General features: G+C 70.3%; 51 protein-coding genes, 1 tRNA gene and 1 pseudogene (1 of these 53 running past the window's edge). 25 read left to right on the top strand and 28 right to left on the bottom strand.

Translation table 11 applies throughout. From position 1 onward, the window contains the following. Positions 1-88: 88 nt before the first annotated feature. Together AB0H53_RS13560 and fabG are read right to left on the bottom strand one after the other, a co-directional pair. Positions 89-799, bottom strand: a complete 711-nt coding sequence (locus AB0H53_RS13560; RefSeq protein WP_362111142.1) for a DsbA family protein — start codon at positions 797-799, stop codon at positions 89-91. Between the two features lie 174 nt (positions 800-973). Then, positions 974-1717 (bottom strand): 3-oxoacyl-ACP reductase FabG, encoded by a 744-nt coding sequence (fabG, locus tag AB0H53_RS13565; RefSeq protein WP_362111145.1) that lies wholly within the window; start codon positions 1715-1717, stop codon positions 974-976. Positions 1718-2053: 336 nt separating this feature from the next. Between fabG and AB0H53_RS13570 the strand changes: the two genes are divergently transcribed. The 6 genes from AB0H53_RS13570 (at position 2054) to AB0H53_RS13595 (ending at position 6552) form a co-directional block, all read left to right on the top strand. Continuing rightward, the gene (locus AB0H53_RS13570; protein WP_362111148.1) at positions 2054-2674 is read left to right on the top strand and encodes a helix-turn-helix domain-containing protein; all 621 of its coding nucleotides are present in this window, start codon (positions 2054-2056) and stop codon (positions 2672-2674) included. Positions 2675-2958: 284 nt separating this feature from the next. Beyond that, positions 2959-3432 carry an ImmA/IrrE family metallo-endopeptidase gene (locus AB0H53_RS13575; RefSeq protein WP_362111151.1) on the top strand — a complete coding sequence of 158 codons (474 nt, stop codon included), beginning with the start codon at positions 2959-2961 and terminating at the stop codon, positions 3430-3432. After that, on the top strand, positions 3429-4622 hold the full coding sequence (locus AB0H53_RS13580; RefSeq protein ID WP_362111154.1) for an MAB_1171c family putative transporter: 1194 nt from the start codon (positions 3429-3431) through the stop codon (positions 4620-4622). Before AB0H53_RS13575 ends, AB0H53_RS13580 begins: the two co-directional genes overlap by 4 nt. Positions 4623-4640: 18 nt before the next feature. Further along, positions 4641-5576 (top strand): DNA-binding protein, encoded by a 936-nt coding sequence (locus AB0H53_RS13585; protein WP_362111157.1) that lies wholly within the window; start codon positions 4641-4643, stop codon positions 5574-5576. Positions 5577-5639: 63 nt separating this feature from the next. Continuing rightward, on the top strand, positions 5640-6098 hold the full coding sequence (locus tag AB0H53_RS13590; RefSeq protein ID WP_362111160.1) for a DUF3574 domain-containing protein: 459 nt from the start codon (positions 5640-5642) through the stop codon (positions 6096-6098). 378 nt (positions 6099-6476) lie between these two features. Beyond that, positions 6477-6552: transfer RNA gene (locus tag AB0H53_RS13595), tRNA-Arg, on the top strand. A 68-nt stretch (positions 6553-6620) separates the two neighbouring features. Here the strand turns inward: AB0H53_RS13595 and AB0H53_RS13600 are convergent. From AB0H53_RS13600 to AB0H53_RS13645, 10 genes and pseudogenes are all read right to left on the bottom strand, one after another. Then, complete coding sequence (locus AB0H53_RS13600) at positions 6621-7775, bottom strand: site-specific integrase (protein WP_362111163.1); 1155 nt, start codon at positions 7773-7775, stop codon at positions 6621-6623. Continuing rightward, on the bottom strand, positions 7775-7957 hold the full coding sequence (locus tag AB0H53_RS13605; RefSeq protein WP_205077045.1) for a helix-turn-helix domain-containing protein: 183 nt from the start codon (positions 7955-7957) through the stop codon (positions 7775-7777). The genes AB0H53_RS13600 and AB0H53_RS13605 overlap by 1 nt, the downstream gene beginning before the upstream one ends. Beyond that, positions 7947-9245 (bottom strand): annotated as a pseudogene (locus AB0H53_RS13610) (replication initiator). The gene AB0H53_RS13605 and the pseudogene AB0H53_RS13610 overlap by 11 nt, the downstream one beginning before the upstream one ends. 153 nt (positions 9246-9398) lie before the next feature. After that, positions 9399-9674: a SpdD protein gene (locus tag AB0H53_RS13615; protein WP_362111567.1), complete on the bottom strand. Its 276-nt coding sequence runs from the start codon at positions 9672-9674 to the stop codon at positions 9399-9401. A 25-nt stretch (positions 9675-9699) separates the two neighbouring features. Then, the gene (locus AB0H53_RS13620; protein WP_362111167.1) at positions 9700-9894 is read right to left on the bottom strand and encodes a hypothetical protein; all 195 of its coding nucleotides are present in this window, start codon (positions 9892-9894) and stop codon (positions 9700-9702) included. A 15-nt stretch (positions 9895-9909) separates the two neighbouring features. Continuing rightward, positions 9910-10101 carry a mobile element transfer protein gene (locus AB0H53_RS13625; RefSeq protein WP_004986816.1) on the bottom strand — a complete coding sequence of 64 codons (192 nt, stop codon included), beginning with the start codon at positions 10099-10101 and terminating at the stop codon, positions 9910-9912. Continuing rightward, complete coding sequence (locus tag AB0H53_RS13630; RefSeq protein WP_362111170.1) at positions 10098-10766, bottom strand: DUF2637 domain-containing protein; 669 nt, start codon at positions 10764-10766, stop codon at positions 10098-10100. Before AB0H53_RS13630 ends, AB0H53_RS13625 begins: the two co-directional genes overlap by 4 nt. Before the next feature lie 88 nt (positions 10767-10854). Next, a complete protein-coding gene (locus AB0H53_RS13635) occupies positions 10855-12234 on the bottom strand; it encodes an FtsK/SpoIIIE domain-containing protein (protein WP_362111173.1) in 1380 nt (459 codons plus the stop codon). Then, on the bottom strand, positions 12234-12590 hold the full coding sequence (locus tag AB0H53_RS13640; RefSeq protein ID WP_004986804.1) for a hypothetical protein: 357 nt from the start codon (positions 12588-12590) through the stop codon (positions 12234-12236). Before AB0H53_RS13640 ends, AB0H53_RS13635 begins: the two co-directional genes overlap by 1 nt. A gap of 155 nt (positions 12591-12745) precedes the next feature. Continuing rightward, a complete protein-coding gene (locus AB0H53_RS13645) occupies positions 12746-13531 on the bottom strand; it encodes a GntR family transcriptional regulator (protein ID WP_362111176.1) in 786 nt (261 codons plus the stop codon). A 107-nt stretch (positions 13532-13638) separates the two neighbouring features. Here AB0H53_RS13645 and AB0H53_RS13650 point away from each other — a divergent pair, with 107 nt between their 5' ends. The 6 genes from AB0H53_RS13650 (at position 13639) to AB0H53_RS13675 (ending at position 18535) form a co-directional block, all read left to right on the top strand. Next, on the top strand, positions 13639-14046 hold the full coding sequence (locus tag AB0H53_RS13650; protein WP_086739627.1) for an NUDIX hydrolase: 408 nt from the start codon (positions 13639-13641) through the stop codon (positions 14044-14046). A gap of 46 nt (positions 14047-14092) precedes the next feature. Continuing rightward, complete coding sequence (locus tag AB0H53_RS13655; protein WP_362111179.1) at positions 14093-14524, top strand: ATP-binding protein; 432 nt, start codon at positions 14093-14095, stop codon at positions 14522-14524. Next, a complete protein-coding gene (locus tag AB0H53_RS13660) occupies positions 14524-14865 on the top strand; it encodes a hypothetical protein (protein WP_362111181.1) in 342 nt (113 codons plus the stop codon). Before AB0H53_RS13655 ends, AB0H53_RS13660 begins: the two co-directional genes overlap by 1 nt. After that, positions 14862-15239, top strand: a complete 378-nt coding sequence (locus tag AB0H53_RS13665; RefSeq protein ID WP_362111184.1) for a hypothetical protein — start codon at positions 14862-14864, stop codon at positions 15237-15239. Before AB0H53_RS13660 ends, AB0H53_RS13665 begins: the two co-directional genes overlap by 4 nt. 414 nt (positions 15240-15653) lie before the next feature. After that, a complete protein-coding gene (locus tag AB0H53_RS13670; RefSeq protein WP_362111187.1) occupies positions 15654-16097 on the top strand; it encodes a hypothetical protein in 444 nt (147 codons plus the stop codon). 2 nt (positions 16098-16099) lie between these two features. Continuing rightward, positions 16100-18535, top strand: a complete 2436-nt coding sequence (locus AB0H53_RS13675) for a hypothetical protein (protein ID WP_362111190.1) — start codon at positions 16100-16102, stop codon at positions 18533-18535. 948 nt (positions 18536-19483) lie between these two features. On the opposite strand, the gene AB0H53_RS13680 is transcribed toward AB0H53_RS13675, so the two are convergent. Next, entirely contained in the window at positions 19484-19951 is a 468-nt protein-coding gene (locus tag AB0H53_RS13680; protein WP_362111193.1) for a type II toxin-antitoxin system VapC family toxin, read from the bottom strand. Beyond that, complete coding sequence (locus AB0H53_RS13685; RefSeq protein WP_362111196.1) at positions 19941-20210, bottom strand: prevent-host-death protein; 270 nt, start codon at positions 20208-20210, stop codon at positions 19941-19943. The genes AB0H53_RS13680 and AB0H53_RS13685 overlap by 11 nt, the downstream gene beginning before the upstream one ends. A 604-nt stretch (positions 20211-20814) precedes the next feature. Here AB0H53_RS13685 and AB0H53_RS13690 point away from each other — a divergent pair. Continuing rightward, a complete protein-coding gene (locus AB0H53_RS13690) occupies positions 20815-22032 on the top strand; it encodes a lipase family protein (protein ID WP_362111199.1) in 1218 nt (405 codons plus the stop codon). 451 nt (positions 22033-22483) lie between these two features. On the opposite strand, the gene AB0H53_RS13695 is transcribed toward AB0H53_RS13690, so the two are convergent. The 3 genes from AB0H53_RS13695 to AB0H53_RS13705 form a co-directional block, all read right to left on the bottom strand. After that, the gene (locus AB0H53_RS13695) at positions 22484-24844 is read right to left on the bottom strand and encodes a non-reducing end alpha-L-arabinofuranosidase family hydrolase (protein ID WP_362111202.1); all 2361 of its coding nucleotides are present in this window, start codon (positions 24842-24844) and stop codon (positions 22484-22486) included. Further along, on the bottom strand, positions 24841-24996 hold the full coding sequence (locus AB0H53_RS13700; RefSeq protein WP_362111205.1) for a hypothetical protein: 156 nt from the start codon (positions 24994-24996) through the stop codon (positions 24841-24843). Before AB0H53_RS13700 ends, AB0H53_RS13695 begins: the two co-directional genes overlap by 4 nt. A gap of 429 nt (positions 24997-25425) precedes the next feature. After that, the gene (locus AB0H53_RS13705; RefSeq protein ID WP_362111208.1) at positions 25426-27024 is read right to left on the bottom strand and encodes a sigma-70 family RNA polymerase sigma factor; all 1599 of its coding nucleotides are present in this window, start codon (positions 27022-27024) and stop codon (positions 25426-25428) included. 708 nt (positions 27025-27732) lie between these two features. Between AB0H53_RS13705 and AB0H53_RS13710 the strand changes: the two genes are divergently transcribed. The 3 genes from AB0H53_RS13710 (at position 27733) to AB0H53_RS13720 (ending at position 33282) form a co-directional block, all read left to right on the top strand. Then, on the top strand, positions 27733-30360 hold the full coding sequence (locus AB0H53_RS13710) for an RICIN domain-containing protein (RefSeq protein WP_362111211.1): 2628 nt from the start codon (positions 27733-27735) through the stop codon (positions 30358-30360). 463 nt (positions 30361-30823) lie between these two features. Further along, entirely contained in the window at positions 30824-32902 is a 2079-nt protein-coding gene (locus tag AB0H53_RS13715) for a restriction endonuclease (RefSeq protein ID WP_362111214.1), read from the top strand. 200 nt (positions 32903-33102) lie between these two features. Continuing rightward, positions 33103-33282, top strand: coding sequence for a hypothetical protein (locus AB0H53_RS13720; protein ID WP_362111217.1), 180 nt, complete (start codon positions 33103-33105; stop codon positions 33280-33282). A 65-nt stretch (positions 33283-33347) separates the two neighbouring features. Here the strand turns inward: AB0H53_RS13720 and nshR are convergent, their stop codons facing one another. Together nshR and AB0H53_RS13730 are read right to left on the bottom strand one after the other, a co-directional pair. Then, entirely contained in the window at positions 33348-34151 is an 804-nt protein-coding gene (nshR, locus tag AB0H53_RS13725) for an NshR/TsnR family 23S rRNA methyltransferase (RefSeq protein WP_362111220.1), read from the bottom strand. Between the two features lie 313 nt (positions 34152-34464). Then, entirely contained in the window at positions 34465-34698 is a 234-nt protein-coding gene (locus tag AB0H53_RS13730; RefSeq protein ID WP_362111223.1) for a hypothetical protein, read from the bottom strand. Positions 34699-35140: 442 nt separating this feature from the next. On the opposite strand from AB0H53_RS13730, the gene AB0H53_RS13735 reads away from it, so the two are divergent. Then, entirely contained in the window at positions 35141-36343 is a 1203-nt protein-coding gene (locus AB0H53_RS13735) for a cytochrome P450 (RefSeq protein WP_362111226.1), read from the top strand. Between the two features lie 194 nt (positions 36344-36537). Here the strand turns inward: AB0H53_RS13735 and AB0H53_RS13740 are convergent, their stop codons facing one another. From AB0H53_RS13740 to AB0H53_RS13750, 3 genes are all read right to left on the bottom strand, one after another. Then, positions 36538-37515 carry a thiopeptide-type bacteriocin biosynthesis protein gene (locus tag AB0H53_RS13740; protein ID WP_362111229.1) on the bottom strand — a complete coding sequence of 326 codons (978 nt, stop codon included), beginning with the start codon at positions 37513-37515 and terminating at the stop codon, positions 36538-36540. Beyond that, positions 37490-40075, bottom strand: a complete 2586-nt coding sequence (locus AB0H53_RS13745) for a lantibiotic dehydratase (protein WP_362111231.1) — start codon at positions 40073-40075, stop codon at positions 37490-37492. The genes AB0H53_RS13740 and AB0H53_RS13745 overlap by 26 nt, the downstream gene beginning before the upstream one ends. Before the next feature lie 371 nt (positions 40076-40446). Next, entirely contained in the window at positions 40447-40590 is a 144-nt protein-coding gene (locus AB0H53_RS13750) for a thiocillin/thiostrepton family thiazolyl peptide (protein WP_362111234.1), read from the bottom strand. A gap of 307 nt (positions 40591-40897) precedes the next feature. Here AB0H53_RS13750 and AB0H53_RS13755 point away from each other — a divergent pair, with 307 nt between their 5' ends. Genes AB0H53_RS13755 through AB0H53_RS13775 form a run of 5 tightly spaced genes read left to right on the top strand, consistent with a single transcriptional unit; the run spans position 40898 to position 46218 of the window. Then, positions 40898-41857, top strand: coding sequence for a hypothetical protein (locus tag AB0H53_RS13755; RefSeq protein WP_362111237.1), 960 nt, complete (start codon positions 40898-40900; stop codon positions 41855-41857). Positions 41858-41901: 44 nt separating this feature from the next. Further along, on the top strand, positions 41902-43248 hold the full coding sequence (locus tag AB0H53_RS13760; RefSeq protein WP_362111240.1) for a YcaO-like family protein: 1347 nt from the start codon (positions 41902-41904) through the stop codon (positions 43246-43248). Between the two features lie 23 nt (positions 43249-43271). Beyond that, complete coding sequence (locus tag AB0H53_RS13765) at positions 43272-43883, top strand: cyclodehydratase (protein WP_362111243.1); 612 nt, start codon at positions 43272-43274, stop codon at positions 43881-43883. Between the two features lie 14 nt (positions 43884-43897). Further along, positions 43898-45526, top strand: a complete 1629-nt coding sequence (locus tag AB0H53_RS13770; RefSeq protein WP_362111246.1) for a tpaE — start codon at positions 43898-43900, stop codon at positions 45524-45526. Then, positions 45523-46218: a tpaF gene (locus AB0H53_RS13775; protein ID WP_362111248.1), complete on the top strand. Its 696-nt coding sequence runs from the start codon at positions 45523-45525 to the stop codon at positions 46216-46218. Before AB0H53_RS13770 ends, AB0H53_RS13775 begins: the two co-directional genes overlap by 4 nt. 143 nt (positions 46219-46361) lie before the next feature. On the opposite strand, the gene AB0H53_RS13780 is transcribed toward AB0H53_RS13775, so the two are convergent. The 4 genes from AB0H53_RS13780 to AB0H53_RS13795 form a co-directional block, all read right to left on the bottom strand. After that, complete coding sequence (locus AB0H53_RS13780; RefSeq protein WP_362111251.1) at positions 46362-46748, bottom strand: hypothetical protein; 387 nt, start codon at positions 46746-46748, stop codon at positions 46362-46364. Positions 46749-46762: 14 nt separating this feature from the next. Beyond that, positions 46763-47680 carry an AAA family ATPase gene (locus AB0H53_RS13785; protein ID WP_362111254.1) on the bottom strand — a complete coding sequence of 306 codons (918 nt, stop codon included), beginning with the start codon at positions 47678-47680 and terminating at the stop codon, positions 46763-46765. 99 nt (positions 47681-47779) lie between these two features. Beyond that, the gene (locus AB0H53_RS13790; protein WP_362111257.1) at positions 47780-49450 is read right to left on the bottom strand and encodes an MFS transporter; all 1671 of its coding nucleotides are present in this window, start codon (positions 49448-49450) and stop codon (positions 47780-47782) included. A gap of 570 nt (positions 49451-50020) precedes the next feature. Then, the gene (locus AB0H53_RS13795; protein ID WP_362111260.1) at positions 50021-52501 is read right to left on the bottom strand and encodes a serine hydrolase; all 2481 of its coding nucleotides are present in this window, start codon (positions 52499-52501) and stop codon (positions 50021-50023) included. A 186-nt stretch (positions 52502-52687) separates the two neighbouring features. Between AB0H53_RS13795 and AB0H53_RS13800 the strand changes: the two genes are divergently transcribed. The 3 genes from AB0H53_RS13800 (at position 52688) to AB0H53_RS13810 (ending at position 55030) form a co-directional block, all read left to right on the top strand. Beyond that, positions 52688-53422 (top strand): GPP34 family phosphoprotein, encoded by a 735-nt coding sequence (locus tag AB0H53_RS13800; RefSeq protein WP_362111263.1) that lies wholly within the window; start codon positions 52688-52690, stop codon positions 53420-53422. A gap of 321 nt (positions 53423-53743) precedes the next feature. Then, complete coding sequence (locus AB0H53_RS13805; protein ID WP_362111266.1) at positions 53744-54604, top strand: helix-turn-helix transcriptional regulator; 861 nt, start codon at positions 53744-53746, stop codon at positions 54602-54604. A gap of 225 nt (positions 54605-54829) precedes the next feature. Further along, positions 54830-55030 (top strand): DUF397 domain-containing protein, encoded by a 201-nt coding sequence (locus tag AB0H53_RS13810; RefSeq protein WP_362111269.1) that lies wholly within the window; start codon positions 54830-54832, stop codon positions 55028-55030. A 211-nt stretch (positions 55031-55241) separates the two neighbouring features. Here AB0H53_RS13810 and AB0H53_RS13815 read toward each other — a convergent pair whose 3' ends face one another. Both AB0H53_RS13815 and AB0H53_RS13820 read right to left on the bottom strand, forming a co-directional pair. Beyond that, on the bottom strand, positions 55242-56363 hold the full coding sequence (locus tag AB0H53_RS13815) for an ADP-ribosylglycohydrolase family protein (RefSeq protein ID WP_362111272.1): 1122 nt from the start codon (positions 56361-56363) through the stop codon (positions 55242-55244). A 173-nt stretch (positions 56364-56536) separates the two neighbouring features. Further along, positions 56537-57212 carry the end of a bifunctional FO biosynthesis protein CofGH gene (locus AB0H53_RS13820; protein ID WP_362111275.1) on the bottom strand. It continues 1904 nt past the right edge of the window, so the window shows 676 of its 2580 coding nt (coding positions 1905-2580); its start codon lies beyond the right edge, outside the window; it ends in the stop codon at positions 56537-56539.

Genomic DNA, 57212 nt, shown 5'->3' on the forward strand with positions numbered 1-57212 from the left:
CTATGAGAAGACCGCCACCGTCTACCTGGCCGGACTCCACATCGCGGGCATCTTCCTCTGGTCCGCCCGCTGATCCAAACGAAACTGCCTAGCCGCAGCCGCCCCCGTGGCCCTGGTCCCCGACGGCGCCCAGCGCGAGCGCGGGCAGCCGCCCCCGGGAGGGCGTACGGGCGCCGACCACCGACCGCACGAAGGCGGACAGCCGGTCCAGGCCCCAGAACGTGTCGAAACCGTGGACGAAGAAGGGCACCCCGAACACACCGTCCCGGTCCCCGGCGAGCAGGGCCTCGACACCCCGCTCCCGCAGCGCGTCGTCGTCCGCCGCCCCGGCCAGCCGGCCGGCGGGCAGGCCGAGCCCGGCGGCGGCGTCGGCGACGACGGCGGGGTCGCAGATGTCCCTGCCCTCCTCCCAGCGCAACTGGTACATCCGGCGGATGAACGCCGCCCCCCGCCCCTCGTCCTGCGCGACGAGGCAGGCGAGGTGGGGCACCTCCCACACCGGGTCCCGGTCGACCGGCCAGACCGGCTGGAGCCCGGCCTCCTGGGCGCATCTGCGCACGTCCCGCAGGATGTACAGGTACTTGTCGCGGGAGAGCGCCATGGACGGGAAGTTGCCGCCGGCCCGCTTCAGCATCGCGGCACTGCGCGCGTCGGGCTCCCAGAACGGACACCACTCCACGGCCTCGGCCACCTGCGGGTGACGGTCAGTCAGTCGGCGATGGGCGAGCCAGGAGTACGGGCTGCTCAGGGAGAAGTAGAAACGCGGGACGGCTCGCTTCGGGAGAACCAAGGGGATCACCCTTCCTCGGAGTCTGGAGTCCCGGGGGCTCGCGGTCCGGAGTCTCGGGTCTCGGGGTCTCGAATCTCGGCCCGCGGCCGGCCGTCCGGCCCGGGGCGCGTCGCCCCAGGTCTTCGGCGCCCGGCCGGGGGCTGCGGCGCCCGGCGGCTCGGCGCCCGGCCCGGGGCCTCGTGGTCAGAGGACGATTCCGCCGTCGATGTGCAGCACGCTTCCGGTCACGTACTCCGCGGAGACCACGTAACTGACCATGTCGGCCACCTCCTCCGGCCGGCCGAACCGGCGCAGCGGGATGCTGCGCATCGCCTCGGCCCGCGCGCCGTCCACCAGCGTCGCGGCCATGTCGGTCTCGATGAACCCGGCCGCTATGACATTGGCGCGAATCCCGTACGCGGCGGCCTCCTGGGCCAGCGCCTTGGTGAAGCCGATGATCCCGGCCTTGGACGCCGAGTAGTTGGCCTGGGCGGCGTACCCATGGACACCGGCGGCGGAGGAGATGTTCACGATGCACCCGCGCCCGCGCTTCATCATCTCGGAGACGGTGGCCCGGCAGGCGTGGTACGCGCCGTCGAGGTGGGTGGCCAGGACCTGGTGCCACTCGTCGTCGCGCATCAGCAGCGCCGGGTTGTCCCGTACGACACCGGCCGAGGTCACCACCACGTCGACCGGGCCGAGTTCCTCCTGGGCACCCCGGACGAAGGCCTGCACCTCGTCGCCCTGTGCCACGTCGGCGCGGCAGGCGAAGGCGCGCCGGCCCAGCTCGGCGAGTTCCTTCTCCAGCAGTGCGGCGTCGTCGTCATCGGTGGCGTGGCAGAACGCCACGTCGTGCCCGTCGACCGCCAGCCGGCGGACGACCGCCCGGCCGATGCCCCGCGTACCGCCGGTCACCAGGGCGACCGGCCGTGTGTCCGTTACCGACATGCTCAACCCTTCCTTCGCCCCGGTCGCGGCACGATCACCGCCGTACCCCGTCCTCGTCACCGACTGTTTCCGGACGGACCGCGCGGGCGGGCCCTCCGGCGGTACCGACATCCGTCGTGCGCGTCAGCAGAATGGGATGAGCCGGTCGGTCGGCGTGCGTCGGGTGGTGCCATTCTTAACTCCTGTGCAACCCTGCTGCACTTACATCCAACATCAGTCGAGGTGCTGCGCGATGCTAGTCCCGCACTCGTGGGCCGTCAACTGACGTACTACTCGGGATACATGGACGTCGCACACGAGTGGGGATAGGTTGCTGACCGGGAGGGAGGTGCAGCCTTGACCAGTTCGTCGGACGCACCGGGAAAGAGTCTGGCCGACAAGATCAATCACCTGTTCGACACAGTGGTGCCCGCCGGCCGCGGCCCCTACAGCACCGAGGAAGTCGCGCGCGCCATCAGCGAGGACAGCACGCCGATCTCCGGCAGTTACATCTGGCTGCTCCGCAGGGGCCAGCGCGACAACCCCACCATCCGCCACCTGGAGGGGCTGGCGCGGTTCTTCGGGGTGCCGCCGGCCTACTTCTTCGACGACGAGGTGACCGCGGCGGTGGAGACCCAGCTCGGTATGCTCACCGCGCTCCGCGACGCCCAGGTGCAGCACGTCGCGCTGCGGGCCGCGGGGCTGTCCTCGAAGAGCCTGCGCTCGATCGCCGAAGTGATCGACCGCGTCAGGGAACTGGAGGGGCTGCCGCCGCAGGAGAACGCCGGGGCGGACGGCCCCCGGACGGCGGGCGCGGCGGCGGACACGCGGGCCGAGGACCCGGCCTGGACGGGCACGGAGGCCGCGGGCACGGCGGGGACGGGCACGGAGGCCGCGGGCACTGGCACTGCGGGCACTGCGGGCACCGGCACCGGCACCGGCACCGGCACTGTGACGGAAGCCGGTCCGGTCCGGTGAGGGGGGTCCGCCGCAGGCGTCTTTGAGCCAACATCGCCGGCCGCGCCCGGGAAACTCCCGGGGGGCACTTGCACGTAGCGCGACTGTTGGTGACGATCGGTAGAGGTGGGGACGCAGCCACAAGCTGAACTGCACCACGATCCCAGCCCTTCCAGGACGCCAACGGCACTGCCGGCGTGAAGGCCGGAAAGGACACCTCGGTGGCAGCACTTCCTTTACGACGACCGGGTCACCGCGCCCAGTTCCGACAGATGCGGCGCAAGTGCGAAAAAGTCATCGCGGAAGTGGGCATCACCTCCGGGTCCGACATCACGGCCATTTGTGAGCAGGTGTCCCGCCGGCGCGACCGCGACATCCGGCTCACCTCCATGGAGCTGGAGGACCCTTCCCTCCACGGGTTGTGGATCGCCGTACCCACCATGGACATCATCGTCTACCAGGCGGACACCAGCAGATCCCACCAGGAACACATCATCGCGCACGAGATCGCCCACATCCTGTGCGGCCACGACTTCGACGGGGCCCCCAAGCGGTCGGTCCCCACGGACCTCTTCCCGGACCTCGATCCCGAGTTGGTCCGCCGATCGCTGCAACGCTCCCTCTACTCGGACCGGGACGAGCAGGAGGCCGAGATGATGGCGTCGCTCATCCTGGCGCGCGCCCGCCGGGACGCCGACACCAGCCTGGACCTGCCCGCCCTCGCGCCCGACCTCGCCACCGTGATGGCCCGGGTGGAAAGCGTCATCGGCCGCGGATGAACCTCTACGACGTACTGGCACACATCTGCACCCTGGCCGGGCTCGCCGCGTTCTGCTACCGGCTTCCCGAGCTGACGCAGCGCAGGACCGACCCGGCCCTGTGGGCGCTCGCCGTCTACTTCCTGGGCTCGGGCTTCAGCTTCCTCATCGACCTGAACTGGCTGCGCGACCACATCTCCGGGTTCTTCTCGTACCCGAACCTCACCACGATCATGGCGCAGTCCGCGGTGGTGATCCTCACGGCGGCCCAGCAGGTGGTGCTGGTCCACTGGTCCCACCCGCCGGAGCAGGCCGCGATCCAGGCCAGGCGACGGGTCGTGGCCTTCTCGGTCACGCTGGTCGCGCTGATCGCCTTCTTCTTCCTGGTCGAGCCCTACCGGACGCCGCCGTCCGCCGAGGGCACGCTGCTGAGCAACATGCGCGACGCCGACTACGCGTCCTACCTGCTCTTCTACATCACCATCTGCGCGGTGGGGCAGGTCGGAACGGTGCGCTTGTCGTTCCGCTACGCCCGGATGGCCCGGCGCACCTGGCTCCGGGTGGGCATGTGGGCGGTCACCGTGGGCGCCTCGCTCATCCTGGTGTACTGCGCCATCCGCTACACCCAGACGATCGGCACCCAGCTCGGTCACGACATGAGCGCCTGGGAGCCCGCGTACTGGCTGGCCGGCGATCTGGGGTCGCTGTCCCAGCTCTTCGGCTGGACCGTCCCCTCCTGGGGCCCGGCGGTCGCCCTGTGGGTGGGCAACTACCGCTCCTACCTGCGGCTGCGGCCACTGTGGTGGGCCCTGTACGAGGCGGTGCCGACGATCGCCCTGGAGCCGCCGCGCGGAAAGTGGCTGGACCGGCTTCCGCCGTACAACCTGGAATACCGCCTCTACCGGCGCGTGATCGAGATCTTCGACGGGTACCTCGCCCTGCGGCCGCATCTGTCCCACGCCGCCGCGCGACAGGGCGGCCCGCCGGACCGGGTCCGCCGCTCCCCCGACGACGAGGCCCGCTTCCTGCGCGCCGCGCTGGAGGCGCGCGCCGAGGAGACGGCGGCGACGCCCCCGGCCTTCGAGCCGACCCCCGCGTCGCCGCTCGCCGAGCGCCGGGACGACTTCGCGAAAGAAGTGGAGTGGCTGACCGAGGTGGCGACGTCCTTCGCCAGGATCTCGGCCCCGGACCGCTCCGCGGCACGGAAATGAACAGGTGGCCCGCACAGCATGGAACAGGCCGGGGAGTCGTCCTCACCCGACATAGCCGCCCTGACGGCCGAACTGCTGGCCCTCGACCGGGCGTCCGGAGCCCGCGCGGCGGCCCCGGCGGCGGTACGGGCGGTACGGGCGCTGCGCGCGGCACCGCCGGCCCCGGCCGGTCCGTGGCGTGGCCGGCCGCCGGGCGGCCGGGAACGGGCTGAGCTCGCCGAGCTCTTCGAGGTGGCGGCCTGGATCCTGTTCGACGCCGAGCACCACGCGGCGTCGTACCGCCTCAACCGCCGGGCCCTCGCGCTGGCCAGGGGGCTGCGGGAGGACGGCCGTTCCATCGAGCTGCTCACGCTCTCGGTGCTGAGCATGCAGGAGGCGCATCTCGGCCGCCCCGGCGACTCCCTGCGCATCTCGTCGTCCGTGCTGGCCGGTGCGGACCTGCCGCCACGGGTGGCCGCCCTCTTCCACCTGCGCGAGGCCCGCGCGCACGCCCAGCTGAAGCGCCGGTCCGAGGCGCTGCGGTCGCTGCGCACCGGCCGGGAACTCCTCTCGGACCGGCCCTCCGCCCAGGACCCCTCCTGGGCCTGGTGGCTCGACCGGGCCGAGTTCGACGGCCACCACGGCCTCGCCCTCGCCGACCTGGGCGACCTGGACGGGGCCGCCGCGCTGCTGCACGGCGCCACGGAGGCGGGCGACGGTCCCGCCTACCGCTCGCTCTTCGCCACCGAGCTGGCCCGCGTCCTCGCCACGGCCGGCGCCTGGCGCGAGGCGGACGCCTGGCTGTCCTCCCTGGTCGAGTCGGTCCCGGGCATCGGCTCGGTACGGGCCTTGAACTCCCTGGGACACGCGGCCCACCTCATCGAACACGGCCGGGGCGTCCCGCGCGGCCTGCGGGACACCACCCGACACCTCAGGATGCTGCTGGACCGGGAAACCCCGCACCGCCCCAGGTGACCCGGCGCCCGCGCTCCCCCACTCCGCCTTCACGCCATTCCGCTCACGATCCGGGAGACCCCCATGACGTCGGCAACGTCCTACCGCCTCCACCTGGCCACCGCGGTGGCCGTCCTCCTCGTCACCGCCGGCGCCTCCGCCGCCCACACCCCCGCCGAGAAACACCCGGCCCCCGCCTCGTCCCCCCGTACCGAGCCATACCTGAAGACCCACCTCTTCTTCGGCACCGGCCGCCACAACGGCGCCCCGCCGATCACCGAGCGACAGTTCATGCAGTTCCTCGCCGAGCACATCACCCCCCGCTTCCCCTCCGGCCTCACCATTCAGGAGGGCCACGGGCAGTGGCGCGACCGCACCGGCGCGATCAACAGCGAGCGCTCGTACGAGCTGATCGTCCTCTACCCGCAGACGGAGGCGAAGGCCCGGGACTCCGACATCGAGTACATCCGGGAGAGATACAAGAGGATGTTCGGCCTGGAGTCGGTGGGCCGGGCGGACGTGAAGGCCCAAGCCGACTTCTGACCCGCCTCCGGCGGCACGGGCCGGCCGGACGGGCGGTGGGCCGCCTCCGGCGGCACCCGTCCGAGCGGGTCGGGCCGCGGGGCGGAGGACGGGGCGAGGCGCGGGTCCCGGCCGGGGGGGCTGGGGCCGCGACCGGCAGCACCCGGCCCCGCCCTGGCCGGCCCCGGTGGGCCACCCGCCCGCCACCCACGCGGCCGGTTGCTGGCTCCGAGGAGCGGGCACCCGCTCGCCGACCCCGTATGGCCACCCGCCCGTCGACCCCAGGTGGGCGCCCGGTCGCGGTCCCGGGTGCCCGCAACTCGCTCACCCCCTGGATCACCACCCGCTACACTGTCCGCGGCGGCGCAGCTCTCCGGAGCAGCACCACCACATCGCCCCGCCTCCGTAGCTCAGGGGATAGAGCACCGCTCTCCTAAAGCGGGTGTCGCAGGTTCGAATCCTGCCGGGGGCACCAGCGCAAAGGCCCCGGACCGATCATGGTCCGGGGCCTTTGACATCCACTTCTGACATCAACGGCGTCGGTCACTGACGACCGGGACGCCGCTTCCTGAGCAGCCGGTCCATGTGGCTCATGGCCTCCCGCTGCGTGTCTTGCACGACGTGCGTGTAGACATCCATGGTGATGCTGATCTGGGAGTGGCCCAGGATCTCCATCACCACGCGGGGCGCGACCCCGGCCGCCGTGAGAAGCGTGGCCGTGCCGTGGCGAGCGTCGTGCAGCCGGATCACGCGAAGGCCGGCGGACTCGGCGACGCGGGTGAAGGACCGGTAGACGTTCCGCGGCTCGACCGGGCGGCCGGTCCGAGTGGTGAAGACGTGCCCCGACTCCTGCCAGGACTCCCCCGCCTTCGCCCGAGCCGCCGCCTGCCTCATCCGGTGCCAGCGCAACGGCGCGATGCAGAGAGCGGGCAGCGGGACGGCACGGCGACGACGGCTCTTGGGGTCGTCGTCGTACAGCACGCCCCGGCGCCGCTGCGTCTGCTGCCGGACGTAGAGGACACGCCCGTCGAGGTCGAGGTCCGACCAACGAAGGCCGACGATCTCGCCCCGGCGCAGGCCCATGGTGATGGCGAGCACGAAGGCCGCGTACAGCGGGTCCTTGCGCGAGGCGGCCAGGAAGTCGAGCGTCTCGTCCAGGCTCCAGGGCCTCAGCTCCCGGTTGTCGGTGCGCGGAGGCTCCACGAGCTTGGCGACGTTCCGCGTGATCAACTCCTCGCGGCACGCGGACGACAGCGCCGACCTCAGCACGCGGTGTGACTCCTTGGCCGTCGCCGCGGTCGTCTTCTCCTCCAGGCGGACGAGAAAGCGGCGCACGTCGGCGACGCCGAGGGATTCGAGCCGCTTGGCGCCGAGGAGCGGCACCAGGTAGAGCCGGACGTGCGCTTCGTACTTGTCGTACGTGCTGAGCTTGCGCCGGGGCTTGATGACGTTGTCCAGCCAGTACGGCAGCCACTCGGCGAGCCTGGCTGACCGGGTCGGCACGGGCACGCCCTGGTCGACCTTGGCGAGCAGTTCACGGCGCTTGGCGTCGCACTCGGCCCACGTCTTGCCGTACGCGAACTTGCGGGCGCGGGTGCCGTCAGGCTGGAGGACGTACACCGCACACTGGAAGCGGCCGTCCTTGCGCTTGGTGATGGTGCCGGCGCCGTTGGGGTTCCGCTTGCGTTGCTGGGCCATCAGGCCGCCGCCTCCAGTTCATTGGTGATGTACTCGCGGACGGCCCGCGCCGGGATGCGGCGGCACCGGCCGATGGTGATCGAGGGCAGACGACGGGACCGGATCAGGTCGTAGACCGTGGAGCGACCGACCTTCAGCCGCGCCATCACCTCGGGCACCGTCAGCAGCTCGTCATCGCGCATGGGTCGGTTCTCCTTCCGTTCCGGGAGCGGGTTCGAGGGTTTCGGCGAGCCAGGCTTTGGCGTCGGTGAGGCCGGTTCCGGCGTAGATCCAGTGCGCGAGGACGAGGGTCGTGTCCTAGTCGGTCCCGTCCGCTGCCAGGGCTTGTGCGCGGCGCCATTCGGCGCGGGCGTCGCGGAGGGCACCGAGGGTGGTGGAGTAGCGGCGGGACTTGGTGGAGAAGTGGCCGCGGAAGCCGAGCATGTGGGCCCAGGCCCGCAGGCGAAGGCGTTCGAGGTCCTTGCGGGCGCCGAGGGTCCAGGCGGTGCGGATCAGCCGGCGGGCGTGGTCACTGATGTCGAGCTGGGCGAGTTCTGCGAGGAACCTCAGCGGCCGGTCCAGAGCTCCCGTCGCCGTCTCGGCGCCCTTGGTGGCGTACTTGGCGATGTACGCGGCGACGGCCCGCTCGGTCAGCTCCTGGCCGCCGTCGAAGTCGGCCGAGCGGATGGAGCGCACGTCGAGCTGACGGCCGAAGGCGAAGGCGTGGGCCCGGCCGTTGATGACCGGGCCGTCCACGCGGGCGGCGGCAGCGGCGGCCCGGATGGCGTCGGTGAGCAGCCCGGCGGTGGCCCAGGCGGGAGGCGGGGTGTCGCCGCCGTCGGGGCCGTCGATGCGGATAACGGCGTGGAAGTGGACGGCGCCGCGCTTCTGGTACTCGGCGACCTTGGCGAAGGACACCCGGGCGTACTCGCGGAAGGCCCGCTGGGTGAGGCCGGCGCGCTTGGCGACCTCCCGGCGCAGGTAGATCGAGAAGCGCCGCCACAGCGGACCGGCGTGCGCGTTCCAGAGCACGGCCGCTTCGTAGTCGTAGGTGTCCGGGTCGAGCGGGGTACCGAGGGCGGAGTCGTCCTGGTCGTGGAGGGCGCCGCAGCGGCAGCGGCGGACCGATCCCGCCGGGCCGGTGGGGCGGTTGTGGACCGGGCCGAAGCTGGGCGCGGTGAAGGTGGCGAAGACGCGCGGGTGGGTGGCGACGCGTTCGGGGACACCCTTGCCGCCGCGCAGTCCGGAGGTGATCAGGTGGAAGGTGTCGCGGCGGTACACCTCGGCGCAGGCCGCACAGCGGGTCGTGCGGCGGTTGTTGCAGCGGACCAGGAGGTGACCGGCCGGGAGGCTGGAAGAGTCGAGGTGGTGGAGGACGTTGCCGATCTCGCCGGTGCGGGTGTCGACGGCGTACTCGGTGCGGTGGCCGTCGAGGCGGATCGGGTGTGTGCAGCCTCCGAGGCCGGCGAGCTGGCGCAGGAGTGCGGGCATGGTGCCGAGGGCGGCCAGCTCGCCGAGTTCGCGGAGCGGAGGCGGAGTGGCGCCGGTGATGATGGCTTTCTCCTTCTGGTTCGGCTGGAGGGAGACGGCCCCCGGGGCGGCGGATGCTTGGCGGTATCGAGGTCGCCCCGGGGGTCCGGTGCGTCAGCGGCGGTGCTGGTCGCGGAGCAGCGAGCGCAGGACCACGGCGGCGACGGCCACGGAGACGGACGTGACGGCGACGGCGGCCACGGAGACGGCCGTGACGGCGACGGCGGCCAGGAGCGCGGTCAGCACGACGCCACCGATGAGGACGGCCACGACTGCTCCGGTGCTGACGGAGATCTGAGGGACAGGCCGCCGCGCGGGAACCTGGTCGACCACGGTGTGGGGGTACGCGGGCGGCGGCGTCGGGCTGCCGGGGTGCTTGGGCAGGAACACAGCGAAGCTCTTCTTACCTACTCGTCTAGTCATGTGAGCCGTTGATGATGTCCACGCCGGAGCGCGTGCCGGACTCGATGGCGGGGGCCAGGAAGGTGTCCGAGAGCCAGAAGCCGAAGAGGGCGATCAGGACGATGATCCACGTACGGACGCCGAGGAACTTGATCGCTCCCCAGGCGAAGAGGCCGAGGAGGACGACGAGCGGCAGGCTGACGGTCACGGTGTGCGGGTCCTTTCAGCGGACGGGGCAGCGGTGGGTACGGGCGGCCAGTTCGGCGGCGGCGCGGCTGTCGTAGTCGGCGGAGAAGCCGCAGCGCGGAGCAGTGCAGGCGGCGGTGTGCTTCTCCCGGCCGCGACCGTCGTAGGACGTGCCGACCTGGACGGGGCCGATGCGGGTGACGGAGCGGAAGCGGCGGTTGGCGCTCACGTAGTTCCTTTCAGGAGCTGGGCGGCGATGGCGTCGGCCATGGGCGGCGGGACGCCGAGGCGGGCGCGCAGGGTCGGAGTGTCGATGGCCGTTCCGGTGCGGGCGTGGTGCTCGGCGGCGACTTTGCGGGCGTGCTCGACCAGGGCGGCCGGGACGGCGACCGGGGGTGGGGTCGGTGTCGGTACTGGCTCGACTGCCGAAGGCGCCGGGGATACCGGTGCGGGATCGGGCGCGTCCTCCTGGTCCTCGATCTCCTCGGACGCCTCCTGCCTCACAGCGTCACTGGTCTCGTCGTGTGTGGTCGGCGACGAGTGGACGAGGAGGGTTCCGCCGAGGAAGGCGACCGCGGGCCAGCCCGCGACGAGGATGCGGAGCCAGGCCGGCACGTCGTCCAGGTCGAGCAGCCCGGCGGTGGTGACGTTCGCGCCCAGGGACACGGCGAGGGCGATCAGGAACCAGCACCACCCGGCCGCTTTCGCGTCGCCGGACCGCAGCCGACGCCAGGCGGCGACGAGCAGCAGGTCGACCGAGACGGGATAGGCCCACGCCTTCCACCCGTCCTGTCCGGCCGCCGAGGCGACGTCGTGCAGGTGGGCGAAGGACAGCGCGGCGGCGATGACCGCTTGGACGAATACCGCGTCGACGCGGGCCAGGTGGGCGCGCATGCTGCGGCTCCTTCCGGGTTCGGTCATGGGAGAGGTAGGGACATGGCGTGAGGCGGTCACGCCGGCCGGGGATGCGTGCGGGCGCGGGTCAGTCGGTCACCGGGCGGGGCCGTACGACCGGGCCCGGTGTCTCGACGGGCGGCCGTGCGGGCACGTCGGGCCGGAAGGGCTTGAGCGCGGGCAGGTCGGGGACCAGGTGGGCCGACTCGGAGCAGGTCTCGGCGGCTTCGCCGAGGGAGAGGTACGGCGTGCGGATGCGGGACCAGCCGCCGGAGGTGTCACCGGCCACGGCGAGGCCGGGTCGTTCGGGGGCGATGGCGCAGGCGGCGGAGACCGCCTCGGGGGCGATGTCGCCGAGTGCCATCTTGGCGGAGGCTTCGTCGTTGACGCGGTGGCAGACGCGGCCGGTCAACTGGGCCCGCAGCATGGTCGCGCCTTTGCCCAGCTCGGCGCCGAAGCGCTGTCCGCAGACCTCCAGGTAGATGCCGGCGGCCCGGCCGAGCTGGGCGAGCCGGATGAGCTGGGTGACCATCTCGTCCCGGCGTTCCTCGTCCTTCTTCGTGGCGACGAGGAAGAGTTCGGCCACCTCGTCGACGAACAGCACGACGGGCACCGGGCGTTCGTGCTCGGGCAGGCCCCAGATGTCGGAGGTAATCTCCTCGTCCGGCGTGCTCGACGCGATGCCCTGCCGGGCCTTGATCAGGTCGTACCGGTTCTCCATTTCCTTGATGAGCACGGGCAGCAGCTCGGCGGCCTGCTCCGGGTCGGTGGCGAGCGCCGACAGGCGCGGGGCGAAGGGCGCCAGTTCCACGCCCCGCTTGCAGTCGATGCCAACGAGGGCGACAGGCTGACGGGCGAGGCCGGCGACGAGGTGACGCAGGTACATGGATTTGCCGGACAGCGTGGCGCCGAGGGTGAGCTGGTGCGGAACGGTGCGGTAGTCGCGTACGAACGGAGTGGCGTCCTCGCGCAGCGCGACCGGCACCCGGAGCAGGTCCGGGCGGAGCTTGCGCGGCATGCGTACCCGCCGCAGCACGTCGAAGCCGACGAGCCGCAGTTCGACCACGCCCGGCTTGATCGTGGTCACGTAGACGGCGTGGACGCCCCAGGCGTGCCGCAGCCGTTCGGCGGAGGCGGCCACGTCGGCGGGTTCCTGCCCCGGGGCGAGCCCCAGGCGGACCCGCAGCCCCGTCGTGGTCGGCCGGATGATCCCCCGGCGCGGCGGTACGGGTCGGACCTCACGGCGGGTGGTGGCCTTGACCGCCAGGACCCGCAGCCGGGAGGGGGCCACGGTCAGCCCGCACGCCTCCATGACGGAGCCGTAGGAGCTGAGCAGCCGGACCGTGGACACCGGTAAGCCGACCGTGGACCAGTAGACGCCGGGGTGTCGCGCCCGGGCGTAGGCGGCCCCACCGCCGAGCGCGGCGACGGGACCACCCACCTCCAGAAGCGTTGCCAGGTCGGTCATCAGGCCGACGCCCCCACGGCGGCCGGGAAGGCGGCCGGAGTGACGGCGGCGGCCCGGAAGGCGATGCCGTGCCGCTGCTGGCCGTTGAACACGCTCTCCCACGGCCGGGCGACCAGCCCCGGCAGGGAGACCGGGGCGCCGAGGGCGAGCCCTTCCGACACCCCGCTCTCCGGGACGGTCACCTTGATCAGGGACGACTCCCCCTCCTCGATGTAGACGACGCCGATGGTCATCAGCGCCTCACCGCTGACCGCGTCCTTCGCGATCTCGCCCGACTGCCGGTCGCGGACCTTGGGCTCGGGCGCCTCGGTCAGCAGGATCGTCGCGGCCGAGGTCTCCACACGGATGGTGCGCAAGGCTTCTTCCCATCTACTCGTCTAGACAAGATGCATCCTTCGAACCCGACGGCGCCGGATTCGGGATCAACCTTGCCACACAACTTGCCCACTCGTCTATACGAGTATGCGTGTCGGTGTGTACGAGTCCGGGAGGTGGTCTCGCGCACCGCCGATCAGGTCGCCGGTAGCTGGTAGGAGAGGACGTACGCGTCGGCCGCCATCACCGTGTCGCAGACCTCCACGGCCCGCCCCCCAGTGTCGAAGGCGGTGCGGATCAGGTGGATCACCGGCACGCCGGAGGCCAGTTGCAGCGTCTTCACCTCGGACGGCGAAGGCATCCGGGCCCGGATCTCCTCCTCGAAGTGGTCGAGCTGGTGACCCAGTTCCTCGAGACGGGCGTAGATGCCGCCGGGGCCGGGGTTGGGCTCGGCGATCTGCGTACCGCGGGCGATGTCGAGCGGGAGGTACGAGGTGGCGAACTCGACCGGCCGGCCGTCGAGCAGGTACCGGCGACGCCGGGCGAGCACGCGCCGCACGGAACCGAGCCGAGTGGAGACGTCCTGGCCGGCCTTCTCCTCCTTCACCTCCAGGCTGTCCACGGTGGGGTGACTACCGGCGGCGTCGGCCTCCACGATGAACGCGGACTTCCCCTGCTCGCGGTGGCGCCGGGCGAACCGGTCGGAGGCGAGGCGGCGCACCGGAGGCCGGGGCCGGACGAAGACGCCCCGGCCGTGCTCGGCGTGCACCAGGCCCTCGCCCTGAAGGATCGAGAAGGAGTTCCGGACCGTCATCCGAGAGACTCCGTAGTGCTCGACCAGCTCAGCCTCGGAGGGCAGCTTCTCCCCCTCCTTGAATCGCCCACGGTCAATGGCCTCGCGCAGCTGATCGGCGATCTGCCGGAAGACCGCACGATCACTGGTCGGGTCGAGGCCGCCGAGAATGCTCGGTAGAGACGCCATGCGTACTCCTTTAGGTATCTAGACGAGTGGGCGAGTCTTGTTGCTACGGTGGAGAGCCTAGTCAGCCGAGAGGGCCAAGGAACGTGAGCACAGAACGCCCGCACTCCGTGAGCGTCGCCGGGGTCATCGTCGATGACCAAGGCCGGGCCCTCCTGATCAAGCGCCGCGACAACGGCCACTGGGAACCCCCGGGCGGAGTCCTCGAACGCGAGGAGACCATCCCCGAAGCCCTCCAGCGCGAAGTCCTCGAAGAGACCGGCATCAAGATCGAGCTTCCCGCGACCCTGACCGGCGTCTACAAGAACATGACGGGCCTGATCGTCTCCCTCGTCTTCCGCTGCCAGGCGGCCGACGGTACTCCCACCACGGGGGACGAGACCCACGCACTGCGCTGGGCCACCCGCGAAGAAGTCATCGAACTCGCCGACGAGGCGTACGCGATCCGCGTGCTTGACGCACTCGACGCGGCGTCCCCGCCGGCCGTCCGCGCCCACGACGGCGTGAAACTCGTCTAGCCCGAACCCGCTACACATGGCGGCCTACCAGCATGAAGGAACTTGTATGCACGAGTATACGAGTACGGTCCGGGTCTGGGGGCTCAGTTGCCCAGGATTACCGGAAGAGGTCAGCAGGGCCCGCCGCTGGACCCGCGACATCCTGCGAGGTTCGCCGTTGGCTGAGGACGCCGAGCTGATCGTCAGCGAGCTGAGCGCGAACGCGATCCTCCACACGGCCAGTGGCCGGACATCCGGCAGCTTCCATCTGGCCCTCGCGGTCTCCCCGCAGGTGATCGCCCTGTCCGTCACGGACGACGGAAGCACCGGCACGGCGCCGAATGTCAAGCACCAGGACCAGGAGGCGGAGCACGGCCGGGGCCTGGGCATGGTCAGAGCACTCGCTCACCGGGTTGTCGTCCACGGCAGCCACGGCGGCCACACGGTCACCGCGGAACTCTTCACCGATGGCAGGCCGGCAGGAGGGCACCCGTGCTGATGTCCGCTCCTCCCGCAGCGCTGAGCACAGGCAGCCGGCCCCTCCCCTACCGATGCCGAGCCGCCGCCTACCCGTTGAACGAGGTCTGTTCCATCCTCCTGGGATCACACGACGCCACGAGCCCACGCCTGGCACTGCGCTGGTTACGCGAGCGCACGCAGCACATCACCGACCAGCTCGACGCCGCATACGCACAGCCGGGCCTGCACTGGCTGACGGGCGACGCCGAACACGAACGGGCCCTCGCCTACCTGACCAGCGGCACGGGGTACCAACTCACTCTCTACGACGAGAGCACCCGCTACGTGCTGCTGGCCTACCCGGCGGGAGCGACCCCATGAACGGGCCCACCCGCGGCTACTGGTGCGAATGCTGGACCGAGCAAGTCACCGGCACAGAAGGGCCGGCGCGTCTGGCATCGTTCGACGCATACTCGGCACCCCAGGCAGACCGCTGGGTAGCCATCGCTCTCCGCACCATCTCACCGGCGCTCGACTCCGACGCGTCGGACGAAGCGTGGACGTGGCTGTACGAAGAGCGCGCTGAGACCCGCAGAGCCCTGATGCGCTCAGAGCCCTGCACGGTAACCATCACCCATGCCGACGTCCGCATCACCTGGACGATCCGACCAGTGCTCTTCCTGCCCCTCGCACACCGGCAGGACGCCGAACTCCCAGCATGTGCACGAAGCTTCAAGCCCCACCGCGCAGACTGAGTTACAACTTTCTCTACTGGTTCAAGGCGGCTCGCTCCGCTCACCGCGCGCGGCCCGGCCCCCGGCCGGGCCTGCGCTCCTGTCTCCGCCCCGCTCCAGCCCGGCCGGCGCCCGTGCCGCGCTCAAAGCAGGCAGCCGCCTGATGCCAGAGAAGGGGTATGTCGTGGCTGGGGCGGTCGGCTCCGCGGCTTTAGCCACCTCCCCGGTCTGGGTCCCGCGTCGAGCAAGACCAGGGGGCCACTCGTGCACATTGCGGTCAGGCCCAAAGCCTGTCCGAGTTGCCAACCAGCGTACGGCCCCCTGATCATGCTCGACCCCAGACCGGGCAGGCCACCGGCCAAACCCGCTCCACCGACCTCGTATCAATCGCTCCGAACGCTGGCGGCTCGGCGACTCAACGAAGATAATCATGGCATGAATGCGCGAGCCCTGGTCGCTACAGGAACCATAGTCACGGTCGTCGCTGCTTCTGCGTTGGGCTATTACTTCAGCCAGGTCGGCTTGGATAAGGCCGACAAGACGGCAAGTATTGCCGGGCTCTTTATCGCGCTGGCAGGCCTAGCACTTTCGATTTATGGAATAGCGGAAGCTCGGAAGTCACACACACCTCAACCAACTAATCAGAAAGTTACCAGCTCCAGTATTTCTGGTAGCAACATTCAGATTGGACAAACCGGCGGCTCGGTACGAATTAAGCGATCCAGCTCGCACTCAACGGCGAGTCAGGATCCGCCTCCCTCGACGCCCGAATCTGGTACGGCCGCGAATGCAGGGCAAGAAGTAAGGGGTTCACGAATCTCTGGGAATAATCTCCAACTCGGTTCATCTACAGGCGATGTGGAAATCGAAGAATCGTAATGGTGAAAGATCTGGACAGCGCACAACTGTGGGTTGCAGACTCACACATCGGCGGCCACAACATTCAGATTGGTTACGCTGGCGGTGATGTCAACGTAACCATAAGGACAGGCCCCGACGGCCCGCAAAGCACCTACGCTCGCTCCTACATAGCAGACCAACTGATTCGTGAATGCTCCAAGAGGCGAGAAATTCTGCGCAGGGCCCCTGGGGTCACCCAAGAGCAGGCAAACCTAAGTACAGAGTTCGATGCAAATGATCCGGATGGTCTGATCTCACTCGGTTCGGGTAAGGTCGTGGCTCTGGTCGGGCCCATGGGCGCTGGAAAATCCGACATGGCCAACCTATGGCTAGCAAACCGATGTCGCGAGTTCGCCGAAGACGACGGAAAACCACTACCTCTCTGGATCGCAGCGAGGGGTATTTCCAGTGACTTGGAGTCGTGGATAACAAGCAGGGTTGATTCGTCGACCCTAGCAGAGGTGGGGGTTTCGCTGGTTGTCGACGGAATAGACGAGACCTCGAAAGGGGCCCAACTTGTTGAAGAATGCCAGATTCTAGCTGCCCGATGGCCTAAGTCGCAAATATTGATTACTGGGCGCCCAGGGACTTTTCCTGACCACGTGGAATGCGTCCACTTGGAAAGCTGGTCGGAAGACGCAGCTTTCGAGATGATCCGTAAGGTCGCCGGATCCCCGAACATTCATCCGTACAGTTATCCTCCTCAAATTGTGGAAGCTGTTCGGCGCCCACTTTTCGCTATGCTGGTAGTTAGCATCCACAGCGCGCACGAGAGTGTGCCAGAAACTTCTGCTGGTCTCATTCAGCAATGTGCACTTCGGTCCCTTGAGCGCAGCACTGGTTCTTGGCGAGAGTCCTTTCCATTGCTACGCCGGATTGCCGTTTCTTCTGTTGCAAACGATGGCAACGTAGCACTAGCCGAAGTCGGCGGAGAGGCGATACGGCACAGTTTGCAAGAATCTCGTCTAGTGGCCTTTTCAGAGCACAAAGTTTCCTTCACTCTGAGCCTCTTTGAGCAGTGGTTTGCGGCGGAGGCATTGCTGCAGGGGGAAGCAGACCTTGATCACATCCTTAGCGACCTTGCGTCCTTCGCTAAGTGGCGGTATGTACTTGCTCTTTCCATGCAAACAGGCAGCTCCGAGCATATTGATGACATTATGACTGCTCTCGCTAAATGGAACCCCGGTGCAGCCGCCTGGGTCGTACGCGAGGGTATCGGAAGGCCATTTGGTAATAACAACTCATCTTGCGAACTACCTGGATGGAAAGCCGTTGCCACGCGACTTCATCGCGCCACGACAAGTTGGTGTACAGGTATAGGCGAGCTAGCCCCAGTGGTGACAGTGCTCGATGCCGGAAAAAATGCTAGTGACCACCTAAAGTTGCATTTGGCAGTCGAAGAGACCGGCACGAGATTCATATACGCATGGGAGCAGGGAAGTTCGGATTCGAAAGATATTCACCATCTTCCCAACCCACAGGAACTGGTAGGGAGGGGTATAGGTGTTGGGTCTTCCCCTGCACCGGCCGGTGACGCCTGGGTATGGGGTTGGACTCTCCACCATATGCAGCAGGGCATAGAGCGAAATTTGCCCAATGCCCTACACCTGCATGCGCCGCTGAGTGGAGTCATTGAGACCGAGTACATATGGGCCGTAATTTATGCCCTACTTCGAAGAGGTTCATTTCTCCATGCAGAACCTGTCGAGGTAGAGGAACTAAAAGCTCTCGTACGGGAACTTCGGGAGAAGGCTCGTGAGCACGGTCCTGTGGAGGACTACGCATACCAGTATGGAGCCGGGAGGAAAATTACACGTTTGGATCTCATACTTGTCGACGAGTGGCTCAATCGACAGCACGAAGGTCAGCTAACGCCCCCCTGGCCGTCAGTTGACGTGAATAGGCCAAGCTCTGGGTGGGTATGGAAGTTCTACACGCCTGAGCGGCTGCTTGAGTTGACCCGCTTCGTTTATGCTCGCGCCCTCGACGCGTACGCTGAAATGATGAGCACGCTATTTGCGAATTTCACTTATACCCTGAATCACTCTTCCCTGTTGCCAGCAACCCTAAAAGGAACCTTGCATGTAGGCGAGGGCGATTCATTCACGGATGGTCCGGTACTTGACTATTGTTTGATCCCGCTCGCCGATACGGAATCGAGCCAGAGTCGTGTCGATATTTCCATTGCCCAGTCAAGGGAGGTGCGGATACCGCAAGAGTATGAGAAGTATCAGCCATATCTGCGGAGGTTTCACATTGACAACCCTGAGAGAGCGCCGTTCTCTTTTCATGGCTGGACGCAGACAGCTCTGCACATATGGGAAAGTCGACCTGCAACGAATATCGCGTTCCGATGGCTTTGGAGCGACCTTAGGTCACTCGGCTTGGTGACTAGCCTCCCCCGTGACTTGCGGTAGTTCGGACTCTCTCGAACTCTGCTTCGCCCAGAGCGATGGGCGAAGAGTTCGGCGAGGCGTTCGCCGAGCCGAGGGGAGACGGGCACCCGGGCTCAGAGCATCCCTCGTACCACCCCCAGGGACGACCCAGTAACTTTAACGCTAGCCCTGCCGACTCATCTGTTCTGTCGATTCAGGCCGCTGGCCTGCAGCACAAGAAGGCGGGGCAGTCCGTCTCAGTTTCCGTCTCATTTCAGTACCGTTCACGGCCGTTCAGGCAGGACCGGAATGGGCAGCCGCTCAGACGACCGGCTGCCGATGAACGCAGGTGAACGACCCTGTACTAGGCCCAGGACAGCACCACCACAGTGAAAAGCGTGCGCCCCTGAGCAACCTCATTGGGCCACCGTGCACCACTGCGCGAAGCAGTGCGCCTTCCACAGAGGACATGTGCCCGGCAATCCTGAACTGGTCCGCACGACGGTCGAGACCCGGGGGGTGGGAGACGTGGCTCGTACGCAGTCCAGGTGTGGAGCGCTCACAGAGAAGGGCACTCGGTGCCGGCGGCTGGCGATGGTCGGTGCGTCGCGATGCAACCTGCACCGTGGCGAGTGGTCGTCGTACACCATCGAGAAGCGCAAGGAAGCCGAACGCAAGGCGAAGACACGCAAGCGGCGCAAGTGATCCCAGCCGGTGTGAGGTGACATCCATGGCTGACATCAACGACAGTGGACAGCGGCGGCGCCGTACGGTCCGACTCGGCCATGGCCGCCCCGCGCAGCACGGGTGGACAGGCGGTCAGACCGAACTCCTAAAGCGGGTGTCGCAGGTTCGAATCCTGCCGGGGGCACACGGCACAGGGCTGGTTCGAAGGGCTTGGGCCCTCGAACCAGCCCTGTTGCGTGCTTACGCCCGTGCCACGGCGAATCATGAAGTCCGGTCTGCTCCCACCGCACCATTGCCTTGCCGTCAGCCTTCGTGAGGCACCCTCGGGCGGGTGACCGGCACGACGGTGAGGAGGTCGTCCAGCCCTTTGAAGTCGTCGGGGTTGGTGGTGAAGAGGGGAAGGTCCTCAGCCACGGCGATGGCAGCGATCATCAGGTCGGCCACCCGGCGGCGCGGCTTGCGGCCGGCGCTGATCACTGCGGCGCAGATGCGGCCGTAGATGCGGGCTGCTTCGGCATCGAAGGGGATGGGGTCGAACTCGTTCTCGGCGCGTTGCAGGACGTCGAGCCTGCGGGCGCGTTCGGCGTGTTCGTCGTAACTGCTCTGTTCGTCGTTGCGACGGACCTCGTGCGGACCGGCGGACAACTCGGCCAGGGTGATGGCGGTGATCGCCATTTCGTCCGGTAGCTCCTCGGGCGCCACCCAGCGGCGCAGAATCATGATGTTGGTGTCGAGGATGCCCTGCCGATACGTCGAGCGGTCAGCGGTCATAGGGATCGTCCGGGTAGGTGTCGGCCGTGGCCTCCTGATCGGCCCGGAACCTGTCAAGGTCGATGCCGGGGGCGGTCCTGGACATCGCGGCGAATTCCTGGCGGGAGACGAACCGACGGCGTCGACGCAGCGGGACGAGCTGGCCGATCGGATGTCCGTCGCGGGTGACGGTGAACGACTGACCGCTCTGTATGGCATCCATGATCTCTCGGGATCGGCTGCGTAGATCCCGTTGGGTGATTTCGGGCTGAGCGCTCATATCGACCACGGTAGCACCGGGTGCTACCAGGTGCCACATGTCGACCGAAGGCTGGCGCCGACACACCTTCGGCCATGGGGGCCGGGTACGGCCTTGGTCGATCGATCTGGCCGGAGCCACGGATGAGAACGCATCCGACATCGACGACGTGGGACGCGGACAAACGCCGGCGACTCCCGCCGGCCGTCGCGCCAATCGGCAACAGCAGTCGGACCCCGCTCGGGCCGAACTCCGATGCGGGTGTCGCAGGTTCGAATCCTGCCGGGGGCACAAGAGAAAAGGCCAGCTCAGGAGGGTTTCCTCCGAGGCTGGCCCTTCGGCATTCCGGGGGCCGTGCCACACGCGTGCCACACGGGTTACCAGGTCTGGGGCACCGTCCCTCGGGGCGTGTCCGACGGACCGCGTGGCACACCAGCGCCCATCGACGTCCCGGACCAAGACCTGGTGCTCCTCGCCCCCGGCCCGACCCATCCACTGCCGAACGGTATGGTCCACTCCCCCGCACCATCGGGTATCCCCTACGGGCCCCGAGGGGGTTTCCCCCTGTGCGCTTCGGGGGGTCGCTCCATGTCCCAGCGGAGCGACCGACGGGCATGATCCATCCATGACGTTACGGCGAACAAGTATCCGGATGCTGGCTGGTGTGGCGGTCCTCGGCAGTGTCTCCGCCCTGGTGGCACCGGTCTCGGCGGCCGGCTCCCACAGCGAGCGGGTACAAGGCGGGGCCGTCGTCTCCGTCGAGCAAACGGCCGATCTCACAGCGGAGGAAGTGGCCGGGGAACTCCGGGAAAAGATCGACTCCTCCCAGGTCCGCTACGGCGTGACCGCCTATCGGGTCACCTACCGCACCACTGACAGCGCGGGTGCCCCCACGACCGCGAGCCAGCTCGTCGTCCTGCCCAAGAATGGGGCGCGCCACCTGTCCACCGTCTCCTGGCTGCACGGCACCACCGTCTACCGCAAGGACGTCGCCTCGGAGAATCCGAAGTCGAACGACCGGCTTGCCGCCCTGCTGTTCGCCTCGACCGGGCGGGCCGTTTCGGCGCCCGACTACGTGGGCCTCGGCTCGGGTGAAGGCTTCCACCCCTACGGTGACCCTCGGGCCACCGTCGCGGCCTCGGTGGACGGCCTGCGCGCGGCCCGGACCTTCGCCCACCGGAACGGCCGGGAGCTGAAGCGGAAGGTTCAGGTCAGCGGGTTCTCGCAGGGCGGCCCCGCGACCATGCTGGTGGGCCGGGCGCTTCAGCAGGAGGGTGCCGACCGCTACTTCCGGCTGGGGGCACTCGCACCGGTCGGCGGCCCCTACCACCTCTCGGCCTTCGAGGCCGCCGCGGCCGACGACAAGATCGCCAAATCCGGCATCTACCTCGCGTACTTCGTCACCGCCTGGAACAAGATGTACGGCCTCTACACGTCACCCGGCGACGTCTTCCGCTCCCCCTACGACAGCAAGGTGGAGGGGCTCTTCGACGGCCATCACACCGCCGGGCAGATCGTCAGCGAACTCCCGGCGGCATCCAAGGACCTGTTCACCGAGGACTTCCTGAACAAGATCCGCAAGCCCGACGGTGTCCTGAAGGACAAGCTGCGCCCGATGGACAACACGTGCGACTGGCGGCCGAACGTACCAGTGGAGATATTCCACGGCCGGGGCGACAAGGACGTCGACTTCAGCCACGCGGCCTACTGCGCCGGTCAGTTGACGAGAAACGGCGCCGCACGCCGGCTGACCGATGTCGGCGACCACGACCACAACGGATCGGTGCGACAGGCCCTGCCCCGGATCGTCAGGTTCTTCGACGAGTCGACGAAGACCGGCTGAAGCGCGCCACCGGCGACGGCTGGTCGAGCGAAGGGTGCACTCGACCGTGTCGTTCGTCGCCTGTCGGACATGCTCCGGTCCGGAGGCACCTCATCCTCACTCTCGCGAATCATGGCACCAAGACGATCGGCGATGGCCCGGTCCCGGTCGCTGGTCATGTGCTGATGGATCAGCGCGGCCCGGGAGTGCTGTGAGGCGCAGGTCTTCGACTGCCGGGGCCCGGTGCCCAGGTGGCGTCGTGGTGCTCCGGTCCGTACCCACGATGGTCCGTACCCACGATGGTCCGTACCCACGGTGAAGGGCCACAGGGCAGAGGAACCCCAGCCGACGTGCGGCTGGGGTTCCCCGGGGCGGTGCGTACCGGTCAGCGGGCGGCGTTGCCCGTGCCGGGGGCCGCTCGCCCTACTCCGGCAGGCCGCCCCGTATCACGATCACCGTGGGGCCGGGCAGGTCAGCGCCGCAGGGTGAGGACACCCGGCCGGTACGGCAGCTGGTCGTAGGGTCCGCCCGCATGCGGGGACTTGCCCTGGTAGAGGAACTGGAGGTTGCACGGGTCGATGGTCATGGTCTGGTCGGGGCTGGTGCGGACCAGGTCACCGTGGCTGATGTCGTTGGTCCAGGTGGCACCGCTGTTGGCCTTGCCCGCGAAGGGGTTGCCCTCGGTGGCGGCCTGCGGGGTCCACGAACCGCTCAGGCTGGAGGCCGTGAAGGACCGGAAGTAGCGCTGCTCGTTCACGCCGCGGGCCTCCACGATCATGAGGTACTGGTTCTGGCCCTGGACCTTGTAGACCTGCGGTGCCTCGAACAGGTTTTTGGCCGTGTCGCTCATGACCGTCGTGTACGACGAGCCGAAGTTGCCCGGGAAGTTCCCGATCGGCATGGTCGCCCGGTAGATCTTGCCGTTGTCCCCGGCGAAGAAGAGGTACATGTTGTTCTCGTCGCCGATCAGGGTCTGGTCGATCGGGCCGGTGCCGGGGGCGGGGAGGGTGCCGGTGAACAGCGGCTGCGGCGCGGACCAGCCGTTGGGGTTGGTCGGGTCGCTCGACGTGCGGTAGCTGAAGGGCGACGCCCCCCACTGGTACGCCAGCACCCAGATCTTCTTGGGCGCGAAGTAGAACAGCGTGGGCGCCACCGCTTTCTGGTTCATCCGGGTCTGCCCGGCCGACGCCATGTCCGACCAGTTGGTGAAGGGGCTGAACGCCATCGAGCCGTAGGAGGTCCCGGACGCGCTCGACGCGTAGACCAGGTGCTTGCCGTTGTGCGTCACGTGGGTGAAGTCCTTCAGCGCGGCCCACCCGTTCGACGGCTGCGCGAGCGGACCCGTCGAACTCCACTTGTACGTCGAGGGAAGAGCGCACGTGGTGCCGCCACCCGAACCGGACGGGGCCGTCCACTTCTGGTTGCCGACGGACGCGCAGGTGTACAGCTGGATCGTGGTGCCGTTCGCGGTGGCCGCGCCGACCACGTCGAGGCACAGGCCGGACTGGACGCCGGTGATCGTGCCGTCCGTGTTGACGTCCCACTTCTGGTTGACGCCACCGTTGCAGTCCCAGACGACCACCGGGGTGCCGTTGCTGGTGCCCTTGCTCTTGGCGTCCAGGCACTTGTTCCCGTGGATCCTCAGCTCCTTGGCGGCGGTGCGGGTCCAGCGCTGGTTGGCCTGTCCGCTGCAGTCCGACAGCTGCGCCTGGGCGCCGTCGGCCGTGGCGGAGCCGGGGATGTCGAGGCAGCGGCCGGAGGCCGCGCCCTTGATCTCCCCGGTACCGTCGGCCGGCTGTGTCGGGGTGGTGCCCGAGCCGGAGTTGAGGGCGTTCATGACGGCGGTGTACGCGGGCTTGGGCTTGCCGTTGCTGTCGAACAGCAGGGGTTTCTCGTCGCTGCGCCAGGAGTCGCTGTCGCGGACGCCCCACACCGTGATGCCGGTGCACCGGGCCACCGACAGGCAGGCGTTGACCGCGTTCGCGTAGTGGGTGGGGGACGCCTGAGCGATGTCCAGCTCGGTGATCTGGACATCGACGCCGAGGGCGGCGAAGTTGGCGAGGGTGGTCCTGAAGCTCCCCGGCGGGCCGCCCGCGCCGAAGTGGCTCTGGAGGCCGACGCAGTCGATGGGCACGCCGCGGGACTTGAAGTCCTTGACCATGCGGTAGACGCCCTGGGTCTTGGCGTCCGACCAGTTCTCGATGTTGTAGTCGTTGTAGCAGAGCTTGGCCGAGGAATCGGCGGCGCGGGCGGTGCGGAACGCCTCCTCGATGAAGCCGTTGCCGAGCACCTTCTGGAAGACCGAGTCGCGGAGCTGACCGCTGCCGCCGTCGACGAACGCCTCGTTGACCACGTCCCAGGCGTAGATCTTGCCCTTGTAGTGGGTCATCTGAGTGGTGATGTGGTGGTTCATCACACTGCGCAGCGTGCCCGCGTCGTGGATCGCGTTGACCCAGGCGGGGAGCTGCCGGTGCCAAACCGTGGTGTGGCCGCGCAGGCGCTGGCCACGTGCCATTGCACGGTTGACGATCTTGTCGGCGGGGCCGAACTGGAAGTTGCCGCGGGACGGCTCGATGGCGTCCCACTTCATCTCGTTCTCCGGGGTGATCATGTTGAACTCCCGGTCCGCGATCGCGGTGTACGTCGGGTCGCCGAGCCGGCCCGCGGCCACGGCGGTGCCGAAGTACCTGCCCGAGGGGGCCGCATGGGTACCCAGGCCCGCGGCTCCGGCGGAGCTGGGCAGGAACGTCACGACGCCGGCCACCAGCGCCGTGGCGGACAGCCCTGTCGTCAGTGTCCGGCGATGCCGGGGCAGGCGGTGCAGGCCCTTCATGATTCTCCTCGGAGGTCGCCGGTCATCCCGGGTGCCGTGATCGTGCGCGCGTCGGCCAGGGAGGTCTGGTCCGCCGCGAGGCGGGTGGGGTGCGGGACGCGTATCCGGTCCCGCGCACCGGTCGCCGCGGGACCGGTGGTGTGTCGGGTCATGGAAGTGGCTTTCTTCAGGGGGCAGGTCGTGGGGGATGCCGGGTGACCCGCCACATCGACGCGTCAAGGTGAGCGGCGGGAAGGGCACCCCTGAAGTGGAGGCTTGGCGACCCGCCGTCCCGTAACGGAAAAGTCGCGCCGTCCGGGTGGTTGCTTCGGTGATGCATCTCGCAGGCAGAAAGCGTTATGTCAGGCCGCGCGATCTGGCCGCCCCTCCGTGAAGGGCGCACCGCACCGCTGTCGGTGACGGACATGCGCTCAGCGCGAGGCAGCGTCCGACGGCATGCGGACAGGGGCCGGTTCCGGACGCTCCACCCGGCTCACCGCCGGGTGGTGGAGGGCGCGGTGCGGGACCGTGCCGCGTGCTGCGGGGTCACCGCTGTCGCCGTGCGACCCGGTCCGCGGCCCGCGCCGAGCGAGGAGCGGTTCTCAGGCCCAGGGCCCGCGGATGACGAAGGAAGCCTGGCCGGCGAAGGCCCGGGTGCCGTCGGAGCCGTCGAGCCAGACGCCACCGTCGCGGTGGCGTAGGACCGATCCGGGGTAGTTGTGCGCGTGCAGGGTCACGGACCCGGCGGCCGCCCCGGGGCGCGGGCAGAAGGTGGTGTCCTCCCGGAACAGTTCGCTGCCGTCGTCGGTGCTCAGCCGTAGCCGCAGGTAGTGGTGGCGAAGGTACCGGCCATCGGTAGCGCGGAAGGCGACGCACCGGGTGTCGGCCAGCCCCCTGACGACCGTGAAGGTGACCCGTCGCCGTGCCGGCTCGCCGCTGGAGGAGGAGACGGGGCCGAGCGCCGCGAAGTCGCCGTCATACGTGACGAACAGGCCGGGCCGGTCCACGGACTCCAGGGACCGCGCACCCAGCGGAACAGTGCCCGTGGCGGCGGACGGACGCGCCGGGGACGGTGCGGCCGGCGGTGTGGTGGGCGGGGTTGTGGGCGAGGTTGTGGGCGACGGGATCGGCCTGGGGGTACCGACCGGGGGCGCACCGCCCGTGGGAGTACCGCCCGTGGGAGCGGCGGTGACGCCGGGCTCCCGAGGCGCCGGTCCGGGCCACGTCGCGTAGACGGCGGTCCCGGCGATGAGCACCGCGCCGGCGGCGAGGCCCACCAGCGGATGAGCGGTCACCGCGTGGAGTTTGCCGATCAGCGAGCTGTGCGGACCGCCTCCCCCCGTCGCGGTGCCGACGGCGGCGTGTGCCGCGGCCAGCCCGGCGGTGCTCACGCCCGTACCCGACAGCAGGCCCTTGGCGGCCAGCGCGGCGATGAGTCCGGCCGGGACGGCCAGCGGCGCGATGCTGAAGAGCAGCAGTTCGGCCGGTACCCGTGCTGTCGTGGTCGCCAGGCAGACCGGGCAGTCGCGGGTGTGCCGCGCGATCCGCTTGCGCCACACCGAGGTACGGAGGCCGTCCCAGCCGGCGACGGTCTCGTCCAACCGCGGGCAGCGGGGGTCGGAGTCCAGCGCGGCGACGATCGTCCGGCTCAGTTCCAGCTGCTCGCGCATGCGCTGCAGGCGTACTCCGACGTGGGCGACGCTGAGCCCCATCGCGGCGGCGATGTCGTCGCGGCTCAGCGAGCCGGCGCACTCCTGCCACCACAGCGACAGCAGCACCCGGTGGTCCGGGTCGAGCCACCGGCCGGCTTCGACGACCTGACGGCGCTCGTCGGACACATGCAGACGCAGGATCGTCGCGTCCTCGAGTTCGGCGCCGCCGTCCGGTATCCGGTGTGCTTCGTCGATGACCGCGGTCCGGTCGGCGACGGCGCGTTGCCGGTGCCAGTGGGTATTGATCTGGCGGAGTGTGATCGCCACCAGCCAGGACCGGAAGCTCCCCGGGTTGCGCAGGGCGGGCAGGTCGCGCACCACGCGCAGCAGGGTTTCCTGGACGACGTCGTCGACGTCGGCATGTCCTCTCAGCGCTCGCCCGACGATGTTGTAGAGCAACGGCAGGTGGGCGGCTATCAGTTCCTCACGCGCCCGATCGTCGCCGGCCTGCGCAGCGACGACCAGCCCCGCGTGGTGGTCCGCGTCCATGAACCCCATCCCACCTCCCTCGGCGGAGGGTCCGCCGAGTACGGCGCCACACCTTAGCGTCGGCGAGGGAGTGCGGCCAAAGCCTGTGCCTTCGGCCGGTGGACCGGCCCGCGCGTCGCCTCACAGGGCCCGGTACCGCGCGTTGTGGGCCGGGAGCGGTGGCGTTCCATGCCCGGCTCCCACAGATCATCGGGGGGTGTTCGGGTGGCCGGCGGCCACCTCGTGGGCGGCCCGTTCACGACACCGACGCTCTCGGAGGGGACAGCTCCGGCCGTGGAGACGGCGTGCCGCGCACAGGCTGTGGCCACGTCCATGGCGCCGAACCGCCGGCGGATTCCGAGTCGAGCGGCGCGAAGGGTGAGGTGGTGCCGATGGTGACCGACCTCTCGGCCGCTGTCCGCAGGCAGGGGGGCGACGGTCGCCTCGGGGCCCACCGCGTCGTACCGGGCGACCGGCCCCTCGGTGGTCAGGCCGGTGCGCACCGACGCGGTGTCAGCGGGCCGGCCCGCACTGGGGAGACGGTCGGGGTGCGGGTGTCGGGGTCGCCGTCCGTGTTCCGGCCGCGGCACCGGCGTCGCCCGGCCACCGGAGTCCCGGGTCGAGGCAACCCTTTGCGGGATCTGTGACCACAAGGAGTCGGATGCGGCCGTTCCGGAGCCCGGGTCCGCCATACGTCTGCCGTACGGCACGCTAAGGAGCACACCCCCCATGAAGAACCCCACGAACGGCGGGCGCCGCGGGCGTCACCGCCGTCGCTGGACAGCGACCGGGCTTCTGCTCGGCGCCCCCGCCCTCGTCGTGCCGTATCTCCTGTTCGTGCAGGAGGACTCGCAGGCCGCGACGGTCGACGGCGATGCCTACTACGAGGTGGTCTCCGTGCACAGTGGCAAGGTGCTGGACGTCAACGGGTCCTCCACCGCCGACGGCACCCGTATCCAGCAGTGGACCGACCAGAACACCGCCAACCAGCAGTGGCGGCTGAGGACCACCGGGGACGGCTACTACGAGCTGGTGAACCGCAACAGCGGCAAGGTGCTGGGCGTCGCGGGCGACTCGACGGCCGAGAGGGCCGCCGCCGAGCAGCAGACCGACAGCTCCTCCACCTCCCAGGAGTGGCGGATCGACGGGGTGAGCGGTTCCGACGCCGTCACCTTCACCTCCCGCAGGAGCGGCCGGGTCCTGGACGTCTCCGGAAGCTCCACGGCCGACGGCACGGCAGTCGTCCAGTACCACGGCAAGGGCAGCACCAACCAGCAGTGGAGACTGGTGAGGACGGCCGGGACCCAGGCGGGCGCCACCGGGTCGTACGTGTGGAACAACGCCCAGGTGGTGGGCGGCGGTTACGTCACCGGGCTGGTGTTCAACCCGCGCGAGAAGGGCCTGCTGTACGCGCGCACCGACATGGGTGGCGCCTACCGCTGGGACGCCGCGGCGGAGCACTGGATCCCGCTGACCGACTGGGTCGGCGAGAAGGACTGGAACCTGCTGGGCATCGACTCGCTGGCCACCGACCCCGCCGACCCCGACCGGCTCTACCTCGCGGCGGGCACCTACACCAACGGCTGGGCGGGCAACGCCGAGCTCCTGCGCTCCACGGACCGGGGCCGCACCTTCCAGCGCACCGCCCTGCCGTTCAAGCTGGGCGGCAACGAGGACGGCCGCGGGGCGGGTGAGCGGCTGGCGATCAACCCGGCGGACAACCGCACCCTGCTGCTGGGCACCCGCAAGAACGGCCTGTGGCGCAGCACGGACCACGGCGCGACGTGGAGCCAGGTCTCCTCCTTTCCCGTCAAGGACGGGGCGAGCAGCGGCGCGGGCATCTCCTTCGTGACGTACGGCCCGGCCGGCAGCAGGACGGTCTACGTCGGCGTCGCCGACAAGTCCACCTCCCTGTACCGCTCCACCGACGGCGGCAGCACCTGGCAGGCCGTCCCCGGGCAGCCCACCGACCAGCTGCCGCAACACGGCGTGCTCTCCGGCGACGGCTCGCTGTACCTGACGTACACCAACGCCCTCGGACCCAACGGCGTGACGGCGGGCTCGGTGTGGAAGCACACGCCGGCCGGCGGGGCGTGGAAGAACGTCTCCCCGTCCCAGGGCAGCTACGGGTTCTCCGGCCTGGCCGTCGACCCGGGCAAGCCGTCCACGGTGATGGTCACCACCCTCGACCGCTGGTGGCCCGAGGACGAGCTCTACCGCACCACCGACGGCGGCACGACCTGGAAGGCGCTGGCCGGGAAATCGGTACGGAACGCCTCCGCCGCTCCTTACATCGGCACCCACACCGGGCACTGGATGACCGCCCTGGCCATCGACCCCTTCGACTCCGGGCACGTGCTGTACGGCACCGGCAACGGCATCTGGCGCAGCAAGGACGCCACCGCCACCGACAGCGGCGGAACCAGCCACTGGACCGTCGGCGCACGCGGCCTGGAGGAGACCGCGCTGATGGACGCGATCGCCCCGCCCGGCGGTGCCACCGTCATCACCGCGATGGGCGACCAGGGCGGCTTCCGCCACGAGGACCTGACCAAGGTGCCCGCCGGGCGGCTGGGCAACCCGATGATGACCAACAGCACCGACATCGACTTCGCCCAGTCCCACCCCTCGGTGATGGTCCGGGTCGGCCGGGGCGGCGCGCAGGACGGCGCCTATTCCACCGACGGCGGCCGCAGCTGGAACGGCTTCGCGGCGGAGCCGGTGGGCAGCGCCCAGGACGGCCGTGTCGCGCTCGCGGCGGACGGCTCCACCATCGTCTGGACCCAGGCCGGCCAGGCACCGTACCGCTCGACCGACAGGGGGGCGAGCTGGTCGAAGGTCAGCGGCCTGGGCACCGGCGCCGTGGTCGTCGCCGACCGCTCCTCGGCCAGGACCTTCTACTCCCTGTCCGGCGGCACGCTGCACGCCAGCACCGACGGCGGCGCGACCTTCACCGCCCGCGCCACCGGCCTTCCCGCCGACGGCCGGCTCACGGCCGTCCCCGGCGTCGCCGGAGACCTGTGGATCGCCGGCGGCGGCAAGGGGCTGCTGCGCTCCACCGACGGCGGCCGCACCTTCACCACGCTGAACACCGTGCGGTCCGCCTCCGCCGTCGGCTTCGGCAAGGCCGCGCCGGGCGCCGCGTACCAGGCCCTGTACCTGATCGGTACCGTCAAGGACGTCACCGGAGTCTTCCGCTCCACCGACAAGGGCGCCACCTGGCTCCGCGTCAACGACGACGCCCACCAGTGGGGCGGCATCGGCGGCGTCGGCGTCATCACCGGCGACCCCGACACCTACGGGCGCGTCTACGTCGGCACCAACGGACGCGGCCTCCAGTACGGCGACCCGTCCTGACCCCCACGCCCGAGCGGGGCCGCGGACACAACGGCCCGCGGCCCCCGAGGTCGCGCCCCATGCTGTGGCGCCGCCCCGCTCGGCACGGCGGCCGAACGTCCCGGCGGGCGTGTGGCACAGCGCCTCGACCCGTGGTCCCCCACCAAGCGGGACGTCCCACCCGCTCCCCGGCTACGCCCAAGCCCCCGCCCAGGGCTGGTCGTGGGGCCGGTACCCGGCCGTGCGGGTCGAGAAGGCGCCCCTGAAACCGTGGGCCGTGCCCCCGAGTGCTCCTGGCCGGTCCCGCTCCGTACCGGTTCGCGGGCGGTCCGGTGTGCCAGAGCCGGCCCAAGGCGGGGATCACCTCCCGCAAGGGCATGGGCCGGCAGGTGGTTGCCGAGTAAAGTCACATCATCACTACTGGTGAGGGGACCAGGGCTCGGTGCACGCACGCCGAGACGCTGGTGGGGAGGGCCTGTAGAGCATGAGCCGTCGCTCCAATGGGTTGGTCGGTGTCTGGGCAGAAGCGCAGCGCCAACAGCAACGTCAGCACGAGGCGCAAGCCAGGTACCAGCGCGATCAGGAGAGGCAACAGCGCGCCTACCAGCGAGAACTCGCGCGCAGCCACCGTGAGCAGAAAGCGGCCTACCGGGAGCAGCGCGAGGCGGAGGCCCGGCGGCGCACGGAGGAGCTCGACGCGCGGGTCGAGTCGTTGCGGGGTCTGCTGGCGGCGGGGTGCCGGGCTCCGGCGTTCAGGGCCGGCGCACTGACGCGGCCTGAGCAGGTCGCGCCGTTCTCCCCGGGCCGGCTCGCACACCCGATCCCGATGCCGGACCCGGACCAGTACCAGCCACAGGGGGGTTGGATCACCACGCGGCGTGCCCAGGCGCAGGCGGAGGCCCGGTCCAGGTTCGAGCGGGACTGGCAGGCCGCACAGGCCGCGGAGGTGCAACGGCAGCACCAGTTGGCCACCTACCGTCTGCAGTACCAGCAGTGGGCCGAGGCCCAGTTGGGTGAGATCCGCCGGCACAACGCGGGCATAGCCGAGATGACGGCCGGCCTTCGCCACGGGGATCCCGAGGCCGCGGTGGAGTACTTCTCCGCCGCCCTCTACGCCTCGACCGGATGGCCGGAGGACCTGCCCCGTCAGGTGTGCGCGGCCTACGACTGCGACGCGCGCCAGTTGGTCCTGAACTGGGAACTGCCCAAGTACGACGTCGTCCCGGAGGCGAAGTCGGTGCGCTATCTGATCAATGCCGATCAGGAGAAGGAATCGCCCCGGCCGGTGACGCAGCGCCGTGCCCTGTACCGGGACGTACTCGCGCAGTGCCTCCTGCTGGTTCTGCGTGATCTCTTCGCGGCCGATGAGTTCGGCGCGCTGGATTCGGTCGCGCTGAACGGGTTCGTGGACGATCACGACCCGACGACCGGCCGACGCACGCACCTGTTCCTCGGCACCGTCATGGCCCCGCGGGCGGCTTTCGCCGGGCTGCACCTGGAACAGGTGAACGCCGTCAACTGCCTGGTGGACGGACTCCGGGGGCAGTTGTCCTCCCGCCCGGACCAGTACGCGCCCGTGCGGCCCGTCCGGCTTCCCGAAGACGTCGGCAACGGCGTCGTCACCCATGGAGGGGACGAGGAACCGGATCTGTACGAGATGGATCCGATCGCCTTCGAAGCGCTGGTCGCCGACCTGTTCCGGGCCATGGGCATGCAGGCCGTGACCACACAGCGCTCGAACGACGGCGGCGTGGACGTCGATGCGCTGGACCCGACGCCGATTCGCGGCGGCAAGATCGTCGTACAGGTCAAGCGCTACCGCAACACCGTGCCTCCGACAGCCGTCCGCGACCTGTACGGCACCGTCCAGGACGTCGGCGCCAACAAGGGCGTGCTGGTCACGACGTCCGGCTTCGGCCCGGGCTCGCACGCCTTCGCCAATGGCAAGCCCCTGGAACTGGTGGCAGGCCCCGAACTGGTCGACCTGCTGCACCGCCACGGACTGCGCGGACGGCTGGGCAACCGCGAACGCCCGGCGCCCGCCCGGCGGACGGCGCCGGACAGTGAGACCCGCACGGAGGACCACAACCTGTTGGGCATGTACTGGTCGGGCAGCGTCGCCCTGGACGTGTGCGCGCTCGTCTGCCACGGCAACCGGGTGCTGGACGACGACCACTTCGTCTTCTACAACAACCCCCGGACACCCGATGGCACGGTCCGCGCACTCGTCCCCGTCGCGCCGGACCGAGCCGCCATCCAGGTCTCCTTCGACGCCCTGCCGGCGCGGGCCGACCGCCTCGTCGTCATCGCCGCCATCGACCCTGTCGCCAACCCCGCGGCCGACCTGTCCGGGTTCGTGGACGCCGGCATACGGTTGCTGGACTCCGAAGGAACCCCGCTCGACCAGCTTCAGGTCTCCGACGGCCGCACCGGCGAAACGGCCCTCGTACTGGGGTCCTTCCGCCGCCGGGCGAGCGGCGACTGGGAGTTCGTCCCCGGAGGCAAGGGATACCGGGGCGGTTTGGAGGAACTGGTCCAGGAGTACGGCATCGATGTGGCGTGACGCGCCTGCCGGCCCGCGGTCGGGGCGATCCCCCCGGGCCTTCGTGTCCCTGCTGAGCACCCGCTGCCGATGGGCCCACCGGTGGCCCGGGGCAGGCCCCACATCGGCTGGAGGCCGCGGGATCGCCTGCTGCGCGTGGGTGGCTGCGTGGTGCCGGTCCCGCACCCTCCGACGCGCGGATAGTCGCCGCCGTCGAACGTGTGGTGCTGGTGCTGAACGAGATCGACGACACGCACGGGGCCTACCGGACCGTCGAACGTGAGGGTCTGTGTGAGGCCGTCGACCGGGCACTCACCGGGCACGGCGTCGACGTGTCCGGTCTTGCCGCGCGCAACGGCATGGACCGGTCCGAGATCACGGACACATGGCGGGAGTGGTAGGGAGCCCCACCGGCCGGCGGCCCGACGGGCGGCGGGCGAGTTCCTGGCTCAGGACGGCTGTGCCGTCACCGGGAGAGGTTCCGGTGGGCTCGCGCGTGCAGGGCGATACCAGCCGATACCGAGACATTGAGCGACTCGGCCGCGGGGTTCATCGGGATCGACACCGACTCGGTCGCGACCTGCGAGAAGCCGCCCGAGGGCCCGGTCTTCTCGCTGCCGAACATGAGGACGAGCCGCTCGTCGATGCCGCCGAGGTCGCCCACCGTGAGAGCACCGTCGCTGTCGAAGACGACCAGTCGCATGCCGCTGTCCTGGAAGTGGCGCAGCGCCTCCTCCCGTGACGCGAGGACGATCGGCAGCGAGAACACGTATCCCCGGCTCGCCCGGACCAGGCGCCGGTCCGCGATGCTGACGAGGTCGCTGTCCACCAGCACGATGCCCGCGGCCCCCAGCGCGAACGAGGTCCGCACGATGGCGCCGATATTGCCGACGATCTTGACTCCGTCGAGCAGGATGAGGTCGCCGGTGCCGGCCGCCAGGTCCGCCAGGCGCGCGGGCCGGGGAACCCGGGCGATACCGAACGCCTTGGGCTTCTTCTCGGTCTTGAAGACCTGGTTGGCGATGGGCGACGCGATCAGACGCACCGGGATGCCGCGCTGTTCGCACGCCGCGAGCAGGTCGCTCGGCAGCGGGGTGGTCTCCAGCCCGTAGACCTCGGTGAACTCGACCCCGGCGCGGATGCTCTGCAGGAGCGGCTCGGGGTCCTCGATCAGTGCCGTCCGGACAACCGACCTCGAATGCTTCGTGACATCGATGATTCGCTGTACGGCGGGATCGGAGCGCTCGGTGATGACGTCAAGGCTGGACACGCCGAAGACGTTAACACGATCATTGTCGCCGGTTTGTGCCGTTCAAGGCGAGGTCACCGGCCCGGGCTCCGCACCGGTGTCCCCGGCCGGCCGTCCGGCGCCCGGCCCGGGGCAGGGCCCTCAGCCCGGCGGCTCAGGGCGCCCCGGCACCGCTTGTCGCCCCGGCACCGCCCGCAACCGCACGGGCAACGGCACCGCATCGCCGAGGGGGGCGGCGAGGGGCCGGCCGGCACATCCGGGTGGTCCGGGTCGCTCACCTCCGCACGCCCGCTCCACCCGCCCGCCCCCTGCTGCTCCTGCTCCTGCTCCTGCCTCAGGGCGCGGTGCCCTCCAGGGCGACGCCCAGGCCGGCCAGCGTCTCGTGGACGCTCTTTCCTTCGGCGATGGCCTCGAGCGCGAAGCCACCGACCGAGGTCGGCGGATAGCCGATGAGTTCGACCACGCGGCTGACGCTGTACAGACCCGGCATCTGGTCGGCCCGGTCCCACAGGTAGACCGCGCCCCACAGTTGGCGTTCGGCGTCGGAGAACCAGGCCTTGAGTCGCATACCGTCCAATGTGGAGTAGGCGTCGACGGCATAGTCCCGCAGATAATCCCGCAGGCTCTCCACAGTGGCTTCCGACTTCTTCAGATCCCACATAACGATCGAAACGTACATACTTCACGCGCCCCCAGGCCGTACGGGTAACTCCGAAAGGTCCAGCGTACTCGCCCCGCCGAAAACCGTACGAGAGAAATGGGACCTCAGGCGGGCACCTAAGCGGAGCGAGTAATTCCGGACCCGCGAGCGACAACCGGCATTTCCCTCCCCCGCCGAACCCGGCCCTCGATTCCGGCACCAGCGGGCGGCGGGATTGCCCGGAGTTTCGGAGCCGCGTGAGATCCGCCTCATTTCCGGGCGGCCGCGAAAGGCATCGGCACGCCTTCCATCCGCTTGGATAGGGTGCGTCAGATATAGCCATATCCTTGGATCAGCAGCGGAGAAGACCGTGCCGGACCGCCAGAACAGCGCCTTCCCCTACCCCCGTACCTGTCCGCTCCTTCCGCCGCGGGAGTACGCCTCCCTGCGCGCCGAACAGCCGATCAGCAAGGTCACACTGGCCTCCGGGCGGACCGCCTGGCTGCTCACGCGGCACGAGCACATACGGCAGTTGCTCGCCAGCCCCCAAGTCAGCTCGAACATGGCCCACCCCGGATACCCGCTCCACTTCGATGTGCCGGCGGAGGTCATGGAGCAGATGCGGCCGGTGATGCTCGCCATGGACCCCCCGGTGCACACCGCGCAGCGCAAAATGGTGATCCCGGAGTTCACCGTCAAGCGCGTGCTGCAACTGCGGCCCCGTATTCAGGAGATCGTGGACGAACGCATCTCCGTCATGCTCGCCGGCGAGAGGCCGGCCGACCTGGTGGAGGAACTCGCCCTTCCCGTTCCGTCCCTGGCGATCAGTGAACTGCTCGGGGTGCCCTACGCCGATCGCGCGTTCTTCCAGGACTGCACCAGGAAGCTGGTCTCGGTGGACACCGATCCCCAGGAACGGATGACGGCGCACCAGGAACTCCACGCGTACTTCGACCGACTCGTCACGGCGAAGACGGCGGACCCCGGGGACGACCTGCTCGGCAGGCTGGTGCTGAAGAACCGCGAGACCGGCACGTTCGACCACACCGGACTGGTCGGAATGGCGAACGTCCTGCTGGTCGGCGGATTCGAGACCACCGCGAACATGATCTCCCTCGGCGTGGTGGGCCTGCTGGAGAACCCCGGCCAACTGGAGAAGCTCCGGGCCGACCCCGGCCTGGCCCCGCAGGCCGTCGACGAGCTGCTGCGCTATTTCAGCATCGCCGACCAGGTGACCTCCCGTGTGGTGCTGGAGGACATCGAGATCGGCGGGGTGCTGATCCGCGCGGGCGAGGGGGTGCTCGGGCTGAGCGCCTCGGCCAACCACGACGAGGAGGTGTACCCCGAGGCGGACCGACTGGACATCGACCGGGGCGGCAGGCACCACCTGGCCTTCGGCCACGGCATCCACCAGTGCATCGGCCAGAACCTCGCCAAGATGGAGCTGGAGACCGTGTTCACCACCCTCTTCGCCAGGATCCCCGGCCTGAAACTGGCCGCCCCGGTGGCGGAGCTGCCGTTCAAGGACAGCATGGGGGTGTACGGCCTGCACAGGCTCCCGGTGACCTGGTGAGACACCCGTGAGGCCTCCGGGGACGGTCGTCCCGCGGACAGGACCTGTCCGACCGGAGGCCTCACTCCCGTCCGGCACCGGGACCCCGGGACCGCCGGGACCCCGGGACCACCGGGACCCCGGGGCCGGTGGAACCCCGGGGACCCCGGGGCCGGTGGGACCCCGGGGCCGGTGGGACCGCCGTTGCCGCTCCGCTACCCGGCCAGCCCTTCGAGCCCTCGTCTGACGAGGTACGCGACCAGCCCCTCAGCGGCCGGGACGAGTCCGAGGCGGTTGTTGGTGGTGTGCACGTAGTTCGACAGGCAGCTCGGGTACGGCGTGCCGGCCAGGCGCAGGTCGCGGGCATCGCTGCCGGGCTCCGCACCGCACACGGACCGGGCGCGGGCGGTGGCCCGGGCGCTGATGCCGTGGAAGACGTCGTCCGTGGCGCCGTCCCGCCAGACCGCCGCGCACAGGTTGGTGAGCTGCGCCGAGACGCCGGTGTACAGCTCCGGCCAGGCCAGCCGCATGTCCTCCGGCGCGTACTTCCGCCACCAGTCCTCGTACTCCCGGAGGAAGTCGGTGGCGGCCCGCGGGTCGAGGCCCGCCCCGTGCAGGGACATCACCATGATCTTGGCGGCCTCCCCGATCGGCGCCCGCCTGGCGCCGGCGCGCGCCTCCGGCAGCCGGCCCAGCAGGTCGAGGACCGCCACGGACGACTCGCGGAAGACGGTCTCGGCGATCGCCACCCCTTCCGTGCCCCCGTACTTGCGGTACTCGGGCTCGTAGGCGACCGGGACGAGGGAACCGATGGGCCGGCCCTCCGCGGGGGTCTCTTCCTCCAGGCGCGCGAGTTCGTCCTGGAGCGTCAGCCCGAGGGCGTACTCCTCCCGTGCCCCGGCCCCGAACTCCGGCATGGCGCGGGCCAGCCCCGCGACAACCCGCTCGACGGCCTCCGCCGATCCGGCCCCCGGGCCGCAGAGCATCCGCAGCCGCAGATGGGGCCCGCCCTGCCAGTACCGGAGGAAGAAGAAGTGGTCCTGGAGTCCCTCGGCCCGCAGCAGGGGGTCGACCACGTCGCACAGGAAGGGAGTGTGGAGCGAGTGCGGGATGTGGATGTGCACCGCCCGCCACTCGGGCGTCCCCGCCTGCTCGCCGGTCACCTGCTCACTGCTTGTCTGTACATAGTTCAACGAAGAACTCCTCTGCTGCGGTCCAGCCCGTTTCCGGTCCGTAGTCGTCCACCGAGGGAAGGCACTCGCGGATCGACACGAGCACCTCGCCGCGCGTCAGCGCGGATTTCGCGAAACTCCGGACCAGGTAGGGGTTGCGGAAGTCGACGTACATCGGCTTGTGGACGCTGGCACGACGCAGGTGCGCGTAGTCCGCCCACCGGCGGGTCACCTTCCGGCTGCGCCCGGCCATCACATCGCGTTCCTCGGGCGTCTGGCACAGTACGAAGGCGTGGCGGGGAAGGCCCCGGGCCAGGCGCCACTCGTCGAAGTCCACCAGGGCGGTGTACGAGTCCCGGCTCAGGTCCTGGAGCATGGGGATGTCGGCGGCGGCCACGGTCCAGGACCTGCGGTCGGCCACGACGTCGCCCACGACGAGACGGGGCGCCGTCCCGGCGTACTCGGCGGGCCCCCCGGCGTCCTGGATGTCGTCCAGCGGCTTCCACAGGTAGCGGTTGGACGGGGACAGCGCTTCGAGCAGGCGGTAGAGCAACGGCACCCCGACCGGGGTCAGGAAGTTCATGGGCACCAGATCGAGGACCTCCTGCGCCTCCGGGTCCCAGAGGCGCAGGCACTTGGTGGCGGGATCCGCGCGGACCTCCAGTCGGTCCAGCCCGTACACCGTCCGACCCTCGCCGAGCGACACCGCGCCGGGGTAGTTGACGACCCTCGGGGTCACCGCGGGGTGCAGGTTGAAGTTGAAGCCGAGGACGGAGTTGAGGTCGACCTGTCCGGGGAACCGGCGGGCCAGGTGGTCCCGCTGCGCGGCCCGCAGGGACCACTCGTCGGTCCCGCCGACGAACGAGCCGAACCGCGAGAAGTACACGCCGTAGCCGGTGAGCAGGCCGTTGACGACCAGCGTCCGGTCATGGTCCGGCAGCACACCGCGGGCGAACTGCGCCCGGAAGGTCACGGACTCGGTGTCCAGGAGGTCCGCCACGCCCTCGCAGGCCCGCTGGATGTCCGAGGGGTCCAGGTGCACGGCGCCGTTGGCGGGCACCAGGCTCTCCCGGATCGAGCGCAGTGCCTCGGCCCGCTGTGACGTGTACGTCTCCACCGCCGCCACGCCCCGGCCCATGAGCACGTCGACCTGCTCCTGGTCGGTCAGCGACGAGAACGCCTTGAAGAACTCCAGGAAGGGCATGGTGCGGCGGCCCGCGAGAACACGGGTGGCGAAGGAGTACAGGCCGAGCCGCTTCACCTGGCCGTTGTCCATCATCGAGGCCAGGCGCCACAGGCCCGTCAGGGCGGGGATGCTCCGCTCCACCGTCGGCAGGCTCCAGGCCCGCGGCGCCGTGGAGGCGGGGGTGTCCTCGAAGACCGGTGACTTCAGGACCGACTCGGGCGGCGGTGACACCTTGCACAGCTCGGCGATACCGGTGATCGCCCGGTAGGCCGCGTCGAGCAGCCGCTGGCGCTCCTCGGCCGGCGCCGGGGCGAAGTCCGTCTCCAGCCGCCTGAGTTCGGCGAAGTGCGCGCGCAGCGCCGCCGTCTCCGGTGTGTCACCGGCGGCGAGCATCCGGTCGAGCTTGGCGCAGTAGTCGGGGTCGTGATCGTCGATCTCGGGCCGGAAGAACAGGACCCCGGCGCGGATCAGGCCGTGGAGGACGTTCCGGCTCAGCGCCTCGTCCCGGGTCACGGCGGTGAGCTCGCGCAGCACCGGGGCAGCCGGGGCCGCGCCTCCCGGCATCGCCGCGAGGAGCGCGCTCACCAGTGCCTCCCGGCGCATCCGGAGGACCGTCTCCGAGGCGATCTGCCCGTCCTCACGGGATCCGGGGGCGACGCCGACGAACTCGATCGACTCGGCGTCGGCCCGCAGGGTGGAGTTCAGCACCAGATGGCCCGACTCCAGCCCGCCCGGTATCCGCGGCAACGCGGCGAGCACCCAGTTCACCAACAGGCGGTTCAGTGTGGTCACCGACTCGTCCGGTCCGTGTTCCGCACCGGGGGCCGTGGCCGCCGGGGCGTCCGGCGGGAACGCGCCGATCTCCGTGAACCGTCCGAAGGGCGACGGCTTCAGGCTCGCCCGGTAGGCGAAGTTGACGAGGGACGACTCCCGCACCCGGGCCTTGCTCGGTTTGAGGGCCCCGCCGGTGCCGGTGACGAAGTCGCGCAGGCCCCGGTAGAGCTGGTCGCCGGAGAGCTGGATGCTCCGGGCCATCGCGTCGTGCTCGAAGAGCGCGCGGAACCCCTCGGCGGCCTGTGACTTCTCGTCCTCGAGCGCCAGTTCCCCTTCACGCTCGCACTGCTCGGCCCGCAGGCCCAGCCGGCACCAGGAGTCGACTTCGGCGAGCAGCTCGGGGTCCAGATGCGGACGTAGCGGCTCCAGTCGTGCCGACACCCGGTCGTGTCGCAGGTTGTGCACATCACGCCGCAGCCGGATGAGGTCGGCCCGGACGCTGTCGTCCAGCGTGGGCACGGCCTCGCCGAGGCGGTCGGACAGGCTGACAGCGTGTTTGCCGATCTCCTCCCGCAGGGCGTGCAGTTCGTCGACGCGCGACCAGGCGGTGGCGAATGACATCCCCTCGAGCTCGCCGAGCGGGAGTCTGCTCCGTCGGTACACGACATACGGACTGACACTCACACCCATAGGAATCCCCCAACTTCGTCACGCGGGCCCGGTCGCACCGGGGGCCGGGCCGTGGCGAAGGGGCCCGCCGCGCGCAGCCCGCCCACCGTTCCGCCGGACCGACCGGCGCGCGGTGTGCGCAGCTGCTCGGGCACCCGGCCGGCCGGGTACGGACGAGCCGGTCCCCGTCCGGGCGCGACGCCTGTTGCCCGCCCCCTGGGAATGACCCAGTCCGCAATTATGCATAGGCGTGTCGGATACAGCAGAAGGCCACCGCCGAGGTGCACCTCGACGGTGGCTCTACTGTTTTCCTAGTCCCTTAATCAGGACGAGGACGACGAAGAACTCGTCGAAACGCTGCTGGTCGTGCAAGACGCGGCCATAACCTGCGCCAGGTCGTCGTTCTCACCAGCGCCCGCGATAAGGTCGGAAATCTCGAGCACGTTGAGGTCGATGTTCTGCTCCATTGATAGCACCCCCTTTCACCAATGTGCTTCGAAGCTAGCTACATGATCGAACGGCACGCAAGGAGATTCGGAGTGACGTGGATCACACCGCATCGGGGGTTCCCGATGATGATCTTGCGAGTTAGGGTAGATGGCCAGGGCAATCGTCGACCGACTTCTGGCGGGCTCAGATCTGGGGGGATCAGCTGTGCATCTGTTTGCGACCATGCCGCAGCCCGAGGGTTCGACATATAAGGAATCGTTCGCTCCCCTTATACGCGAGCTTTTCTCTCCCGCCCGCACAAGCAATCACGGCCCTTACTACTTCGTGCGCACATGGGACCGCGCGGCCGGCGCGGAGCTCCTTCAGATCAGCATCGCCGGGGTACGGGATGCGGACGCCGCCCGGGACACCCTGCGCGTGATCGCCGAGAAGCACGGCTGCGAGGCCCGGATCGAGGAGACGCCGCTCGACGCGGTCCCCTCACCGCTGTGGAACGCCGGCTTCGACGGGCCCGGCTTCGCCGCCCTGTCCAAGCGGCTCTACCAGGAGGCCGCACCGGCCCTGGTCTCCTTCCTGGACCTCGCGGGGGCGCGGCCGGGGGAGGCCCTGCGGCCGGCGCTCGGCGCGATCCGCCTCATGACGGCCCACACCAGAGCGACCCTGCTGAGGTCCCCGCAGCGGAACCTCCCGGGCTACGACTTCCGCGACCTGCTGTCCCTGCGGCTGCTCAGCTACCGGTCGCACTACGAGGCCATATACGCGCGGAGCAAGGATCCGGATTCCTTCGAAGCCGCCTGCGACCGCTTCTACGCACAGGTGGGTGCGGCGGCGCGGGACATGGTCCTGGCGTGCGGCGACCCGGACACCCACCCGGCGGACGACACACCCGTCCGGCAGTGGACGGAATTCATTTCTTCCGGTTCCGCTTCTCTGGCGGAAGACTTCCTCGACGGGATCGTGGTGGACGCCGGCAGAACGCTCGAAGACCTTGTCAAGGAGCGGGGAGCACCGGTCGAACCCACTCGTTTCCATACGCCACCGAGCCCCGAGCTTGAGCGCCTGATGCACCGCGACGCCGATTTCCTGGCGTTCCGGTTGCAGACCAGCCTGCTGTACAGCTGCCTCTACTCCCTCGGATTCAGCCTGGCGGAGAGATATGTCTTCTGCTACGTCGTCGCGCGTGCCAATGAAGAGGTACACGGAAAGTCCGTGAAGGCGATTCAGGACGGACTCGACGGCCTGGCCAAGAACATCGCGGCGGTCTCCGCGCCGGCCGTCGGCTGACACGGCACGAGCACGGGGAAAACGACCGCAGGAAGAAGAGCCCTATGTATCTGAGCAGGCCCCAGGAGCAGATCTCGGCTGAGTTGCGCGGTCTGGAGCGGCTCGTATCGCCCTACGGACTGGTCTCCCGCACGGCCCCACTGCCGGTGCGCGAGGGCGAGCCGTCCTTCGCGGTCCACCTGGCGTACCTCGGTGTCCCGTCCCGCGCCCTGCCCAATCTCCATTCGTGGGCCCACGACGAGGACACCGGCAACTCCGACGGCGCCGGCACCGGACTCACACCCGAGCGCGCCCGGCTCATCTCCATCGCGGAGGCCCTCGAGCGGTACTCGACATGTGCGTGGGACGACGACGAGATGGTGGTCGCCGCCGAGAACGACCTCGACGAGGAGTACGTGTCGCCGTCGCGGTGGCCCCGGTGCTCGCCCACGGAGCTGGCCAGTGACGACTGCGGCCTGACCGAGTACGACCCCTCGGTCCCGATCCGCTGGGTGCGCGCGTGGTCGCTCACCCGTCGGGTGCCGGTGCTGGTGCCCGCCATCTCCGTGTACCTGCACATGCCGTACCACTCGAAGTCCGAACAGTTCACCCGTGGCATCACCACGGGCGCCGCCGTCCACTCCGACGTGCGTGCGGCGGTGCTCAACGGGCTGCTGGAGGTCGTCGAGCGGGACGCCATCGCGCTGGTCTGGCTCCAGCGGCTGCGGCTTCCCGAGCTGGTCGTGGACCCGGCCCGGCTCGACCCCGTCGTCCGGGAGTACCACCGGGCCGGGACCTCGACGGACCTGCGGGTGAGGCTGTTCGACGCGACGACGGACCTCGGCGTCCCGGTGATCTACGCGGTGCAGCTCGCCGACTCCGATCCCACGCTCGCCCAGGTCGTCGCCGCCACCTGCGACATCCATCCGGAGCAGGCGCTGGGCAAGGTCTACCGCGAGCTGGCCTCCCTGCGGGTGGCGCTGCGCGGGTACGTGTCGGCCTACGCCGGGCGCGAGCCCGACCCCGCCAAGGTGAGCGTGGTGGGGGGCGCCGTCCACAACGCGGCACCCGACCGGCGCGGCGTGTTCGACTTCCTGCTGGAGGGAGACCGCCCCTCGCACGGCCTCGACGGCATGCCGGGCCTGCCCGCCGGGGCGGACCCGCTGGACACCGTGGTCTCCCGGCTCGACGCACGGGGCGCCGAGGTGCTCGTGGTCGACATCACCACCGACGAGGCGCGCCAGGTGGGCATGCGGGCGGTGAAGGTGCTCGTCCCGGAGGCGCTGCCCGTGTCGTTCGTGCACGGCGAGCGGTACCTCGCCACGCCGCGCCTGTACGAGGCGCCCCGTGCGATGGGCCATCCGAGCCACCCCGAGAGCGCGATCAACCCCGAGCACCAGCCGTTCGCGTGAGCGCCGAGAAGGAGCACAGCAGCATGCCGCACGATCCGCGCCCGCAGTGCCTGTACATCGTCGGTGACACCTTCGGCCGCAGGCTGATGGAGCACCGCGGTGTCCCCACGGAGCACCAGGTGTCCTTGGAGGACCTCCGGCACGGCGCGACACCGCCCGCGGACGTCGTCGTCCCCGTGCACTCCGGCGGCGAGCCGGAGCTGAGGGACGAGGTCGACCGGATCTGCGCCGAGCGCGGCACACCGTCCGCCGGGCTCCAGCTGCAGCCGACCAGGATCGTCTGCGGGCCCGTGGCGGTGCCCGGCCGGACGGCGTGCTACTCCTGCTACCGCAAGCGCGCCGCCCAGCACGCGGGCACGGCCCGGCACTACGACATGGACGCGGCCCTGTCCGGCCTGGCCGAGGGGTTCGGCCCGCAGCACCTGGCCGCCGCGTCCGGCCTCCTCGAACTCGCCCTGACCGAGATCGCCGGGGGCGTCACGGGCATAGGGGGCACCGTGCGCACCTTCAACCTCCTCTCGGGAGCCGTCTCGGCCTCGGTGACGGTGTCGGTGAACCGGTGCGCGAGGTGCGGGGACCGGTTCGCGGAGGCACGCGCGGCCGGCGCGATGCCGGTTCCGGAACTGTTGCGATAAAGGGGGGATCGGTCATGGTTGCCGAGATGAAGGCCGAGCAGATCGGGCGGGCCGCCCGTACGGACATGCAGTTGACGGTTCCGGTCCGGCCCGTCCTGCGGCGCGGGGTGAGGCTGCGCCGGGCCGGTGACTCCGTCGTGCTCGACGGCGCGGACCGGGGGCAGGCGTTCTCCGGGGCGTTCGCGCGCGAAGGACTGGTGCCGCTGGCCGAGGCGTGCGACGGCACCCGTGACCACGCGGCGCTGGCCAACGAGCTCGGCCTCGACGAGTCGGCGGTCTACAAGTGCCTGGCCCTGCTGTGGACGGCCGGGGTGATCGAGGAGGCCGTCACCGGCGAGGAACCGCGCGTGGAGCCCGAACTGGCCGTCTTCCTCTCCCGACTGGGCAACTCCACCGGGGCCAACCCGTCCTGGGCGGACGCCGCGGCCCGGCTGGCGCGGCGCCCGGTGCGGCTGGAGGGGGACCCTTCCCTCGTCGCCGCGGCCCGGCGGGCGCTGCGGGGGGTGTGCCGAATGGTCACGGACCCGGCCGGCCCGGCCGAGGCGCCGGACGAGCTCACCGTGTTCTTCGAGACGGCGTCGTCGGCGCCGCTGCTCGCCGCCGCCGGGGAACGGTGCGAGCGGGACGGGCGCCCGCTGCTGAGGGTGCGCGCCGACGGCGGGACGGTCGTCGTGGGCCCGTACGTCGACCCCTCGATCACGCCGTGCCTGGACTGCGGCCGCCACGGCGAGGCGGAACCGTCCGGCGAGCCGCCCGAGCATCTGCACGACCTGGTCGCCGGCCTGGCCTCGCACCACGTCACCGCGTTGGTCGCCCGCGCCACCAGCACGCACCTGCCGATCGACTCCAGCGTGATCGATCTGGCGACCCTCGCCACGACCTACCTCCCGGCGGTCACCCGTCCGGGGTGCCCGAAGTGCTCCTGGACTCGGGGGCCGGTCGCCCCGGACGCACCGGCCGGCGCCGTCTACGAGGCCTCGGTCGCGATCCCGCCGCGTGCGTTCCTCGCTCCCAAGGACCACCAGGCGCACTATTACGCGACCAACCTGCGCCTCCAGTCACAGTTCAAGGACTGGCCGAGCCGCGCGCACACCCCGCTTCCGGTCCCCGACCTGTCGGTCCTCGCCGGGACCGAACGGCACGACCCGTCCCGTGGCGGCGTCCCGCTCACCCTGCCCGCCCTCGCGCTGGTACTGAAGATCGCCTTCGGTATCAAGGACGACGAGACCACACCCGAACGCGTCAAACGGTGGACCGCGGCGGCGGGGAACATCGGATGCACCACGGCGTACGTCGTGCTGCGCGACGAACGGGTGACCCGCCCGGGCGTCTACGCGTACGCCGAGGGGAGCCACACTCTGGTGGCCGTGTCGGACACGGTGCCCCCGGGCGACTCGCCGTGCGACATCGTCGTCACCGGCGACCTGAAGAAGGTCATGACCAAGTACGGCACGTTCGGCTTCCGGCTGGTCTTCCTGGACTCCGGCTGCGGCCTGGCCAGTGCCAGGGAGGTCGCGCGGCATCTGGGACTGCGCTTCGCCCCGACATCGGACTGGGACGACGACGCCCTGGCCCGGGTCCTCGGCTCGTCACCGGCCGATGAGCCCGTCGTCGCCGTCGCGGCCCTGGGAGGTACGGCATGAGGAACGACCTGGAGACCATGATGGCCGTGCTGGAGGGCTTCACCTCCCGGACGAGCACGTCGGACGGCCGGGCCGAGGCCCGGCAGGCGGTACCGTTCGCCAACGCCGTGCCCGCCGACCCGGCCCCGTCGGCCGAGGACCTGCGGCCGGTCCACGACCTGCGGGAAACGCTCCTGCGCCGGCGCTCCACGCTGCACTACGCCCCGCGGCCGGTACGCACCGACGTCGTCCTCACCGAACTGCGCGAGGCGCTGGGCCGGGACCGCGACGACTGGGGTCTCGACGAGGCGGCGGGCGGGCTGGAGGGCTTCGTCTTCGCGTTCCGCAGCGAGGGCGCGGCGCCCGGCGTGTACCGCGTGACCGCCGAGGAGTGCTCCCACCTGGCCGGCCCGGAGGAGATCGGGCCACCGGAGAACCTCGGCGTCCAGCGCGAGTTCGGCACCGCGGCGGGGATCGTCGCGCTCTACGCCGACCTGGACCGGGCGGACTCCTGGGCGGGCTCCCACGGTTACCGGGTCTGCGCGGTGCGGGCGGCGATGACGACCTACGACTTCAACCTCCGGTGCCAGGCGCTGGGGCTGGTCGGCACACTGTTCGGGGGCCTCATCCCGTCGTCCGTGCGCCACTTGGTGCACGGCGACGGGGTGACCCGCCACCCCCTCCTGGCCACCACCTACGCCCACCCCGGCTGAGCGGACCGGCCACCGGCCTCCGCAGTGCGCGAAGCCCCGGACCGGTCACGGCCCGGGGCCTCATCGGCCCCGCCGCCCGTCCTCCGGTGCCGCGTGACCCCGCACGGGGGGCCGCCCGGCGATCAACCTCTCCCGCCCGCCGGTCAGCTCTCCCGCCCGCGGATCGCCTCGGAGCGGATGCGGTACCCGATGGTCGCCTCCACGATGCGGTCGATGATGCCCTCCACCGTCTCGGAGCGCGACATGGGCAGGTCCAGGGCGTCGGCGAGGGTCCGCAGCCCCTCCTTGTTCAGCCCGAGGGTCCTGACGTAGTCGTTGCCCTCCTCCCTGGAGGACAGCGCGGTCAGCGCCGAACGCACCTTGTCCGGGTCGGGAACCGGCTGGTCCTGTGCCTTCTTGCCGCTCCCTCTGCGATGCACCGGGACGCAGGCGAGGCGGCTCTGGCCGTTCGCCAGTGCCTCGGCCTCCTCCGCCGTGAGACCCCGCAGGAACACCGAAACCTGTTTGAGGACCCGCACCGGGAGGTCCATGCTCTCCGCTTCCATCACAGGCCCAGTTTCGCGGAGAACTCACTTACGAGGTCCTCCAGCTCGGATACGATTCCCCGCGCTGCCGAGGAGGTGTTCAACACCACCGGCACACCACCCCGGGGGGCGTCCGCGAACAGGGTCTTGTTCTCCCGCAGGACGCTGTCGAAGACCGGGACGTTGAGCGCCCTTGTCTGGTTGATGTACGGCCTGAGGGCGGAGATCGGCCGGCCGTCGTACATCTGCGTCATCGTGAACACGACTCCGAGGATCTTCGGGTCGATCGTGTCACCCACCCCGCCCTCTTCCAGGCCCGCGAAGTCGTTGTAGCTCTCCACCAGGTCTTCCAGGCTCCGCCTGAGGTAGTCGATACCCAGGGTGGACAGGTAGTCCGCCTTCGCGGGGATCAGTACGTGGTCGCTGGCGACGATGGCCGTCTTCGTGACGACGTTGAAGTTGGGCGGGCAGTCGATGAGGATGACGTCGTAATCCGCGAACGCGGACTCCTCCAGTCCCTCCGACAGCCTGCGGTGCACCCGCAGGTATTTCAGTTTGCTCTGCTTGAGGCTGCCGCCGCCCAGCTCGGTCGCGAGTTCCAGGTCGACGTTGATGAGGCCCAGGTGCGAGGGGATGAGGTGCAATAAGCCGCCGTCGCGGATGTGCCAGGAAGCGTTGCGCGGGGCGAAGGCGAGACTCGACAGCGCGAGGCTCTCCCCGGAGGCCAGGGAGTCGTACCAGCGTTTGATGGTCTTCTTCGGGGCCAGGTGCTTCTGCCAGTGGTCGGGGGTCACCAGGGAGAAGGTGAGACTGGCCTGCGGATCGAGGTCCACGAGAAGGACCTTCCGGCCGCGAAAGGCCAGCTCGGCACCGATATTCGCGGTGAGCGTGGTCTTACCCACACCACCCTTGTAATTGATCACGGAAACGACGTGCACGGAAGGAACCCCCCAGGAGTGGCGCGCGTACGCGGTCCACGCTACTCACCACCCGCGGGCCTGTCCGCGAAATGCCCCGAAGTGCCATGGCCGCGAGGATCAGCGCAGTTCTTCCGGACAGGCGGTGCCGCGGGGGAAGAGTTTGTACGGCGCGGCCAGGCGGTACACGCCGGCCTTGGGGGCGAGGAGCTCCGTCCACTCGTCGCCCTCCGCGTCCTCCTCCGTCTTCAGCAGGCAGCCATGTGCGTTGGTGAAGACCGGGGGGCCGCTCTCGCGGAGTCTGGACGCCTCCGTCTCCCGCGGCGGCTCCACCTTCTTGCCCTCCTCGTCGAGGAGGGCGAGCCAGGGTGAGTACGGGACGCGGATCAGCACCCGGCCGGCCGTCCGCACCCGGATGGTGACCTCGCCGGCGCCGGCGCGTTCCACCGTCGCCGGCGGCGCCGCCAGTGGAGTGGGGTTCCTGACGGCGAGCAGCCGCCAGTTGGCGTCGGACCACACCGGCGTCAGGTACGGCAGGCCGGCTTTGATCAGCTTCGCCTCCCGCTCGGCGCCCACGTCGGGCTCGCCCTTGGGGAGCACCACGTAGTGGACGGCCCAGCGGTGCAGCCAGTCGCGGTAGTTGGTGGCGTTCAGGGTCTCGTCGTAGAAGAGCGGGTTGCGTTCCATGTCGGCCTGGCGGTTCCAGCCCCTGGCCAGGTTGATGTACGGGGAGAGTGCCGACGCCTCGCGGTGGCTGCGCGCCGGGACCACCTCGACCCGCGCCTTCTCCGCGCCGAGCTGCTGGAGCTGGTTGATCAGCGGCGCGGCCTCGCGCGCCCAGGACGCGTCCGGCGCGGTACGGATGATGTCGTCGGCGCTCTTGTAGCCGATCCAGGTGTTCAGGCCGGCGAAGGCCAGCGCGAGCGCGTACCACTTCAGGGTGCGCGGCGCCGCGTACGGCAGTGCCGCCAGCAGCACCACCCCCGCGAAGAGCATCGGCAGCCGTGACATGTTCGACCCGATCTGCGAGTCGATCAGCCAGGTGAGCAGCGCGCCCAGCGCGTACAGCGCCGCTCCGGTGCGCACCGTGCGCCAGTCGTCCGGTACCAGGACGAGGACGAACACCCCGAAGAGGAAGGGCAGCAGCGTCGACGCGAACGACATCGGCTGCGTACCGGAGAACGGGAACAGCCAGGACGACAGCGCGACGACGACGACGGGTGCGAGCCCGAGCGCGTAGGCGCCGGGGCGTCGTTTGTTGAGGAACAGCGCCGCCGCCGCGACCCCCAGGAACAGCCCGGCCACCGGACTGGCGGCGGTGGCGAGCCCGGCCAGCGGGGCGGCCACGCCCGCCTTCGCCCAGCGCCGGTACCGCCACCGGTACGGCCAGCAGAAGACGGCGGCCACCGCGCCCAGCGCGAACATCACGCCCAGCCCGAAGGTCACCCGGCCGGACAGGGCGTTGCACAGGAACGCGAACACCCCGGCGAGCGAGCACGCCAGGGGATTGCGGACGGCCCGGACCCGCACGAGGATCAGCGCCGTCAGGGCGGCCGACGCCGTCCCGGCGATCATCATCGTCGTACGGACCCCGAGCAGCGACATCAGGTACGGCGAGACGACGCTGTACGAGACCGGGTGCATCCCGCCGTACCAGGCGAGGTTGTACGCGGAGTCGGGGTGCCGGCCGACGAACTCGGCCCAGGCGTCCTGGGCGGCCAGGTCGCCGCCGCTGTTGGCGAAGAAGAGGAACCAGACGACGTGGGTGAGCGCGGCGAGCGCCGCCGCCACGGCGACCGGGTGCCGGGCCGGACCGCCGGCCCACGGCAGCCGGCCGCGGGGCGCGCGAGCGGCGGCCGGCGCCGGGCCCTCGGGCTGAGGGTGGTCCCTGTGCCGCGGGCCTTGCCCGCGCGGTCCGTGGGTCCGCGGGCTTCCGACGGGCGGGACGGGCAGGGCGGTGGCGGGCGCACCGCCGCGGGACGCCCTGACGGCCGACCGCCCGCCGGCGGTCGGACCGTCGGCGGGCGGAACCGCGGCGGTCGGGCCGTCGGTGGTCGAACCGTCGGCGGTCCGGCGTTCGGCGGTCCGGCCTTCGGCATCGTCCGGGAGCAGCGCGGGCGGCCTTATTCGCGACGCGACAGCGGGGTCGCTGTCCGCGCTGGTCGGCTCTGCGGTGGTCACTGCGGCACTCTCCGTCGTCGCCCCGGGGCCTCCGCCTGGGCCCGGGCATGGTCGTCGTCACGATACCGATCCGTCGCTGCCGCGTACGGCGGTGTACGGCGATGCCGCCGGAAACGGCCGGTGGACGACACGGCCCCGGTGTGCCCGCCCGTGAGCGCGCGCACCGGGGCCGTGTCCGTCTCAGCCGAGGCGGGTCAGCTTGTCGCCGAAGCCCGGCTCCGCCAGGTCCCGCTGGAGGGCGACCGGCACGCTGACCTCTCCCGTGCCGGTACCGACCGAGACCTCACCGACCACGGTGCCGGCCTTCGCCGAGTGCGGGACGGGCTTGCCGCCGTCGCCGAGCCGCACGTCCACCGCGAGACCGGGCCAGCCGACCGGCCTCATGTCCTTGGTGGCGACCACCGGGGTCCGGCCACCGAGCCCGTCGTCCACGTGACCGACGACATCGCCCTTCTTGACGACGGTGGCGGACGTGACGCCCTCCTGCGCGGCCTTGATCAGGTCGAGGCTGTACTTGTTGACCGCCAGCTGCAGCTTCTCGTGCAGCGTGCCCGCGTTCTGCGCGCCCATCACCATGCCGATGACCCGCCGCAGCTTGCCGTCCACCTCGACATTGGCGGACCAGAGCAGATTGCCGCCGGCCGGGGTGGAGGAGCCGGTCTTGATACCGCCGACACCCGGCTCCAGCAGGATCGTGTTGTTGTTCTCGATCCGCTTGTCGATGCCCGGGATCGTGATGTTCGGCGTGTTGACGATGTCCCGGAAGATGTCGTTCTGCATCACCGCCTTGCCCAGCTTGACCTGGTCGGTGGGCGTGGAGACGGTGGACGCCTTGAGGCCGCTGGGGTCGGTGTACTTGGTGTTCGTCATGCCGAGGGCCTTGGCGGCGTCGTTCATCTTCTTGACGAACGCCTCCTCGGTCTTGGCGTCCCAGCGGGCCAGCAGCCGCGCCGCGTTGTTCCCGGAAGGGATCATCAGCAGCTGGAGCATCTGCTTCTCGGTGTACTGCTGCCCTTCCTTGATGCGCGCGGTCGACTCGTCCTCGGCGCTGGCCTCTTCCTCGGCCTTCTTGTCGACCGTGATCTTCGGGCCGGTCTGCTTGCCGGAGATGGGGTGGTGCTTGAGGATCACGTAGGCGGTCATCGTCTTCGCGACGCTCGCGATCGGCGCCGGCTTCTGCGCGCCGTACGTGCCGATGGACCCGACGCCCTCCACCTCCACCGCGCCCTGGCCCTCGCCGGGCCACGGCATCTTGAGCCGGCCGCCCTCGAAGGTGTACGTGGGGGCCGCGGAGAGCGTCAGCTCGGGCGTGGGCAGGGGGCGCACCGTCTGTACGACCGCGAAGACGATCAGGAGCAGGACGACCAGCGGGGTCCAGATCTTGACCCGCCGCAGCGCCGTACGCACCGGGGTCTCCGGGGGCGGCGGCGTGTTGGTCAGCTCCGCCAGCAGGTCCAGCGGCGGCAGCGGCGGCATGGGCTGCTGCCTGGTCCGCTCGGCCTCGGTCAGGGAGACGGGTGCGGTCTCGGGGGTGGCGGACGCGGCAGCGGCGGCCGCCGCCTCGGGCGCGGTGCCGGTTCCGGCCCCGGATGCGGGCTTCGTCTCCGGCTTGGCCTCGGAGCTGCGTCCGGCCGGGCGCACGTCGTCGTCACGCAGGGGCACGAACTTGCTGGTCCGCTCGGCGGCCGACTCCGGAGCCGGGCCACCCGCCGGCTTGGCCGCCGGAGCGGGGGTCACCGCCTTCAGCGCGGTGGTCGGCTGGTCGACCGGGCCGGTCCGCTGGACGGCCCGGAAGACGGCGGTGGGCTGGTCCACGGCCGGCGCGGTGGCGGCGGCCGGAGCGGTCGCGGCGTCGTCCTCGTCCTCGGCCGCCTCCGACTCGGCCGGGGTGCCGGGCTCGGCCGGGGCTTTCGCCTCGGCCGGGGCGTCACCCTTCACGGGGGCCTCGGCCTCGGCCGGAGCACTCGCCTCGGCCGGAGCGTCCTGCGCGGCCCGCGCGTCACCCTTCGCCGGGACCTCGGCCTCGGCCGGGGCGCTCACGGCGGCGTCCTCGGCGGGCTTCGCCGGGCCCTCGTCGTCCGCGACGGTCTTCTCGTCCCTGGCGCCGGCGGGGTCGACGGTGCCAGCGGCGGCACCAAAGTCGCCGGACCTCCCGGCGTCCCCGGGCGCCTCCCCCCGGGTGGTTGGGCTGGTTCCGGTGGCCGCAGGGGCCTCGGCGACCTCCTCCGACGTGCCGGGACGTTCCGCCTGGGCCGGCCGGACCGACTCGCCGGACTCCTCCGGAGTGCCGGACCCGCCCGGCTCCACCCGGGCAGCGTCGGCCGCCGCCTTGTCGTCCTCGTCCGCGACCCAGGCCGCCACCGCCTCGCGCAGGCGGGAGTCGTCCTCACCGGCGGGCGGGGTCACGGCCCTGAAAACGGCTGTCGGCTGGTCGGTACGGAGCTCACGGGTGCCGGTTCCGGCACCGGCTCCGGGGCGGTCACCGGCCTCGTCCGCCGCCTGGTCGCCGGCCGCGCCCCCGGCCTCGTCACGGTCCTCGTCCCTGCCTCCGGCCGGCGACGGCGCGTCGCCCAGCACGGCAAGCCTCGGGTCGCGTTCGCTCGAAGCCGTCCCCCCCGACGACTTCTGCTTCTCCGACTTGTCGGGGGACTCGCCCGCCACCGTGCCTCCTTCAAACGACCAACGACGTGTTGTCCGAACCATGTACCAGTGTCCTGTGTGAGCCCTTGGCCCCCGTGCAAGACGAGAACGACATACCTGCCGGTTCCCGTACGAAGCACCCAGGCGCTCTCGACAGACCAATGTGAGAGGGGTCACCCTGTCATTCATCCACGCGGGGAGGCATGGATGGGCAGGAGCCGCAGAACACTTCCGGAGGAGCTTCTGCTGCTCGCTCTGGACCCGGCCACGGGTACCACAGCGCAGCCGCAGTCGCTCGACCTCGGCCTGGCCGGAGCACAGCTAGTGGAGCTGGCTCTGGCAGGACGGATAGCCCCAGACGGGGATCGTATCGCCGTGGTGATGCCACGGCCGACCGGAGATCCGACTTTGGACTCCGCGCTGGAACTGCTGCGCAGGCGCGGCAGCCCGGTGCGGGCGGTCCACTGGATCGGCGGGCCCCGGCTGGGGCTGCGCCAGACGTATCTCTCGCATCTGGAACGGTGCGGCATGGTGCATGCCGTCGAGAGCCAGATGTGCGGGGTGCTGCCGACGACTCGCTACCAGGCGACGGAGACGGCCATAAGCCGGGAGATCAAGTCCCGGCTCGACAGTGCGATCCGCACCGGTGTACCGCCGGACCCGCGGACCGCGGCGCTCGCCGCGCTGGCCCACGCGGTCGGTCTCGGCAAGCACCTGTACCCGGGCAACGAGGGACGGTCGTCCCGTTCCAGGCTGCGGGACCTGATCCGTCACGACCCGATGGGCGGACTCGTCGCGCACGCCGTGATGGACGTCCAGAACGGCGTGGGCCCCCAGCCCCGCCGTAACGCCCCGGCCGGAGGTGGCGGCCGGCCGGCCGGCGCCGTGCCGATGCAGCCGAGGTCGCGGACCGGGTCCATGGACCGCGTCGCCGCGCACTGACGCGGCACGCGCCACCCCAGCACCACCCACGGCACCACGAACACCCGGCACCACCGCTCCACCCCAGCACCACGAACACCCCGGCACCACCGCAGCACCCCAGCACCGCACCGGCGAACGCCGCACCGGCCGTCCCCACGGTCCCGGTCCGGGAGGCGCCACAGCGCGCGGGGCAGCCCCTCAGGCCGCCCCGCGCGCTCGCGTACGCGCACGCGTGTCGCTGTTTTCCAGCGCGGCCGACTGGTTTGGTGGCAGTCTGCTGAACAGTAGATACGCAGAGCTACGCCAGCGACAGCTAGGCAGCCGGAGGTGCAGTTTCCCGTGGCGTCCAATGTCAACCCCACCGTCAGGCGACGCAGACTGGGCCAGGAGCTGCGCCGGTTGCGTGAGCTCAAGGGCATGACGGCGGAGGAGGTGGCGGAGCGCCTGCTCGTCTCGCAGTCGAAGATCAGCCGCCTGGAGAACGGCCGCCGTTCCATCAGCCAGCGCGATGTGCGCGACCTGTGCGGGGTCTACGAGGTCGATGACCACCGCATCGTCGACTCGCTGATGCAGATGGCGAAGGACTCCCGCCAGCAGGGCTGGTGGCACGCCTTCGGCGACATCCCGTACAGCGTGTACATCGGCCTGGAGACCGACGCCGCCTCGCTGCGGGTGTACGAACCCCAGGTGGTGCCGGGGCTGTTGCAGACCCGGCAGTACGCCGAGGCGCTGATCGCCGGGGCGCTGCCGGAGAGCACGCCCGGTGAGATCGAGAAGCGCGTCAACGTCCGGGCGCGCCGCCAGGAGCGCATCAGGGGCACCGAACAGCCGCTCCGGCTCTGGGCGGTGATCGACGAGGCGGCGCTGCGGCGGGTGGTCGGTGACAGGCAGCTGATGATCGAGCAGCTGGAACACCTGGTGGAGCAGTCGCACCAGCCGCATGTCACGGTGCAGGTCCTGCCGTTCGACATGGGCGCGCATCCGGGCATCAGCGGTCACTACGCGATCCTGGAATTCCCGGACGCGTCGGACTCGTCCGTGGTCTACATCGAGGGGGTCACCAGTGACCTCTACCTGGAGAAGGCCAACGACGTGCAGAAGTACAGCGTGATGTACGAGCACTTGCGCGCCCAGGCGCTGAACGTGGAGCAGACACGGCAGTTCATCGGTGGCGTGATCAAGGACTACACCCGGCTCTGACACACGGGTGCGCCCCCGTCACATCCGCCGACACAGGTATCGGCGCCGAGGGCGCCGGAACGGTACACCTCCATCGGCGCCGACCGGAAGTCCCGTGGGGAATATGCCATCCGGTCGAGTGAATGCCCGCCCCGGCCGTCGATTGCGGCGAGTAGCGTCGATCACGTCGGCTTGCAGGCCAGGCCGACGGTGCGACTCACTACTGTCAGAACCGGAGCGAAGAAGATGGCAATTATTCAGGGCGCCACGGACACCTGGACGAAGTCCTCGTACTCCGGCGGGAACGGCGCGTGCGTCGAGGTCAAGTCCCCGGTCGAGCAGGCGATCGCGGTGCGCGACTCGAAGGTTCCCGCGGGCCCGTCGATCACGTTCGTCCCCGAGTCGTGGAACGCGTTCGTGCGGGAAGTGAGCACGGGCGCGCTCTGAGCCGCCGAGCCCGCTGAGCCGTCCGGGCCCTCCGCTCCCCCGCGAGGCGGCGCCGCCGCCAGACGCCGCCGAGGATCGCCGAGCCTCGCCGACTCACCGAATGAGCCCTCTCGACTGGTCCGCCGACCCGGCCGAGGGGGCTCGGCCCTTTCCCGCACCGGCTCACCGCCCTGACCCCGCCCACCCCGCGTCGACCCGCCCCCGCCCGGGTTCACCCCCTCGGGTAGCGGGCCAGCCAGCCCGGTGCCGAGACCGCCGGGCCGTGCAGGGCCGGCCCCTGGGTCATCTCCATGGCGAAGTCGTCGGCCAGCTCCAGGAGGGTGGGCCGCCCCTCCAACTCGGCGAGCCAGGCCGGCGGCAGGGCCGTCTCGCCGTGCAGGGCACCGAGCAGCGCTCCGGTGAGGGTGCCGGTGGCCTGTGAGGGGCCGTCGTGGTTGACGGCGAGCCGCAGTCCGTGCCGGACGTCCTCGCCGACCAGGGCGCAGTAGACGGCGATGGCCAGGGCGTCCTCGGCCGCCTCGCCGTCGGTGTCACCGAGCGACGCGATCCTGGCCGGGCTCGGTATCCCCTGGCGTACGGCTCCGAGGGCCTGCTTGAGGGCCTGGCTGACCGGCTCGTGGCCGGGGCGCTCCGACAACTGGACGAGGGCCCGCTGGACCGAACCGTCCAGCGACTCGCCCCGGGCCAGCCCGTGCACGATGACGGCGAACGCCCCGGCCGCCAGGTAGGCGGTGGGGTGCCCGTGCGTCTGGGCGGCGCACTCGACGGCGAGTTGGCACACCAACCGCGGCTCCCAGCCGACCAGCAGCCCGAACGGGGCGGACCGCACGAGCGCGCCGGGGTCCCGGGCGGTGGGGTTCTTGGGACGGTCCAAAGTGCCCAGGACGTCGTCCCCGAGACCCGTCAGGCAGGCCCGGGCGGGATCACGGCGCGCGTACAGCCACTCCTCGCAGGCCAGCCAGCCGTTGTCCGCCCGCCGCTCGTCGGGCCCCCAGTCCCGTTGCGTGGCCGCCCAGCGCAGGTAGGCGCGGTGCACATCGGTGGGCGGGTGCCAGGCGCCGGTGTCGCGGCGGACCTGGGCGCGTATGAGGCCGTCCACGGTGAACAGGGTCATCTGCGTGGCGGCGGTGACGGCCCCGCGGCGGCCGTGGGCCGGGGCCAGGTCGGTGAGGCCGTCCGGCCCGTGCGCCACCCTGATGGCCTCGACGGAGAGCCCGGCCACACCGGCGCCCAGGGCGTCACCGATGGCCGCGCCCAGCAGGCACCCCCGTACCCGGGCCCGGAAGTCCTGCTGCTCGGCCCGGCCCCAGACGGCTGCCGCTGCTGCACACACCGCGCGCCCCTCCCGACCACCCGTCGACGTACGTCCGGGCCAGCACTGTAATGGACGGGCGCGCGGGGCAAGGCCGGCCGTCGCCGCCCGGACCGGCGCGCGGGACGGACCGGCCGTTTCCGCTCTCACCGCCCCGCGGCGGCCGCCCGTCCGCCCCGCCGGCGGCGCCCCGCTCACTCCAGTACGGGCAGCAGTTCCGGCAGGTGGCCGTCGGAGGCGGCAGCCGCGCGCCGGCGCTCCTCGGGCACCTCGCCGTACAGCGTGGTCCGGGGGCGGGCCGGGCGGCCGGCGGCCTCGGCGATGGCGACGAGGTCCCGGACGGAGCGGTACGAACCGTAGCTGGAGCCGGCCATCCGGGAGATGGTCTCCTCCATCAGCGTGCCGCCCAGGTCGTTGGCCCCGGAGCGGAGCATCTCGGCCGCGCCCTCGGCGCCCAGCTTCACCCAGCTCGTCTGGATGTTCGGGATGTACGGGTGGAGCAGCAGCCGGGCCATCGCGGTGACCGCGCGGTTGTCGCGGTCGGTGGGCCCGGGCCGGGCGATGCCCGCGAGGTAGACGGGGGCGTTGGTGTGGATGAAGGGCAGGGTGACGAACTCGGTGAACCCGCCGGTCTCCCGCTGGACGCGGGCGAGGGTGCGGAGGTGGCCGAGCCAGTGGCGGGGCTGGTCCACGTGCCCGTACATCATCGTGGACGAGGAGCGGATGCCCAGTTCGTGCGCGGTGGTGACGACCTCGATCCAGGTGGCGGTGGGCAGTTTGCCCTTGGTCAGCACCCAGCGGACCTCGTCGTCGAGGATCTCGGCGGCCGTGCCGGGGATGGAGTCCAGGCCCGCCTCCTTGGCGGCGGTC

Origin of the sequence: Streptomyces sp. NPDC050856, assembly GCF_040653855.1 — a bacterium.
Lineage (GTDB): Bacteria > Actinomycetota > Actinomycetes > Streptomycetales > Streptomycetaceae > Streptomyces.

What these genes read in the sequence shown, in the direction of transcription:
- fabG (WP_362111145.1), bottom strand. Translation starts at nt 1,717, where the DNA reads ATGTCGGTAACGGACACACGGCCGGTCGCCCTGGTGACCGGCGGTACG.
- AB0H53_RS13580 (WP_362111154.1), top strand. Translation starts at nt 3,429, where the DNA reads ATGAACCTCTACGACGTACTGGCACACATCTGCACCCTGGCCGGGCTC.
- AB0H53_RS13585 (WP_362111157.1), top strand. Translation starts at nt 4,641, where the DNA reads ATGGAACAGGCCGGGGAGTCGTCCTCACCCGACATAGCCGCCCTGACG.
- AB0H53_RS13590 (WP_362111160.1), top strand. Translation starts at nt 5,640, where the DNA reads ATGACGTCGGCAACGTCCTACCGCCTCCACCTGGCCACCGCGGTGGCC.
- AB0H53_RS13600 (WP_362111163.1), bottom strand. Translation starts at nt 7,775, where the DNA reads ATGGCCCAGCAACGCAAGCGGAACCCCAACGGCGCCGGCACCATCACC.
- AB0H53_RS13605 (WP_205077045.1), bottom strand. Translation starts at nt 7,957, where the DNA reads ATGCGCGATGACGAGCTGCTGACGGTGCCCGAGGTGATGGCGCGGCTG.
- AB0H53_RS13630 (WP_362111170.1), bottom strand. Translation starts at nt 10,766, where the DNA reads ATGCGCGCCCACCTGGCCCGCGTCGACGCGGTATTCGTCCAAGCGGTC.
- AB0H53_RS13635 (WP_362111173.1), bottom strand. Translation starts at nt 12,234, where the DNA reads ATGACCGACCTGGCAACGCTTCTGGAGGTGGGTGGTCCCGTCGCCGCG.
- AB0H53_RS13645 (WP_362111176.1), bottom strand. Translation starts at nt 13,531, where the DNA reads ATGGCGTCTCTACCGAGCATTCTCGGCGGCCTCGACCCGACCAGTGAT.
- AB0H53_RS13655 (WP_362111179.1), top strand. Translation starts at nt 14,093, where the DNA reads ATGCACGAGTATACGAGTACGGTCCGGGTCTGGGGGCTCAGTTGCCCA.
- AB0H53_RS13660 (WP_362111181.1), top strand. Translation starts at nt 14,524, where the DNA reads ATGTCCGCTCCTCCCGCAGCGCTGAGCACAGGCAGCCGGCCCCTCCCC.
- AB0H53_RS13665 (WP_362111184.1), top strand. Translation starts at nt 14,862, where the DNA reads ATGAACGGGCCCACCCGCGGCTACTGGTGCGAATGCTGGACCGAGCAA.
- AB0H53_RS13670 (WP_362111187.1), top strand. Translation starts at nt 15,654, where the DNA reads ATGAATGCGCGAGCCCTGGTCGCTACAGGAACCATAGTCACGGTCGTC.
- AB0H53_RS13680 (WP_362111193.1), bottom strand. Translation starts at nt 19,951, where the DNA reads ATGACCGCTGACCGCTCGACGTATCGGCAGGGCATCCTCGACACCAAC.
- AB0H53_RS13685 (WP_362111196.1), bottom strand. Translation starts at nt 20,210, where the DNA reads ATGAGCGCTCAGCCCGAAATCACCCAACGGGATCTACGCAGCCGATCC.
- AB0H53_RS13690 (WP_362111199.1), top strand. Translation starts at nt 20,815, where the DNA reads ATGACGTTACGGCGAACAAGTATCCGGATGCTGGCTGGTGTGGCGGTC.
- AB0H53_RS13695 (WP_362111202.1), bottom strand. Translation starts at nt 24,844, where the DNA reads ATGAAGGGCCTGCACCGCCTGCCCCGGCATCGCCGGACACTGACGACA.
- AB0H53_RS13700 (WP_362111205.1), bottom strand. Translation starts at nt 24,996, where the DNA reads ATGACCCGACACACCACCGGTCCCGCGGCGACCGGTGCGCGGGACCGG.
- AB0H53_RS13705 (WP_362111208.1), bottom strand. Translation starts at nt 27,024, where the DNA reads ATGGACGCGGACCACCACGCGGGGCTGGTCGTCGCTGCGCAGGCCGGC.
- AB0H53_RS13710 (WP_362111211.1), top strand. Translation starts at nt 27,733, where the DNA reads ATGAAGAACCCCACGAACGGCGGGCGCCGCGGGCGTCACCGCCGTCGC.
- AB0H53_RS13715 (WP_362111214.1), top strand. Translation starts at nt 30,824, where the DNA reads ATGAGCCGTCGCTCCAATGGGTTGGTCGGTGTCTGGGCAGAAGCGCAG.
- AB0H53_RS13730 (WP_362111223.1), bottom strand. Translation starts at nt 34,698, where the DNA reads ATGCGACTCAAGGCCTGGTTCTCCGACGCCGAACGCCAACTGTGGGGC.
- AB0H53_RS13745 (WP_362111231.1), bottom strand. Translation starts at nt 40,075, where the DNA reads ATGTCATTCGCCACCGCCTGGTCGCGCGTCGACGAACTGCACGCCCTG.
- AB0H53_RS13750 (WP_362111234.1), bottom strand. Translation starts at nt 40,590, where the DNA reads ATGGAGCAGAACATCGACCTCAACGTGCTCGAGATTTCCGACCTTATC.
- AB0H53_RS13760 (WP_362111240.1), top strand. Translation starts at nt 41,902, where the DNA reads ATGTATCTGAGCAGGCCCCAGGAGCAGATCTCGGCTGAGTTGCGCGGT.
- AB0H53_RS13765 (WP_362111243.1), top strand. Translation starts at nt 43,272, where the DNA reads ATGCCGCACGATCCGCGCCCGCAGTGCCTGTACATCGTCGGTGACACC.
- AB0H53_RS13770 (WP_362111246.1), top strand. Translation starts at nt 43,898, where the DNA reads ATGGTTGCCGAGATGAAGGCCGAGCAGATCGGGCGGGCCGCCCGTACG.
- AB0H53_RS13775 (WP_362111248.1), top strand. Translation starts at nt 45,523, where the DNA reads ATGAGGAACGACCTGGAGACCATGATGGCCGTGCTGGAGGGCTTCACC.
- AB0H53_RS13780 (WP_362111251.1), bottom strand. Translation starts at nt 46,748, where the DNA reads ATGGACCTCCCGGTGCGGGTCCTCAAACAGGTTTCGGTGTTCCTGCGG.
- AB0H53_RS13800 (WP_362111263.1), top strand. Translation starts at nt 52,688, where the DNA reads ATGGGCAGGAGCCGCAGAACACTTCCGGAGGAGCTTCTGCTGCTCGCT.
- AB0H53_RS13810 (WP_362111269.1), top strand. Translation starts at nt 54,830, where the DNA reads ATGGCAATTATTCAGGGCGCCACGGACACCTGGACGAAGTCCTCGTAC.